Origin of the sequence: Roseospira goensis (genome assembly GCF_014197795.1) — a bacterium.
GTDB classification, from domain to species: domain Bacteria; phylum Pseudomonadota; class Alphaproteobacteria; order Rhodospirillales; family Rhodospirillaceae; genus Rhodospira; species Rhodospira goensis.
Window position 1 is genome coordinate 1 of the sequence record NZ_JACIGI010000027.1, and the last position, 47,910, is coordinate 47,910.

The window sequence follows — 47,910 nt, forward strand, 5'->3', positions numbered from 1 at the left end:
CCCTCAAGACCAGACGCAAACGCGCCGCATGGGACACAAACTACCTCGCCCAAATCCTGAACATGAAAATCCCGTAACCTGGATTCGGAGCCCTGGGACACTCCGTGCAGTGGTTGATCTACGCCAGCGTTTCCTCTAATCCTTCGTGAGGCCGGACGCAGGGCTACACGGGACGATGGTCACCACGAGACTGCATGGAGACACGGTACTCCTCCGGGCCCTGGTGGACGCGGTTCCGCTGCCGTGCGCGGTCACGGCCCTGCATGACGGCACCGTTCTGGCCTTCAACCCACAGATGGCGGAGCTGCTCGGGATCACCGGCACCGACCTGACGAACGTGGCCTGGGCGGCGCCCTTCTATGCCGAACCGAACCGCCGCCGGGAGTTGATGGCCCGCGTCCGCGCCGATGGACTGGTGCGCGACATCGAGTTCGCGGCCCTGCGGGTCGACGGCACGCCGGTGCCCTGTCTGGCCTCGTTCCACCGCGTCGAGTGGCAGGGGGCGGCGGTCGTTGTCGTCTGTCTGATCGACATCGCCGACCGCAAGGCCGCCGAACTGGCATTGCGGGCCAGCGAGGAGAAGTTCCGCGAGATCGCCGAGAACACCAGCGACGTCATCTGGCACCTCGACCTCGACCTGACCATCACCTATGTCGGCGGCGGTGTCCGCCTCCTGACCTGGCTGTGTCGGGGGGACCTCTTGGGCCGGTCGGCCGGCGAGTTCTTCATGCCCGAGCACGCCGCCATGCTGCGGGCCGCGCGCGAGCATCGGCTCGGCCAGGAACGGGCCGGCATCACAACCACCGTCGCCCGCTACGAGGCGGAACTGCTCAATCACGCCGGCGAGACCCTGTGGGTCGAACTGCACGTGTACCCACACCGGGACGGCACCGGCGCGCTGGTGGGCTACTTCGGCGTCATGCGGGACATCTCGCAGCGCAAGCGCGCGGAAAGCGCCCTGCGTCAGAGTGAGCACCTGTTCCGCCAGCTCTTCGACGCCGATCCGGTCGCCAAGCTGCTGGTCGACCCCGAGACCGGCGTGATCGTGAACGCCAACGCCAGCGCGGCCCGGTTCCACGGCCACCCGCCCGCCGCCCTGAACGGCCATTCGCTGCGCGATCTGGTCGAGCCCATGTGCCACGACCCCGCCTGCCCGCTCACCACCCTCCACCGCACGGCGGAATGCGGGGGCGGCCCGGTCGAGATGACCCACATCCTGGCGGACGGCACGCGCCGCCTGGTGGCCGCCCACGTCGGATTGGTGGATGTGCCGGGTCCCGGCGGCACCCCGCGCACCCACTTCCACCTGAGCCTCTTCGACGTCACCGACCGCCAGCGCTACGCGGCGGAACTGGAACAGCGCAACACCGCCCTGCGGGACTTCACCACCGCCGTCTCCCACGACCTGCAGGAACCACTGCGGCTGGTCACCAGCTATCTGGGCCTCCTGGAGCGGCGGCTGGACGGACGCCTGGACACGGACGAACGCGAGTTCATCCGCTACGCGGTCGGCGGGGGCGCCCGCATGCGGGCGATGATCCAGGGGCTGCTCACCTATGCCCGCCTCGACACCCGCGCCCGCGCGGCCGAGCCGGTCGCGCTCGACGCGGTGGTGGCCACGGTACAGGACACGCTACGGGCCGCCCTGACCGAAGCCGGCGCCACCCTCAGCGTCCCGGCGCCGCTGCCCCGGGTGCTCGGCGACCGCGAGCAGTTGGTCAGCCTGGTGCAGAACCTGATCGCCAATGCCATCCGCTACCGCCATCCGGACCGACCCTGCCACATCACCGTCGTCTGGCGGCACGGGGGAGGGCACGCCGAGGTCGGCATCGGGGATACCGGGATCGGGATCGACCCGAAGCACCACGACCGTATCTTCGGCGTGTTCCAGAGGCTGCGTCAGATCGACGACGAAACCGGAACCGGCATGGGCCTGGCGATCTGCCGGCGGATTGTCGCCCGGCACGGCGGCGACATCTGGGTCGACTCCGAGCCCCGGCAGGGTGCCACCTTCTGGTTCACGCTGCGGCTTGCCGACCCGCGCGGCGACAGCGGCACCGCCTGACCCGCGCCGGAGTCGGGTCGGGTCCCCGCCTTGACCGTCCCCCGGGGCAGGGCTAGCTTGCCGGCGCCCCTCCCTGTCCCCCATCCGTTCCAGCGAGAGCCCCATGACCCAAGCCGCGTCCGTCCGGCCGCCCAGCTTCCAATCCCTGATCCTGCGCCTGCAATCGTTCTGGGCGGAGCAGGGCTGCGTCCTCCTGCAGCCGTACGACATGGAGGTCGGCGCCGGGACCTTCCACCCCGCCACGACGCTGCGCGCCCTTGGCCCGGAACCCTGGAACGCGGCCTATGTCCAGCCGTCGCGTCGTCCCACGGACGGTCGCTATGGCGAGAACCCGAACCGGCTTCAGCACTACTATCAGTTTCAGGTTATCATGAAGCCGTCGCCCGCCAACGCCCAGGACCTGTACTTGGACAGTCTGCGCGCCCTCGGCATCGACCCCTTGCGCCACGACATCCGCTTCGTCGAGGACGACTGGGAGAGCCCGACCCTGGGGGCCTGGGGTCTGGGCTGGGAAGTGTGGTGCGACGGCATGGAGGTGACCCAGTTCACCTACTTCCAGCAGGTGGGCGGCTTCGACTGTGACCCGGTGTCGTTCGAGTTGACCTACGGTCTGGAACGTCTGGCGATGTACGTGCAGAACGTCGAGAACGTTTACGACCTGGATTACAACGGTGCCGGCGTCTCTTACGGGGACGTGTTCCTGCAGGCCGAACGCGAGTTCTCGGCCCACAACTTCGAGTATGCCGATACCGAGGCCCTGTTCCGCCACTTCGCCGACGCCGAAGCGGAATGCGGCCGCCTGCTGGACGCCGGTCTGGCCCTGCCCGCCTATGACCAGTGTCTGAAGGCCTCGCACCGGTTCAACCTTCTGGACGCCCGCGGCGTCATCTCGGTGACCGAACGCGCCGCCTATATCGGCCGCGTCCGCGCCCTCGCCAAGGGCTGCGCCGCCGGCTGGCTGGCCAGCCGCGGCCATGGCTCCGCCGGCCCCACCACCAACCGGGCGGAGGGCTGAGCCATGGCGGAACTTCTGGTCGAACTGCTGTCAGAGGAAATCCCGGCCCGCATGCAGAAGCGCGCCGCCGACGATCTGTCCCGCCTGGTCACCGACGGCCTGACGAAGGCCGGGCTGGATCATCAGGCGGTGCAGGCGTACGCAACGCCGCGCCGCCTCGCGCTGGTGGTGGACGGGCTGCCGCTGTCGCAGCCGGACACCCGCGAGGAACGCAAGGGCCCGAAAGCCGACGCCCCCGAAAAGGCGATCCAGGGGTTCCTGGGTTCGGTCGGCCTGACTCGTGATCAGGTCGAGACGCGCGACACCCCCAAGGGGCCGGTGCTGTTCGCCGTCATTGAGCACAAGGGCCGGCCCACCGCCGAGGTGCTGCCGCGCCTGCTTTACGACGCCATCGTCGCCCTGCCCTGGCCCAAGTCCATGCGCTGGGCCGCCCAGGCCCTGACCTGGGTGCGGCCGCTGCATGGGATCGTCGCCGTCTTCGACGGCCGGCCGCTGCGCGGCGGCGTCGGGCTCGGTGCCACGCCGGGCACCCAGCCGGACGGCCAAGGCCCGGCGGTGCCGGTCGGCTTCGTCCCGGATCCCGAGGCGGCGCCGGCGGGCGCAGCCGTTCTGCCATACGGCGCCGTCACCCGCGGTCACCGCTTCCTGGGCCCCGAGGCCATCGACGTGACCGGGTTCGCGGACTACCGCGACAGCCTCCGCGAGCGCTTCGTGATCCTGGATGCCGCCGAGCGCGCCCACCGCATCCACGAGGGCGCCCAGGCGCTGGCGGCGGCCGAGGGGCTTCGGCTGCGGCCGGACCCGGGCCTTCTCGACGAGGTGGCCGGGCTGGTGGAATGGCCGGAGGTGCTGATCGGACGCATCGATCAGCCCTTCATGGACGTCCCGCCCGAGGTCCTGACCACGGCCATGCGCGGCCACCAGAAGTACTTCAGCCTGGAGCGCCCGGACGGCCGGCTGGCGCCGCGGTTCTGTGTCGTCGCCAACATCGCGAGCGACGACGGCGGCGCCCGAATCGTGGCCGGGAACGAGCGCGTTCTGCGGGCCCGCCTGTCCGACGCGCGCTTCTTCTGGGATCAGGACCGCAAGACGCCGCTGGCGGACCGCGTGGCCCGGCTGCGCGAGCGCGTGTTCCATGCGCGGCTCGGCACCGATCACGACAAGACGGAGCGCATGCGTCACCTGGCGGGCCACCTCGCCGCCTTCGTCCCCGGGGCCGATGCGGCCGCCTGCGACCGCGCCGCCTTGCTATGCAAGGCCGACCTGACCAGCGGCATGGTCGGCGAGTTCCCCGAGTTGCAGGGGGTGATGGGCCGCTACTACGCGCGCCACGACGGCGAGCCTGAGGCCGTCGCCGAGGCGGTGGCCGAGCATTATGCCCCGCTCGGTCCGTCGGACCGTTGTCCGACCGTCCCCGCTTCGGTGGTCGTTGCGCTGGCGGACAAGATTGACACGCTGGTCGGTTTCTGGATGATCGACGAGAAACCGACCGGCTCCCGCGACCCGTTCGCCTTGCGCCGCGCGGCGTTGGGGGTCATCCGTCTGGTGGTCGAAAACGGTCTGCGCCTGCCCCTGGCGAGGGTTTTCGAGGCGGCCCGCACCGCCTATGTAACCCAACGGTTGGTGGCGGCGCCCGGTGCGGCGGCGGCGCCGGCCGGCGCCGAGGGTGCTGCTGAGGGTACGGCTGATGGTACGGATGCCGTGCTCGGCGACCTCCTGGGCTTTTTCGCAGACCGGCTCAAGGTCCACCTCCGCGACCGCGGCGTGCGCCATGATCTTGTCTCGGCCGTGTTCGCGCTAGGTGGGGAAGACGATCTGGTCCGTCTGCTCGCACGGGTGGACGCTCTGGCGAAATTCGTGGAAAGTGACGACGGAGCCAACCTCCTGACCGCCTACCGGCGCGCTGCCAACATCGTCCGCATCGAGGAACGTAAGGACAAGGTCCGCTATCACACGCAGCAGGTCGCCCCGGATCTGTTGCGGAGCGAGGAGGAGACGAGCCTTCATACGGCCTTGTCCGAGGCGACCGCCGCGACCGCCCAGGCCGTCCAGGCCGAGCGGTTCGAGGCGGCCATGGCGGCGCTCGCCGCCCTGCGTGCCCCCGTTGACGCATTCTTTGAAACCGTGACCGTGAACGCCGACGATCCGTCTCTACGACGCAACCGCCTGCGACTGCTGTCGCGCATCGAGCTGGCCATGGCCACCGTGGCCGACTTCTCCAAGATCGAAGGGTGAGGGAACATGTCGAAGTGGGTTTACTTCTTCGGGGACGGCCAGGCCGAGGGTCGCGCCGATATGAAAAACCTGCTGGGTGGCAAGGGTGCCAACCTGGCCGAGATGAGTTCGCTGGGCATTCCCGTGCCCGCAGGCTTCACCATCACCACCGAGGTCTGCACTTACTACTACGAGAACGGTGAGACGTACCCAGACGATCTCAGGCAGCAGGTTGCCGACGCCCTGGGCAATATTGAACGCATCATGGGCGCCAAGTTCGGCGATCCGGAAAACCCGCTGCTGGTGTCGGTGCGCTCGGGCGCCCGCACGTCGATGCCGGGCATGATGGACACGGTCCTCAACCTGGGCCTGAACGACACGACCGTGCACGGTCTGGTCAAGCTCTCCGGCGACGCCCGCTTCGCCTACGACAGCTATCGCCGTTTCGTGACCATGTATTCCGACGTGGTGCTCGGCGTCGACCACTACCACTTCGAGGAGCTGCTGGAAGCCCTCAAGGAAGACAAGGGCTACACCCTCGACACCGACCTGACCGCCGACGACTGGAAGCACCTGGTCGGCGCCTACAAGGCAAAGGTCCTGGAGCAGCTCGGCTCGCCCTTCCCCGAGGATCCGGTGGAGCAGATGTGGGGCTCCATCGGCGCGGTGTTCGGAAGTTGGATGAACCAGCGCGCCAAGACCTACCGGCGCCTGCATCACATCCCCGGGCACTGGGGCACGGCGGTGAACGTGCAGGCCATGGTCTTCGGCAACATGGGCACCAGTTCGGCCACCGGCGTGTGCTTCTCCCGCGACCCGTCCACGGGCGAAAACGCCTTCTACGGCGAGTACCTGGTCAATGCCCAGGGCGAGGACGTGGTGGCCGGCATCCGTACGCCGCAGAACATCTCCATCGCCGGCAAGGAGAAGAACAAGTCCGACCTGCCGGCCATGGAAGAGACCATGCCGGTCATCTACAAAGAGCTGGTCGAGATCCGGAACCGGCTTGAGCAGCACTACAAGGATATGCAGGACATGGAGTTCACCATCCAGAGAGACAAGCTCTGGATGCTCCAGACCCGCAACGGCAAGCGCACCGCCGCCGCCGCGCTCAAGATCGCCGTCGACATGTGCAATGAAGGGCTGATCGACAAGGAAACCGCGATCCTGCGCGTGGCCCCGGAGCACCTGGACCAGCTCCTGCATCCGATGCTGGACCCCGATGCGCCGCGCCACCTGCTGGCGCACGGCCTGCCGGCCTCGCCCGGCGCCGCCTCCGGCCAGGTGGTGTTCACCGCCGACGACGCCGAGGCGTGGGCACAGAAGGGCCACAAGGTGGTGCTGGTGCGCGTCGAGACGTCGCCCGAGGACATCGGGGGCATGCACGTCTCCCAGGGCATCCTGACCACGCGCGGCGGCATGACCAGTCACGCCGCCGTGGTGGCCCGCGGCATGGGCGTGCCCTGTGTCGCCGGCGCCGGCGACATCCGGGTGGACTACCGCTCCAAGACCATGACGGTCGGCGACACGGTGGTGAAGGAAGGCGAGGTCATCACCCTGGACGGTGCCAAGGGCGAGGTGTTCCTGGGCGAGGTGCCCACCCTGCAACCGGAGCTGTCGGGCGACTTCGCCGACCTGATGGAATGGGCCGACAAGGTGCGGCGCATGAAGGTGCGCGCCAACGCCGAGACGGCCGAGGACTGTGCCACCGCCCGCAAGTTCGGCGCCGAGGGCGTCGGCCTGTGCCGCACCGAGCACATGTTCTTCGACCCGCAGCGCATCATCCACATCCGCCAGATGATCCTGGCCGAGGACGAGAGCGGGCGGCGCGCCGCGCTGGAGTACCTGCTGCCCTACCAGCGTCAGGACTTCGTCGAGGTGTTCAAGATCATGCGCGGGTTGCCGGTGACGGTGCGCCTGCTGGATCCGCCGCTGCACGAGTTCCTGCCGCATTCGGACGGCGAGATCGCCGCCGTGGCCGAGGCGGCCGGCGTCGACGTGGACAAGGTCCGCAACCGGGTGAGCATGCTCAAGGAGAGCAACCCGATGCTGGGGCATCGTGGCTGCCGTCTGGGCATCACCTACCCCGAGGTCTACGAGATGCAGGCCCGTGCCATCTTCGAGGCGGCCCTGGAGGTCTCGGAGACCGCCGGCGACACCGTGTTCCCCGAGGTCATGATTCCGCTGGTGGGCTCGGTGAAGGAACTGGAGCCCATGCGCGCCCTGGTCGACCGGGTGGCGCAGGAGACCTTCGCCGCCAAGGGCCGCGAGATCGGCTATCACGCCGGCACCATGATCGAACTGCCGCGCGCCTGTGTGCAGGCCGGCGTCATCGCCGAGCAGGCCGAGTTCTTCAGCTTCGGTACCAACGACCTGACCCAGACCACGCTGGGCATGTCGCGCGACGACTCGGGGCCGTTCCTTGAGGTGTACGCACAGAAGGGCATCTACCCGCGCGATCCGTTCCAGAGCATCGACGTGGACGGCGTCGGCGAACTGGTGCGGATGGCCTGCGAGCGCGGCCGGGCCACCCGCCCCGACATCAAGCTCGGCATCTGCGGCGAGCACGGCGGCGATCCCAACTCCATCCACTTCTGCGAGACCGTCAATCTCGACTACGTCTCCTGCTCGCCCTATCGCGTGCCCATCGCCCGCCTGGCCGCGGCACAGTCCGTGCTGTTGAAGGGTCAGGGCGCCGAGGTCGACCGCTGACGGCGGGCCGCCCCCGCCATCCCGATGAACCGAAGGGCCCCGGCGGCACCGCCGCCGGGGCCTTTCGCGTGCATCAACCCGCCTTTCTGGGATAGGCTGCCGCTGTTCAACCCACCGTCCCGCGCAGGCAGCCATGACCGATTCCGTCCCCGCCGCCCCCCTGGACCGCCCCGATCGGACCAACCCTGATCTGCGCGTCGACGGGGCCCGGCTGTGGGCCAGCCTGACCGACATGGCCCGCATCGGCGCCACCGCCCGCGGCGGCAGTTGCCGCCTGGCCCTCTCCGACGAGGACCGCCAGGGCCGCGACCTGTTCGTGGGGTGGTGCCGTGCGGCCGGGTGCTCCGTAACCGTCGACGGTCTCGGCAACATCTTCGCCCGCCGCCCGGGGCGCGAGAACCATCGTCCGCCGGTGCTGATCGGCAGCCACCTCGACACCCAGCCCACCGGCGGCCGCTTCGACGGCGTCTTCGGCGTGCTCGCCGGCCTGGAGGTGATCCGCACCCTCAACGACCTCGACCTGACCACCGACCGCCCACTTGAGGTGGCGGTGTGGACCAACGAGGAGGGCGCCCGCTTCGCCCCCTCCATGTTGGGCTCCGGGGTGTTCGCCGGGGTCCACGAGGCGGACTGGGCCCTGGCCCGCACCGACGCGGACGGCGTCAGCGTGGCCGAGGCCCTGCGACAGACGGGATATGCCGGCGACGCCCCGGTGGGCGGCCGGCCCCTGCATGCCGTCTTCGAAGCCCACATCGAACAGGGACCGATCCTGGAGGCGGAGGGACTCGTCATCGGCGCCGTCACCGGTGCCCAGGCGCAACGCTGGTACGACGTCACGCTGACCGGCGTCGAAAGCCACGCCGGCACCACCCCGATGGAGCGGCGCCGCGACGCCCTGCTGGGCGCGGCCCGGCTGATTGACCTGGCGGAACGCACGGCCCGCGCCCACGGTCCGGACGGCCGCATCACCGTGGGCGTGGTCGCGGTTCACCCCGGCACCCGTAACGTCGTGCCGGGCCGGGTGTTCCTGACCCTCGACGTGCGCCACCCCGACGACGCCGAGATCGACGCCATCGAGCGCGCCCTGCGCGACGGCCTGAAGGGGATCTGTGCCGGGATCGGCCTCAAGGGCGCGATGACGCCGCTGTCCGCCGATGCGGCGGTCACATTCGATCCGGCCCTGGTGGACTCGGTGCGCCGCGCGGCCGCCGGCGCGGGCTACCGGGCGCGCGACATGGTGTCGGGAGCCGGCCACGACGCCTGCCACCTGGCCACCTTCGCGCCCACCGCGATGATCTTCGTCCCCTGCGTCGATGGACTCAGCCACAATGAAGCCGAGGACGCCCGGCCCGAATGGCTGGAGGCCGGCGCCACCGTGCTGTTGCGCGCGGTGCTCGACGCGGCGCGGCTCTGAACGACGCGCGTCCGGGCGCGTCAGGTCGGGTCAGGGGCGGGCCACGGCCCCCTCGATCGCGGCGGCGTCGGGCCGCCCCGCGAGCCGGCCCAGGTCGGCCACCACGCGGTCGGCCTGCGCCTTCGGCAGCAGGGACCGGGTGACCTGTTCCGCCAGGTCCATGCGGCCGGCGAGAGCATAGAGCAAGGCCAGGTTCTGGCGCATCTGCACGGTGGCGTCCGTGTGCTCGGCGGTCTTGCGTTGCAGCGTGATCGCCTCCCCAAGATCGCCCGTCAGGGCCAGCGACAGCGCCAGGTTGTTGGCGCTGCGCAGGTCCTCGGGATCGCCCGCCATGGCCGCGCGATAGGCGGCCTGAGCCTCTCGGTGGCGCCCGTCGCGATCGGCCAGGATGCCCAGCAGGGCCTGGACGCGGGGATCGTTCGGCACCTCGGTCTCCAGCGTGACCATCTGGCTGCGCGCATCCTGGATCGCCCCCGCGGCCAGCAGGGCGCGGGCCAGTTCCAGGCGCACGGCCAGGGTCTCGGCGAGGCGGTCCTCGGCGATCGCGCGGCGCAACGTGCGGACGGCCTCCTGCGGCTGCCCGGAGTATCTCAGATTCCGGGCAAGGCCGAGAACATAGCTCTCGGTGTCGGGCGCCGCCTTGACGAGACGGCCGTACTGCTCGGCCGCCTGACCGTAGCGGTGCCGGGACTCGCTGGTGCGGGCCATCCGCTCGAGAGTGTCCAACAACACCGGATCCTGTGGGCCGGCCGCCGCCGGAGCCGCCGCGCCCCGCTCCGCCGTCGCGTCACGGGAGGCGCAGCCGCCCAACGCCAGGGCGGCGGCCACGATCACCACCCCGGCCGCGGCCGGAGCACGGGCCCGGCTGTGGCGCCGCGCCGCCCGGGTCGCGCCGACCTCACACATGGGCCAACGCCTTCAGCCGGTTGGGGTCGCGGATCAGAAGGGCGCGATGCTGACGGACCACCACGCCCTCGCGCGCCAACCACCCGATGGCGGCCGCCACCGTCTCCCGCTTGGTGCCGGCCCAGAAGGCGATGTCGGCATGAGAGGGCAGCGGCTCGATGATCCATTCCGCCGGCCGGCGCGCGTTGACCTCGGCCAGCCGCGCGAGCTGGGCATAGACGCGCTGCTTCGCGGTCAGGGTCGAGAGGTTGTACATGCGGCGGTTGGAGGCACGCAGATAGCCGGCCACGCGCCGGAGCAGCGCGAGGGCCAGATCCCCGTGGTCGCGCACCAAGGCCACGAACGCCTCGCCGTCCAGGATGGCGACCAGGCTCGGTTCCAGGGCGACGGCGCGGGCCGACCGCATGCGGCCGTCGATGGCCGACAGCTCACCGAAGGTGTCGCCGGCCCCCAGCTCGGTGAGCGTCATCGGTACGCCCTCGTCCACGAGCGCCTCGAACGCCAGATTGCCGGCCTTGATGCTTTCGGTCTCGGCGTCCACGTCGGAGGTGGCGGACCCGGTCCCGGTGCTGCCGCCCGGGCCGGTGCCGTTCGACGGCTGACCGCCCGACTCCGCCTCGGCCTCCGGATCCTGGGGACCCCGGAACACCAGGATGCGCAGCTTGCCGCGCACGATGAAGTAGACGTCGCGACTCGGGTCGTCCTGATCGAACACCACGTCGTCTGTGGCAAGCTGACGCCAGCGGCAGGCGTCCTCCACCTGCTTGAGCACCGGCGGCGGCAGATTGCCCAGCAGGATGTTGCCGCCGAGCGAGGCCTCTTCCCCGGACTCCGGTCGCGAGGGCCGATCGAGGATCCGGCTCGCGCGCGGCGGGGCCGTGGCCACCCGATCCGGTCCGGCTCCGTCTGTGCCCATTCCGTTTTCCCTCCTGGACATGGTGGGCGTCGTTCCCCGTGGCGGAGCCGGCGCCGGAGGTGTCACCGGCACGGGCGGGCGGGACCCCGTCCCGCTCGGCATCCTACCGCGCGTTCCCCTGGGGAGAACAGGGCCTGCCCTCGGCACGGGTCCGCGTCCTGAACCGGCGAACCGGTGCCGCCCTGCGGGACCTGCGCGGGAGGAACACTGGCCTCCCCCAGGGACTCGCCACATCACGACAAGACGACACCGGCCCCGCATCTTGCCGTTTCCTGAACACAGGACCGGAGGACCAGGACATCGGCGCGCGCGAGTCTTCCGGACCCGCTGTTGTCCGACCGTACAGGCGTCGCGGTCGGCCATCAACCATCGCCGTCGCCGAGATCCGCATGCGTGGCCCCGCCCGATCCGCCGACACCGCCCGGCTGCTTTTCCGCTGGATCGAACCGGCTGCGGCGGGCGAAAGTATGCGAAGGACACCCTCGTCCCGGCCGCGGGTCCGCGCGGCCACGCCGGAGACGGGCTGCACGACGCCGGACGAAACCGGACCGGCCAGAGCGGGAGGGCACGCCGTGAAGAAACACGCGCCGGGAGCCGTCGATCCCAACCATGCGCCGCACCGGCGCAGCGCCAAGCGACGGCGCGTCTTCAAGGGGGGCTGGCTGGTCTTGGCCGACGGTACCTCGTCGATCCGGTGCTTCGTGAAGGACATTTCCGCGACCGGGGCGCGCATCGAGACCAACGATCCGCCGGAGGCCGAAGCGACGCGCCTGAAGCTGACGCTGTCGGATGGCGAGACGCTGGATGCCGAGATCGTGCGCCGCGCGGGGCTGGAGCTGGGAATCCGGTTCCTGGCCGAGCAGCGCCCCACGCTGGCGCCGCCGCCGGAGCCGATCGAGCAACTCGTGGAGCAGATGGAGGCCATGGCGATCGAGGACGTGCTGGCCCGCATCGACGCCCTCGGCCTGAGCGAGGATCCGGCGCTGCGCGACGCCAGCGAGGCCCTCGCCGAGGCCTATGCGGGGCTTTACGCCCTGGTGAGCGCCAAGGTGGGACCGTGGTAGCGGCCCCCCGTCCCGGCCCCGGCCTACTGGCTGACGCGCAGCCGGGACAGTTCGATGGCGATGGCGCGGAACGACGCCTTCAGGTCTTCCTGGGACGGGCTGTCGAACCACTTGGCCGGATCCGAGGCGCAGTCCCGGTACAGGTCCTTGGTCGCCTGGTTGATGCTGGACGAGAACGTCACGGTGTAGACGATGATGCCCTGCGCCTTGATGTCCTCGCAGGCCAGCGCCATGCGGGCATCGATGATGTCGTTGGCCGTGCTCTTGCTGTTGGTGCCGATCAGGGGATTGGAGGACGAGAGCCAGCCGATACCCGAGTAGTCTGAGTTGACCGACGGGTCCGGCTCATTGGGCGGCCATTTGTCCTTGTCCAGTCGATAGAACTGGTTCTCGCCATCGGTCATCATGACGATGGCCTTTTCCCAGCGCGGCTCGTCCCAGGCCTTGCCCTCGGTGAACGGGGCCTCGGGCGACAGCGCCCGCCGGCCCCAGGCCAGACCCAGGTCCGCCATGGTGCCGCCGCGGTGCCAGGCATCCAGCCCCCGGATGACGTCGACCAGATCCCCCTTCCTGTTGGTCAGCGGGATGATGGGCGACGGGCACCCCAGGTTCGGCCCCGTGCCGCTGTTCTGATAGGTGGTTGGGTTGTAGCGCACTGTCCCGGGCATGTCATCGGGGTCATAATCGTTCGCCGGACCGGACTCGTAGACGAACGGGGTCCAGCCGGTGGCGCTGTCGTCGCCCAGCAGGTCGGCCCCGGTGCGCTCCATCACGCAGCCCTTCCAGCCCTGCCCGGTGCCGTCGGCGGTCCACTCGAACGGCACGTAGTGGGGATCCCCGGGCTCCGGCCACCAGCTCGGGTCCGGCGGGTTGGTGGACCCACCCAGCGCCTCCGGCCCCGGATTGACCGACGCCGCATAGGGGACGATGGAAATGTACAGGTACGGATGCTCGGTCTCGTGGCCGAACAGAATGTCCACCATGTCCTCGGCGGCGATCCGCAGCGCGCCGATGTTGTTGCCGCCACGCATGGAGCCCGTGTTGTCGAGCACCATCGCCAACTCCAGGCCCTTGATCGACCGGATCACCTCGGCATCGGCCGAGACCGTGATCCGATCCCACTGGAACAGCTTCAGGAAATGGGTGTCGAAGCTGGCCTTGGCCGCCACGGTCACAATGTCGTTGGTCACGGTGACGGAAACATCGTGGACCCAGCCCATCACGCCAGCGGGGTAATTCGCGGCGATGAAGTCCCCGGCCCGCTCGGTGACGTCGACCGCGTCTTCGACAGTCGAGCCGACGGCGAGCGCCGCCGAATCCACGGCATGGCCGAGCCGGTTCTTGATGTAGTAGGCGATGCCGAAGTCGATGGCACCGCCCAGGGCCAGAAGCAGCGGAACCATCATGAGCGCGACCAGGAGGGCGGCGGCGCCGCGCCTATCGCGACGCAACTGCGCCAAACACCGACCAATGCTCACGCCAGTCATGACAGCTCTCCCACTCGACGTGACGGGATCCGGAGCCTGACCAGCATAGACCCCGGCATCGCCGAGCGGTGTGACGACCCCCACAGTTCGAGTGCGAATATTGGAAAGCTCGCCTACGCGAGGCCTCCGACCGCATCAACGACCAGACTAGACCCGGCCATGCGCGAAAGGAACCGCCACGAATACGCCGAGAGCGATCCGCCCCGCGCCACCCGGCGCGACGACAGGTCCCCGCGGTCGGTCCGATCAGCGGCTGATGCGCAGTTTCGACAATTCGATCGCGATGGCGCGGAAGTTGGCCTTCAGGTCCTCCGCCGAGGGGCTGTCGAACCACTTGGTGGGATCCGTGGCGCAGTCCCGGAACAGGGCCTTGGTGCCGCTGTCGAGAGGATTCGAGGGCGTGGCGAAGGTCACCGTGTAGACCAGGATGCCGTCCGCCTTGATGTCCTCGCAGACGTCCGCGAAGCGCCGGTCGACAACCCGCCTGGCCCAATAGGTGCTGCTGGTGCCGATGCGGGAGTTGCTGGACGACCGCACCCCGATGCCGGAATACACGCCGTTGAACTGGTTCATGCCGTCCGTCATGATGACGATGGCCTTTTCCCAGTCCTCGGTGTTCCAGGGCTTGCCCTCGGTGAACGGCGCTTCGGGCGACAGCACACGCCGGCCCCAGGCCATGCCGACGTCGGACATGGTACCCCCGTACCAATACTGCATGTCGCGGATGTAGGGCACCAGATCCGCCTTGGTGTCGGTCAGCGGCACGATGGGCGACGGACAGCCCCGGTTCGGCCCATAAGTCTTGTCGGAGCCATAGCCCCAGACCACGGGATTGTACCGAACCGTGTTCGGCATGTCGTACCACTCGTAATCATTGTTATAGTCAGTGTAACTATCGTCGGGCGGTGACGCATAGGGGATGAACCCGCCCGGATTGTCATCGCCCATCAGGTCGCTGCCGAAGCGCTCCTCGACGCAGCCCTTCCAGCCCAAACCGTCGGTCGAATAGGGCTTGTACTCGAACGGAACGTACGCGTAGGGCCACCATGGGCGCCAGTACCCGGGCGGCGTCGGCTCCGGCCACCAGCTCGGCGGTGTCGGGCTGGTCGATCCGCCGAACGCCTCCGGCCCCGGGTTCACGGCCGTCACGTAGGGCACGATGGACACCCGCAGGTACGGATGAACGGTCTCGTCGCCGAACAGGATGTTGACCATGTCCTCGGCAGCCGTCCGCATGCTGCCCATCTTGCCGTGATACATCATCGACCCGGTGACGTCCAGGACCAGCGCCACCTCCAGGCCGCGGATGTTGCGGACCACGACCGCGTCGGCACCCACTGTGATCTGGGGCCAGTGGAACAGGCGCAGGAAGAACGTATCGAAGGTCGCCTGGGCCGAGACGGTGATCGTGTCCTTCACCTCGTTGACCTGGATGTCGTGCACCCACCCGATGGCGTCATCCGGGTAATTGGCGCGCACGAAGTCGGTCGCCCGGTCCGTAATGTCCACGTTGTCGTCGATGGTGGAGCCGATGGCCAGGGCCGCCGAGTCCACGGCGTGCCCCAGTCGCGCCCTCAGGTAGTAGGCGATGCCGAAGTCGACCGCGCCCCCGATCGCCAGGAGCAGGGGAAGCAGCATCAACGCGACCATGAGCGCGGCGGCACCACGCCTATCGTCACGCAATCGAACCAGCAGGGAGATCATGGCTTGGCGTGTCTTGTTCAGTGTTCGACGGACCCGTTCAGTGCAATCCGCCGGGCAACGCGCGGGCGGGCAAAGGCTTCCTCGGCCAGGTTCTTACTCTCGAAGATGAAGTCGAAAGGACTACTGTACGTGTAAGTCATGAGCACGACAACGACGCTTTCATTGGGCGACCCCAGGCCATTGCCCACGGCAGGATTGATGGCCGCGCCGCCCGCCGACTTGTCCTGCCACAGGATCCGTGTGTTGCCGCTCTGGTCGAACCCGACGCTGGCGATGGTGATCTGCAGCGTGTTGGAGTCCGTCGGCAGGGGATTCAGGATGATGTCCGCCGCCGCCCGAATGTCGGCCAGGGACTCGTCGTCGTGGGTCGCCTCCTGCGCCACCAGATCGGCGACCGTCTGGGTGGCGCTGACGGCCTTGCGGGTGGCCTCGATGAACATGGTGAGTTCGATCATCCCGAGAAACATGGTGATGAGAACCGGGATGACGAACGCCGTCTCGATCGCGACCGATCCTTTGCGGCACCTCAGGAGCCTGCGGATCACCATGGCTCCCCCTTCACCACCGCCGCATAGGCGATCAGGCGGCTGTCGTAGCCATCATCATTGAAGAAGGCCCCGATGAGCGGTGTCGCGAAATGATAGCGCGCGTAGACCCGCGCGACGGTGATGTCGCCGGCATCACCCGGGGCGAAACTCGGAGACTGCGGCAGACCGTCGCCGCCCAGTGTCGGCGGCGTCAGGTTGACCGAGCCGTAGTCCCCATAGTTGCGCACGTCGAAGACCAGATCGGCGCAGTCGAACATGAGCAGCCCGTCACCGCAGACCGCGTCCTCGAAGGTCTGGCGCGGATTGCCGGAGTTGAAGACCTGACCGGTGCGCAGTTGGCGGGCGCCCTCCTCCAGGGCGCCGTGCAGCGTCACGCTATGCAGCAGCATGATGCCGATCTCCAGGACCGCCGCCAGCATCAAGACCAGCGGCAGGGCGACGAGTCCAAACTCGATCGCCACCGCCCCGCGGCGCGCGCGCCACAGACGGGAGACCAAATGATCCCTGCGGCGCTTTGTCGTCACGACAGGGCCTCCCAGGCGACAAGGCCGGCACACGTCCTGTGACCGGCGGACAATGATGCCGCGTCCCATGTCGCCCTGTCAGTGACAAACATCACCCGACTGCCCCTCGACTTGCCGCCCCTGACCACGACTTGACCTTGACGAACCCAATCGTTGCCGTCCTCTCGGAAAACCCCGAGACGTGCGCCGACGACGCGACCTATTGCAGTTCGGCCACCCGGATGGCGGCCGGCCCCAGGATCACGACCATGAGCACCGGCAGGAAGAACACGATCATCGGCACCGTCAGCTTGGCCGGCAGCGCCGCCGCCTTGCGCTCGGCCTTGGACAGACGCTCGGCCCGGTTTTCCTGCGACAGGACCTTCAGGGCCTGACTGACCGACGTGCCGTATTTTTCCGCCTGCAACAGGGTGACCGTCAGGGACTTCGCGGCCGGCAGGCCGGTGCGATCGGCGAAGTTGGTGTACGCGCGTCGCCGGTCGCCCAGGAACGCCAGCTCGGCCGTGGTGAGGCCGAACTCTTCGGACAGGACGGGCGAGACATCCTCGATCTCGTTGGTGACACGCTGGAACGCCGCCTCGATGGACAGCCCGGCCTCCGAACTGATGACCAGAAGGTCGAGCGCATCCGGAAACACCAGCTCCATTTCCTTGCGCCGCTTCTGGATGATGTTCACGAGCAGCAGGTGCGGCAGATAAAACCCGACCACGGGGGCCGCCGCGAGAACCAGGACCTTCTGGAAGAAGATCAACTGATCCTCCAGGACCACCGTCACATACAGGAAGGTGGCCACAAGAAAGCCGATCAGCAGCAGCACGCGCAGACCGACATAGACCTTGGGCGCGTAGGGCTGGCGGTAGCCGGCCTGGACCAGCTTCAGCTTGATCCCCTTGGGCGCGATCAGCCGTTCGAGCTTGAGGGCATCGACGACGGCCTGCAGCAGGCTGACGCTCTTCTTGGGGCGCCAGCGGGCGCGCCGCTGCTGCTCGATCTCGGTACGCTGTTGCCGGCTGTACTCCTCGCGCGCCCGCGAGATGCTGCGCAGACGCGCGGCGCGATGGTCGCGTTGCAGGAACGGCAGGGCCATCGCCAGCACGGTCGCGAACGCGCCGATGAACGCCAGGGCGCTGATGATCATCTCGACCCGGAAGCCCAGGAAGGTCGCTTCCATGACGGCGCATCCCTACATCTTGAAGTTGATCATCTTCGCCATGATGGCCACGCCCGTGGCCATCCAGAGCAGACCGCCCACCATGATGATGTGTCCGGCCGCGGTCTCGAACAGCGGGACCAGATAGGTCGGACTGGTCAGCGAGATCAGCGCGACGACGATGAACGGCAGCGAGCCGATGATCCAGGCCGACGCCTTGGCCTCGGACGACAGCGCCTTGACCTTCAACCGCATCTGCTTGCGCTCGCGGATGACGGTCGACAGGTTCGCCAGGGTCTCCGCAAGGTTGCCGCCGGTCTGCTGCTGGATCTGCAGGACGATGGCGAAAAACTTGTACTCCGGCGTCGGCATGCGTTCGAGACCGCGCGCCATGATCTCCGACAGCGGCAGGCCGACGCGCTGACCCTCCACCATCATGCGGAACTCGGCGCCGACCGGATCGGGCACCTCGCGTCCGACGATGCCGATGCACTCGCTGACCGGAAGGCCGGACTGGACGCCGCGCACCAGCACATCAATGGCGTTGGGGAACTCGGTGGTGAACCGCTTCTGGCGCCGGCGGGCCATGAAGCCCAGCACCAGCCGCGGCAGTCCGAACGCCACGGTGATCCCCGCCAGCAGGCCGATCAGCGGGTTGAAGCCGGCCACGATCACGAACACGGCAGCGGCGGCGCCGATCACCACCGTCACCAGCAGGTAGAGCCGGTAATCCATGCGCAGGCCGGCGCGCAGCAGGGTCTGGCGGACGCGGTTGCTCCGCCGGGTGCGGTTCTCCTTGTCCTTCTCCAGCTCGCGCAGCTTCTCCTGGATGCGCTTCTGCCGGGTCTGCGTCTCGCCGCTGCCCCCGGACACGCTGCCGCCGGGGCGCAGACCGCGCACAGCGCGACCGGACCCACCGGCCCCGGCCGGAGCCAGGCCAAGCCCGTCCATCCGCCGGCGCAGCCGCCGGCGCGGCTCGGTCACCGCATAGGCCACGCCGCCGGCGATTGCCAGTACCATGACGAACAGGGCGAGCGCGATGCCGGCCACCAGCATCGTCTCGGGGCTGAGCGGTCCGTTAATCACTGGCCTTCTCCAACGCGCGCGCGAGCTTGTCCTCCAGCCCGAAGTAGCGCGCCCGGTCCCAGAACCCGGGCCGGATCCCCGTCGCGCGGTGGCGTCCGATGATCTTGCCGTCCTGGGTCTCGTCGAGGTAGTCGAACACCAGCAGGTCCTGAAGGGTGACGACGTCGCCCTCCATGCCCATCACCTCGGTGACCTGGACGATCTTGCGCGAGCCGTCGCGCAGCCGCGCCGCCTGGATGATGAGGGTGATGGCCGACGAGATCTGCTCGCGCGTGGCCTTGGGCGGCAGGCTGAACCCGCCCATGGCCACCATGTTCTCCAGGCGCGAGATCGCCTCGCGCGGGTTGTTGGCGTGGACCGTGCCCATCGAGCCGTCGTGGCCCGTGTTCATCGCCTGCAACAGGTCGAACGCCTCGGGACCGCGCACCTCGCCGACGATGATGCGCTCGGGCCGCATGCGCAGGCAGTTGCGCACCAAGTCGCGCATGGTGATCTCGCCGACCCCCTCCAGGTTGGGCGGCCGGGTTTCCAGACGGACCACATGGGGGTTCTTGAGCTGCAATTCCGCCGCGTCCTCGCAGGTGATGACGCGTTCGGCCGGCTCGATGTAGTTGGTCAGGCAGTTCAGCAGGGTCGTCTTACCGGAGCCGGTACCGCCGGAGATCAGGATGTTGCAGCGCGAGGCCGAGGCGACCTCCAGGATGGCCGCGCCTTCGCGACTGATGGAGCCGAACTGCACCAGCTCTTCGAAGGTGAGCTTGTCCTTCTTGAACTTGCGGATCGTGAGCGTCGGCCCGTCGAGCGCCAGCGGGGCCACGATGACGTTGACACGGGAGCCGTCGGCCAGGCGCGCGTCACAGATCGGGCTGGCCTCGTCGACGCGGCGGCCGACGGCCGAGACGATGCGCTGGCAGACGTTCATGAGCTGCGCGTTGTCGCGGAACTTGACGTTGGTCCGCTCCACCCGGCCATTGGCCTCGATGTAGACCTTGTCATAGCCGTTGACCATGATGTCCGCGATGTCGTCGCGGGCCAGCAGAGGTTCCAGCGGGCCGAGACCCAGGATGTCGTTGCAGATATCCGCAATAATCTGCTTCTGTTCCTGGGCGTTCACCAGGACGTCCTGCATCGAGATGATCTCGTTGATGACGTCCGAGATCTCCTCGCGCACGGCGTCCGGCGACAGCGTGCTGAGCTGCCCGAGGTCGATGGCCTCGATAAGGCTGTTGAAGACGGAAACCTTGATTTCCTCAAGCCGGTTCTCGCGGGCACGCAGGCGCTCCAGCCCCGCCTCGTCGACGATGACCGCAGGTTCGGGCGGCGGGGCGGTCGCCGCCGGCGCCGCCTCGGCCCGCTCGGCGCCGTCGCCACGTGGCGACGGACGCGCGCCGCGACTCCCCCCCGGCCCCGTCGGCACCGGCCGGGGCTGTGACGTGCTTTCGCCCTTGCCGCCCGTGTCTATGCGGCGTCCGAACATGGTTGACTCCTCATGCAGGCCCGGGCCGATCAGCCGAACGCGCCGGCGCTCCGGACCCGCACCCTGTGCCGGGCGCCTGCCCTGCGCCCCGCCTGGCCCTGCGGCTGCCGCGACGGGCGCGGCGCCGCGTCACGCCGCAGCAGACGATGATACCAAAGCACTCCGGCCGCACGAAAGGTGCCCGTGCTTGGCCTGGACGCTGCCCCGACGTCCCCGAGTCGCGTCACTACGCTTTCTTGCGCGACGCCTTCTTCTGCGGCGCCAACCATCCTCTCAACAAGCTCTTGCGGGCTTTTCTCGCCGCCCGCGTTCCGGGCTTCATGTCGAGTTCAAGGCTGTCGACCAGCGTGTCCATGGCGCGCAGGTAGGCCTTGCTGCCGCCCTTCTTGACCACCGGCTCGCCGGTGTTCAGCGCCTGTCCGAACACCACCGGCTCGAACGGCACGCTGGCGACCGGAGCCTGGCCGACCACCTCCTCGAAATCCTTGCCGCCGAGTTCGGCCTTCGGGGCCATGCCGACCTTGTTGAGCACCAGGCGCGTGGGCAGGTCGGACCGTCGTTTCTCGGTCAGAAAGGTCACCATTTTCTGAACGTCGCGCAGATTGCTCAGGTCCGGGTAGGCAACCAGCACCACCGCGGAGGCGTCGAGCAGCACATCGCGCACCCACATGGACCACTGCCGCGGCAGGTCCAGGACCACCACGTCATGCTGGCGGCGCAGCAGGCCGAGCAGCCCCTCAAGAACGTCCCCGGGCGGCCGGAACGATACGTCGAGCTGCGCCGTCGATCCCAGCAGCACCAGATGTTCGTCGTAGCGTTGCAGGTAGCGGTCGAGGATCATGGTGTCGAGGTTCTCGGCCTGGCTCAGCACATCCGCCGCCGACTGGCGCGGATTGAGGTTCAGGTTGACCGCCGCCGTCCCGGCCGAGATGTCCAGGTCGACCAGCGCCACCTCGCCGGAGATGTCGCGCCCGATCTTGTAAGCGAGATTGCAGGCCAGCGCACTCGACCCCACGCCGCCGCGCACCCCCAGCACGGCCACGAGCGGCGCCAGGTTGTGTTCGCCGGTGTCGGTCGTGGTGCGCAGGACGGTGTCGATCAGGTCCTCGGGCGCGGGCGGCGAGACCAGATAGTCGGCCACGCCCAGGCTCAGAAGCTGGCGGTACAGCGCGATGCTGTCGTCCAGACCGAGCACCACGACCTTGGTGTCGGGCGTGACGTAATCCGCCACGGTGTCCAGTTCGGCCAGCAGGCCCTCGCCATGCTTGTCGCTTTCCAGGATCAGCAGACCCGGGCTGTCCATGCGAACCAGGGCCGCCGGCGCCTCGGCCAGTCCGCCGGGATGGATGCTGACCTGCGACCGCCGCAGCCGCACGTCCTCGGCCAGGGCTTCCACCGCCGCCCGTGTCCGGTCGTTCAGGACGAACGCTTCGACCGTGGTCCGCATGTCACCCCAATCCTCGCCAACACCCTCATGCCGTCTTGTCCACGCATCCGGTCACCGTCGCCCGGGCCGGCGCGCCCTTTTCGCCGACCGCGTCACTCGGCAATGCCGGTCACCGACCCGCTCTCCTCTTCGGGCGTCTCCGTTGCCGTCGTCTCGCCCAGCCGGTACTTCTCGATCACCAGACCCTGACGGGCTGTGTCGGCCGGACCCGGCGGGCGGCCCTGGATCAGGTCGCCCGGATCCGACAGCATCAGCCCGATGTTCCGGTTGTAGGCGCAGGCGAAATTGCTGTGGTAGCGGTTGGACGGATTGAACCCGGTCGTCCCCGACCAGTCGCCGCAGGTCGGCACCTTGGCGACATAGGCCTCGAACGACAGCGTCACCATGCCGCCCTCGGGCGCATCCCTGGTGAACAGGGGCGGCTCCACGACCGTCTGGACACCGCGGTCCTCCAGCCACGACCGCAGCAGGGTGAGCGCGCGCGCATCCGCGTCCGACGTGACGGACGCCGGGCTCAGACGCATGGCCGTGCGCCCGCGCCGCAGATAGTCCTCGACGAACCCCGGCTGCATCAACACCGTGCCGCCGGCGCCGTCGGGCGTCACCTCCGGCAACGGCACCGCCGTCTTGAAAGTACGGCGCTCCGCCGAGAGTTGATACTGGGTGTCGTGATCGGGCGCGCCGTCGGTATGGCAACCGCTCAGCACGGCGACACCCCCCAGCGCGAGCAGCACCGCACGGATCCGGCGCGGGATCCGGCGGCGGACGGACGCGGTACGGGGGGCCGACCCCTGGACCCGGTAGGCGCTGCCCATGACGCTCCTCACTCCATGATGTAGCCGAAGGGGGCGCCCACCATGACCGGCGGCCCGCCGCCCCCGCTGTAGCGATCATGCAGCCGCCCCAGCAGGTAGATGTCGAGGTCGTCGGCCGGCCGGAAGCCGTCCGTGGGCAAGACGAACTCGGGACCGAACTGGCGCGGCCGCACCTTGAAGGCCTCCACCGTGACCACCAGCTCGCTGCGCTCGTTCTGGAAATCCTGGCTGCGGAACAGGGCGCCCAGCACCGGCAGGTCCATCAGGCCGGGGATGCCCTGGATGGCGTTGCGGTCCTCGGTCTGCAACAGGCCGGCGATCATCAGGCTGCCGCCCGACGGCAGCATCACCGTGCTCTCGGCGCGCCGCGTGCTCAGGCCCGGAATCACCAGGCCGTCGAGCAGCAGCGAGTTTTCCTCCGACAGACGGCTGACCTCGGTGTTGATGCGCAAGCTGATCTGGTTGTCCGACAGGACCACGGGCGTGAACGACAGCTTCACGCCGAAGTCCTTGAACTCGATAATGATGCGGCCGTCGTCGTCGCGCCCCACCGGCACCGGGAACTCGCCGCCGACCAGGAAGTTGGCCGTCTCGCCCGAGATGGCGGTCAGCGCCGGTTCGGCCAGCAGGCGGACGAGGCCCTTGTCCTCCAGGGTCGAGAAGGTGATGTCGTCGATACCCAGTTCATTGATGAGCAGGGCGCCGGTCGGTGCGGTGATCGCGAGGCCGGCGCCGATGGTGCCGGCGCGCTCGATCGTGGTGCCGGTGATGTTGTTGAAGAACGGCACGGTGCGGAACAGCGCATCACCGCCGCGACCGACGTCAAAGTTGGTGTCGGTCGCCAGGAACTTGCGCGCCGTTCGGTTCATCTCGGAGACGCGCACCCGCAGGAGCACCTGCTGGTCTCCGGCGATATTCAGCGAGTTCACCACGGCCCCGTCACTGCCGACGAACTGCCCGGCGACCCGTTCGGCGTTGGCCGCCTCGACGGCGGAGCGCACCTGACCGGTCAGCACCACCCCGCCCTGGGTGGGCGTGATCTTGAGCCGGCTCTCCGGCAGCACCGCCGCCAGCGCCTCGCGCAGGCCGTCCATGTCGGCCTTGACGGTCATCTCGTACATCTCGATGACGCGGCCGTCCTCGTCGCGCAGGAAGACATTGGTGGCGCCGGCGGTCTTGCCCACCAGGAACACCCGTGTTGGCTCGGCCAGCACGTCGCTCACGATCTCCGGATCACCGACGACAATGGTGGCGACGGGGCGGTCCAGTTCAAGCTGAACGGCGCGCCCCACGGTGGCGATGATGCGATTGCCCTGGCGGAAGACGCCGCGCGACACCGTCTCGCGCGGCGGCTCGCGGCCGGGGGTCACCGCCGGCTCGACCACCGGACGGGCGCGGATCACCGCCCGCTCGGGCGGCGCGGTCGCCGCCTCCGCCGCGTCTTCCCGCGGCGCGCGATCCGGCCCGGCCTCCAGGGGACCCTCGTCGCCGACCGATCCCGGGGTTCCCACCGGGCGCGCCGACGCCGGCGGAAGGGGCATCGTGTTGGGACCCAGGCCGGCCGCGCCCCGGTCATCCGACGGCAGCAGCGGCCCCGGAGTCGCCTGCGCTGACGGCTCGGCCAGGGCCGCCGCCGACGGTGCCCGCCGCGCCGAGGACGCCGGCGGCGGCAGCGGATCGAAGCTGACGGCCCCACCAGGACCGGCACCGGAGGTCGCCGTGCCCGGTCCGGACGCCGCGGGCGCGGGCGCGGGCGCGGAACGCGCCGGGGTCGAGGTCGGAGCCGGAGCCGGAGCCGGGGCGGCCTGGCGCGCCATGCCGGGCGGCAGCGGCTCCAGTGTGCCCATCCAGGTCCCGCGCCCCGCCTCCTGGGCCCGCACCGCGCCGCCGCCCAGGCTCGACGGCCCAGGTGCCAGCAGCCCAGGCGCCAGAAGGCCAAGCCCCACCGCCACACCGAGCGCGACGGCGGCGCGCCGGGCGGTGGGTCGGACCTGTCCTCCGCGGGTGGGCCTCACGACTGACCATCCTCCAGCAGGGTCTCAACGCAAGCCAAAAAAACTCGCCAGCTCCGTATGTTGCACCAAGTTTCTTCGTTTGTACATGAGAAACGGGAGTCAAATCACTCTTCGATGGGAATCTCGTCCATCATCTCGGGCGTGATGCCGATGGGCGGACCGACATCATCCGGGCTCGCCGGTGCCCCGGGCGGACCCGACCGGCCGACCGGCGCCGCCCCCGACGGGGAGACGGTCCCGGACTCGCCCGCCGAGACCGTCACGCCCTGATCCAGCCCCTCGTAGACCGTCGGCTCCCCAGCCCCGCCGCGATAGACGGTCACGGTCCAGGCGGGCCCCTCCTCCACCGGCTCGGGGGGCGGCGGCTCGACCACCGGCGGCGCCATCACGGGTTCCGGTTCCTGGGCCTGCTCCCGGGCCAACTCGCGCAACTCGCGCTGCCGCTCCGCCTCGGCGGCGGCCCGCAGCAGCATGTCCAGTCCACCGCTGACGCTGCGGTCGGTGACAAGCTGGCGCTCGCGCTCGCGGGCCGGTCCGCCCAGTCCCAGCAGGGACGCCAGCCCCACCGGTCCCTGGCGATCGCTCAGCGCCCGCAGGGTCAGCGTCAGGCTGCCCATCTGGCGGGCGAGGTTGACGATCTCAGCCTCGGCGGCCGAGACCTCCACGGTCACGGTATCCACGAGCTGGGCCTCGTCGTCCTCACCCCGGATCTCCTGGTCCACCGCCAGCACGCGCAGGGACTCCAGGATGGTCTCCGAAACGTAGCGGGCGACCGGCGCGTTCACGCCGGGTCCGGAGGCACCGCGCGGCATGGCGGCCTGAAGGTCGTGCGTCAGAACGATGTCCACGCGGTCGCCGGGCAGGATGAAGCCGGCGGCCCCGCTGGCCTCGTTCACCGGGATGGAGATCGCGCGCATGCCGGGCTCCAGCGCGCCCGCCATGAAGCTGGCGTTGGCGCGGTCGAACACGGTGCGGTCGGTGATCGGCTCGCCGGCGGCGATGAAGCGGCGGGTGATCTTGCCGCTCATCTCCTCCTCGAAGCGGGTGCGCTGATTGAAAATCTGGCGCTCGGTCAGGCCCTCGGTCTCGCCGATCACCTTGTAGACCGACAGGATGTCCTCCTCCGGCCAGGGCTGCCACCGGAACATCGACCCGCGCAGGGGAACCCCGGCCTCGATGTCCTCGTCGGCCACCAGCACGCGCTGGCCCGTGAACACCGGCAACACCGGCTCCTCTTCGGTGGTCTGCTGGCGCTGCTGGGCCAGGTAACTGTTGACGAGGTAAGCCGCGCCCCCCGCCGCGGCCACGGCGATGGCGATGACCAGCAACAGAACCGCACGCATGATCCGAGGCTCCTTCCCCTCCAGGGCGGGGCGCGTCGCGACGGCTTCGCGGGCCGGGGCCGGACCGGATCGGTCAGCCGGGCGCCGGACCGATCGGCAGCCCCAGCGCCCCGGTCAGCCACGCCGCCAGGGTGCCGAGCGCAATCGCGAGTCCATAGGGCACAGTGTGCCAGCTTTCTTGATCATTGGTAAAGCAAGCCGCTACAAACGTCTGTTTTTCAAAAATTTTCACGGGTGTTATCCGAAGAGCCAAGAGGGCCAGCGACAGTAGGCCACCGGCGACCACAATGATAACAAGTATCTCCGGAAGGGCGCCCGGCCTGATCCACAGCCCGACCGCGGTCAGCAGCTTCACGTCCCCGCCGCCCAGCATGCCGACGGCGAACAGGACCGTGCCCGCGACGAACACGGCCAGCGCGCCGGCCGCCATCCAGCCGACATCGGCGAGGCTTGCGGCCCCAAGGCCGACGGCAAGTGCCGCAACGGGCACGAACAGAGCCGCCACCGCGACCGAGAAGCCGTTCGCGATGTGGCGGCTGGCGACATCCTGAAGCGCGGCGGCGGCCGTCAGCAGCACCACGGCGGCCCCGGCCCAGGTCATGAGGATAGACATGACGTCCCGTCGTGATACCGATGGGCCATGACCCGGACGCAGCCGTTTACAGGCCGGCATGCCACCCGAACCGGGGAGGTGGGAGCGATCATGGCCCCACGCCGCCCCCGAAACACAACGACCCGCCCGGGGCGGGCGGGTCGTGTTCGCAAGACTTCAAGAGCACGCTCAGACACCGATCGAAAGACCCCTGCCACGATAGGGGTGAGCGACGGCTCTTCTGACGTCTACAAGCTGGACAAACCCTCTTAGGAGGGCGTCTGGCTGGCGAGGTTCGACGCGATGCCCTCGAACAGATCACTGATGTTGTTGCCCAGCACGCTCGCGCCGGCAATGATAGCGAGAGCGATCAGCGCCGCCAGCAGGCCGTATTCGATCGCCGTCGCGCCCTTTTCGTCGCGGCCGAGGGCCGTCAGGACATGCTTGATGATGGTGAACATGGGTTCTCCTCCTTGCTCGGCGCCGCGCGGGCGCGTCCAGGTACCGATCGCACAGACTGCTGTGTCCGAAGCTTCCGTCACCACGCGAGGCCTGTCTCCAACGGCCTCATGCGGAGTATGATACGCGAGGCATGCAGTGTCCACTGTGACAGCCGTTACATCTCCGGCCACGTTCCGACCACTTTCCGGCCCGTGAGACTTGGTGTTCGTCGCTGGCCGCCTGAGACACGACTGTATCGGATACTGCCGATCACGCCCGCTCGCGACGCCTCTATATCACCTGTCCAGGGGCTGTACTCCGTTTTGGGTATACCGTACCCCACGCCACTTAACATCACGTTACTGGACTCGAGTCGCACAACGGCCTATCATTGTCTGCATGTGTTGCCAATTCGCAACGGACGACGCGCCTTTCGGGTAGGCGACTCGGGCGCGGCGACCCCGGCCACCCGCCCGAGGCCCTGATGTCGACGATCTCAACAGGCCCGTCCCCACGGCGTCGGGGATTGCGTGTTCTTCCGACAGCGCCACCGTGCCCCTCAGAGCCGCTCCGCCAGGACCATGGTCCAGGGCACCGGGCGGCGCACCTCCAGCACGCGCGCCTGACGCGCCACCAGGCGTTCGAAGCTCGCACTGGACCAGTGCTGGACGTGGCCCGGCGTGTTGCCGAACGCCGGAAGATACTTCAGCCGCGCCATGTTGAGGACCCGCCACAGCGGCTCGCGCGGCACGCTGAGGAGAAGATAACGGTTGCTGAACGCGACCAGCCGCTTGAGCGCCGCCTCCGGGTCCGGCACGTGCTCCAGCACCTCGCAGCAGACCACCAGGTCCGCGCGCAGGTCGGCCAGCTCTGACCCGCGGCCTTTGGCCCCGTCTTCGGTCAGGTCGGCCTGGACCACCCGCACCGCACCCGTCCCGTCCGCGCGCGCCGCGAGGCGGTCGCGCGCCTGCCCGACACAGCCGGCGTCCACATCGAACGCCGTCAGCGCCGCCACACGGCCCAGCAGCCGCGCGGACAGGTGCCCCTCGCCGCAGCCCGCCTCGATCACCGTGCTCGGCGCCACGCGCGCCACCAGAGTATCGAAGTCACGCAGGAAGCCGGCCATCAGGGCCCGTACGATGGGATTGCGCGAGCCGTACTTGTCGTAGACGTTGCCGCCGATGTGGCCCGGCGCCGCCTCGCGCACCACGGGCGCCGTCTCAGGGGTCCGCGCCATCGCCCTGCCCTTCGTGTCCCACCCTATCCGCCGTACCATCGACCCCGCCGCCGCGCGCGCCCAGGCGCGCCCGCAATTGGGCGGTCCGGATCTCGGCTAGCAGGACCCGGTTGGCCGCGATCAGGTCCGACAGCACGCCGGCGGCGAAGATGACGACCGACGAGACCATCAGGATCGCGACCAGGATCAAAGACTGGATATTGCCGCTGCCCTGGCCGATGGCGAAGAAGTACAGGAAGCGCAGGCCCAGCACCAGGCCCGGCACCGCCACCAGAAGACCAAGCAGGGCGAAGAAGCGCAGCGGCTTGTACAGCACGAAAATGCGGAAGATCGTGACCATCGAGCGCAACACGTACCCGCGCATGGACCGGAACAGCCGCGACGGCCGCGTCGACGGGTTTGTCCGCACCGGCACCGCGGCAACCGGCAGGCCCATGCGGCCGGCCTGGATCAGCGTTTCCAGCGTGTAGGTATAAGTGTTGAACACGTAGAGCCGGAGCGCCGCCTCCCGGCTGATGGCGCGGAAGCCGCTGGGCGCGTCCGGAACGCGCGTGCCGCTCGCCAGGCGCACGACCCAGCTTCCCAGGCGCTGCAACAGCTTCTTGGCCAGCGGGAACTCGGCCGTCTCCATGATCGGCCGCGTTCCCACCACCATCATCGCCCGTCCCGCCACGATCGGCGCGACCAGATCCGGGATGCAGGCGGCGTCATACTGGTTGTCGGCGTCGGTGTTGACGATGACGTCCGCGCCCCGCTCCAGCGCCACCAGAAGGCCGGTCATGAAGGCGGTCGCCAGGCCCCGGTTCACCGGCAGCCGCACAACGTGATCGACCCCATGCGCGCGGGCGACCGCGCTGGTGTCGTCGGTGCTGCCGTCGTCGGTCACCATCCATTCGACGCGATCGAAGCCCGGCACCGACCGCGGCAGGTCGGCCAGGGTGCGCGGCAGGGTCGCGGCCTCGTTGAAGCACGGAATGTGGATGATGAGCGTCGCCACGGCCTCACCCCGGGTCATTCACGACGCGATAGACGTGCAGGGCGTCGCCCAGCCGCGCCGGCAGCTCCAGCGGTCGCAGCCAGTCCGGCCGCTCGCCCGCCAGCAGCCGGGACCGGAAATCGGTCGCCGAATCGGCATCGGTGAAGAAGCCATCCATGCCCGGGGTGTCGCAGACCACCAGCAGATCGACCCCGGCCCCGGTCGCGATCCCGCGCGCCGTCGCGGCGTCATCGGCGGTCATGACCTCCCAGGTGGTCGTGAACCCGGGCTGGAGGCGGTGATTGGGCATGGCGTAGACGCGATGCGGCGTGCGGTACATCAGCTCCGAGCCCATGTCGGCCACCGCCATGATGTTGAGGCGCGGCGGCGCCGGCATCGTGGCCGCGATCCAGTCGGCCACCCCGGTGAAGGCGCAGACCTCCTTCAGGTTGGGACCAGGCTCCGCCGCGTCGGCCGCCGCCAGACGCTGCACGCCGAAGGGGGCGAACATGACCAGGATGGTGGCCGCCACCCGCGCGGGAACGCGGATCGGCAAGGCCAAGGCGCCGAGCGCCTCGAACACGCCGGCCACCAGAACCCCGTACCCCGGCGCCAGAAAGGCCAGCACCAGCGGCATCCAGGCCGCATTGGGCGGCCAGGTCAGACCCATGTAGACCGCCGCGAGGGCGATCAGCGTTCCCCAGACCCAGCGCGCCGGTCCCGGCCCCCGCACCAGCAGCAGCGCCAGGCCGACAAGGCCCAGCGCCGCGGCACCGAAGTAGGCCCCCTTCTCGGCCATTGCGGTCAGGGCCCGGCCCCAGCTCGCCAGGTCCGCGGCCGACAGGAGCGGCTGATACTCGTCGATACGGACCAGGCGAACCCGTTCGTAGAGGGGGTCGATCGGAATGCCCTGGTCCGGTCCCAGCACCTGCGGGAACAGCGCTAGCAGCGCGGCAAGTCCGACAACCGCCAGCGGCGCCGCGACGGCCGCCCGCCCCACACGGCCCGCGGTCCACCCGGGCCGGCGGCGTTCGACCGCCCCGAGGGCCATCCAGAACGCCAGCACCGCGACGAACACGCTCAAATGCCAGAGCGAGAGGCGGTCGAACTCCACGGCCGTCACGGCATCGAGCGGCGGCCGCTCGATCACCAGAGCCCCGATGGTGCCCGCCACAGCCGCCGCTGCTACCCAGACGTTGCGGCGCCCCCAGTCATCGCCCGACACCAGCCACCGCACCCCCAGCACCACCGGGATCGCAAGCGCCAGCAGCACCCCGCTGATGTTGACCCAGATGGCCAGCGGCAGGCCCAACCCGACGGCAACGGCCCCGCGCCGCCAACGGGCCTCCGTCATCAGACGGACCAGCCCCCACAGGATCAAGACGAAGGCGAGGATGAGCGGCGGGTAATGATCGGGCCGGCCGGGCACGAACACACCGATGATCGGGGCGATGAACAGCAGCGCCAGCGCGGCGAAGGTGGTCTGGACCGCCCCCAGCAAGGGCCGCAGCGCAAACGCCAGTCCCCCGACGGCCACCACGCACAGGACGGGCGCGACGATGAAGCCACCCCAGTGCAGCGCGGCCGGCGCGTCCATGACCGGCATGAACGGCAGCGCGCACAGAATGATCAGCACGTCCAGCGGTCGGGTCCAGTGCGACACCAGGCCGTCGGGCAGGATGCGGTCATAGCGGGCCTCGAACCACGCCCCTCCCTGCCACAGGTCGACGACCCGCACCATGCGCGCGTAGGTGTCGGTCCCGAAAAAGCCCGGCAGGGCACTGCCGTCGACGACGGCGGCATTGACCGTGACCGCACCAACGATCACGGCGGAGAGTGCCACCGCCACCCAACAGGCCGTGGCATCCCGGGCATCCTGCGTCATCCCTGATCCTCGCCCGTCCCGCTCCGGCACGGCCGATCCCGCACCGATCACCAGTTGGAAACCTCGTTCGAGGCCGCTTCGAACACACCGGTCAGATTGTTCCCAAAAGCGACCAGCCCAACCAGCATGCCGATCCCGATCAGGGCCGCAAGCAGACCGTATTCGACAACCGTGGCCCCCAGCGTATCGCGCCGGATCGACCGCAGGACAGCGAACGCACGTTTCATGGCGATCCCCTTCGCTTGTCGTCCGCGGGTCTCCCCCACGGCGGTCCGCCCGCCACCCGCGCCGACTCCCCGTCCCCGAAGCATGCCATACCGGATGCGCGAACGCCGCTACTGACGGGGATAGCGCCAGCGTCCGATCACCTGCTCCACATAGCCGCGATCCCCCGCCTCGCTGTCCCAACTGTCCGAGAACGCGGCCGCCCCGGCGCGCGGTCGCTTCTCGGGCGGCAGCAGGTCCAGCTTCACCCGCATCGGCATCGGCGCCCCCGCGCCGACCGCGATCACCTCGGCCATGCCCAGGGCCGGCAGCGTCCCGGCCAGGTCGCCGGCGTCGTCCGGCAGGGCGCCGCGCACGTAGGACAGATCGCGCTCGTTGGACAGCCGCAGCGCCATCACGGTGTTGCACTGGGACAGGATCTCCGGATCCAGCTCGGACGGCCGCTGCGAGATCAGGCCGAGACCAAGACCGTACTTGCGCCCCTCCTTGGCGATGCGTCCGAGGGCCCGGCGCGTCGAGCGGAACACGGATCCGGCCGTTGCCGGTGCGTAGCGGTGCGCCTCCTCGCACACCAGCAGCACCGGCACGCTGGGATCACCACCCCGGGCCGCGAACAACTGAAAATCGAAGACCATGCGGCAGAACAGCGAGACCACAACCTCGACCACCTCGCTCGGAACCCCGGACAGGTCGACCAGGGTCAGCGGGCAGCCGTCGGTCGGCAGGCGCAGCAGGGTCGCGATCACGTCGACCATCGAGATCCGCATCAGCGTCCCGGAGAACATGAACGCGAAGCGCGGATCCCCCATCAGGGTGTCCAGGCGGTTCATGAGCCGCAGGTAGGGCCGCACATCCTCCGACCGGTTGAGGTTACCGACCTCGTCGTCGAGCGCCTTGCGCAGATCGCTGAGCCGGTAGGGAATGGGGGTGTCGACCGTCACCTCCTCCGGCGCCCGGCTGCCCACGGGCGACTTGCGCTTGGCCGCCATCAGGGCGTCCATCAGCAGCATCACCTCGGCCGGCGAGTCATCTAGCCGGGCGCCCAGGAACACGCTCGCCAGTTCCTCCCCGGTCATCAGCCAGTACGGCAGGCTCATGCCGGCCGGATCGACAACGTGGCACAGGCCGGCGAACGCCTCGCGGTATTCGTCGTGCGGATCCAGCACCACCACGTGGCCGTGCGGAAAGCCCTCCAGGATTTTGTGCAGAACCAGGGCGACGGTACAGGACTTGCCGGACCCGGTGGTGCCCAGGATAGCGAAGTGCCGGCCCAGCATGGCGTCGACCTGAAGGTGGGCGCGCACCTCGGGGGCGCCGTAGATCTGTCCGACCGGGACCGTGGCCTCGCTCGGCGGCGCGAACACGGCGGCCAGATCCGCGGTGCTGGCCATGGCGACCGGATCGCCGATCCTCGGATAGCGCGTCACGCCCCGCCGCACCGCCCCCAGGCTGCCGTCCTCCCGGCGCTCGGCCTCGCCGATGGCGGCGATGTCCACCGCCACGGGGCCGGCGGCCGGCGCGCCCCCGGCGCCGTCGACCGCATGCACCGACCCCACCACGCCGATCACGGCGCCGTCCACGGTGTCGATGCGCACCATGCGCCCCGGGCGACACTCGCGGATGCCGCCGTCCGGCACGCCATAGGCCGTCACGCGCGACCCGTGAACCTTCATCAACTGCCCGATGGTCTCGGCCATGCTTGCGCCCGTTTCCTACGGTCCGGCACGCCGCCCGGCCCGGCATCCCGACCGGGCGGACGACGGGCGGGACTCTCCCGCCGCGGCAGTATACCGGAACCGTGCGGGGCCGACAGCCTTTCCAGTCCGGAGCGGACCGCCGAGACCACCGATGCGGTCAGCGACCGGTGGTCGGCTGCGCCGGGGTCTCGTCCAGGCGCCGCCGCAACTCGTCGATCATGTAGGTCAGCAGCGCCCGCCGCAGGACGTTCTGCTGTGTGGTGGCGCACACCTTGGCGAACTGGCGCAGCAACTCGTGTTCGCGAGCGGGCAGCCGGACGCTGACGTGCCGGCGGCGCGACGCCGCCTCGCCCGCCCCCACCTCGTCCTCGCCCACCGTCCCCGGCGGCCGCTCCGGCCCGAACAGATACACCTCAAGGTCACCGGGTTCCTCGGCCGGGGCCGCCGCCAGGGTCTGGCGCAAGCCATCGGCGCGTCCGGACAGCCGCACCCAGGGTGGCACCGGCCCCGGGCCGAAGCGGCCGCGCGCCGCCGGCACCGCCGCCGCGCCGCGCCGTGTCGCGGCCGGTTCGGGGCGGGCCGCCGACGACCGTCCGCCGCCCTCGGCCGCCTCGCGCCGGCGGGACAGCGCCTCGCGCAGGTGATGCCACGGGCGCGTCGGCCCGTCCGCGACCGGCTCGACCGGCTGCCCGCTCCCGCCCTGCCCTGGGGCCGGCTCCGGCCGCGGCGTCTGGGTCGTCGCCACCACGTGAGGACGCGGGAACGGCATCACCCGCCGGTCCGGCGCGGGCCCGTGGGCGGCCGGGGCGTCCCCGCCCTCCGGTTCCGCCTCGGGCGCCGCGCTCGCCCCCAGGGTCCGCGCCAGATCCTCGAACCGGCTGCGGCCGGAGGACGGAATCGCGGCCTGCACGGCCGGCGCCGCCTCGCCCTTGCGGGAGAACAGCGCATCCAGTCCGAACACCGCGCTCATGACGAGGCCTCCACGATCCCGCGCCGCCCGAAGGCATGGCGCGTCCCGCCGCCGACGCGACCCTGGGCCGGGCTGGGCCGCACCCCACGCGCCGGATAGGTCGGCGCCGGGGTTCGTGCGGCCAGGGTCCGGGCGTCCCGGCTGGCGGACGCCGCGACGGTCCCGGGCTCCGCGATCCGGTCGTCCGTCTCAGACGGTTCGTCGGTGGCCTCGCGCACCACCGCAGGCGCGGCGACCGCCGGCACGATCGACGCCGCCGGGATCCCGGTCTGCTGCGCCAGCACCGCAGCGCGCGGCGGCGGCTGATAGGACTCGCGCACGAAGTCGGAGAACGCCGCACCGTGGCGCGGTCCGGCCGGTTCGGCCTGGCGGGCGGCCCGATCCAGCCGATCCTGAAGATAGTCCCACAACGCGAGCATTTCGGCCGCCGAGGGACCGTCCGCGTTGACCTCCATGACGGTGCGGCCGTCGCTCATGCTGGCCGCGTAGTCGACCCGGTTCTGCACCGTGACGGGGGCGACCGTGCCGTGCTGGCTGAGGGCCACCGCGGCGTCGGCGGTGATGCGCGCGCGGGCGGTGGCGGCATTGACGACGAACACGAACGGGCGCGCCAGGCCCTCGACCAGATCCACCGTGGCACCGGCGGCGCGCAGGTCGTGGGGACTCGGCCGCACCGGCACCACCACCAGGTCGGCGTTCTCGACCACGCTGCGGATGGCGATGGTGATGGCCGGCGGCGTGTCGATGACCACCAGCCGGATGCCGCGCCGCTCCAGCTCGGCCAGCGTCTCCGGCAGCTCGGTGAGCGACGAACGCACGAACAGCGGCGTCTCGGCGCGGCGCGCGTTCCACCACTGCGCCAGGCTGCCCTGGGGGTCGGTATCGAGCATCGCCACCGGCCCCAGGCCGAGGGTATCGGCCCGCACGGCCATGTGACCGGCCAGCGTGGTCTTGCCGGAGCCGCCCTTCTGCGACGCGAATACGATGACCTGCATGGCGCGACGTCCTTTCCTGGCACCGCCGAGGACACGTCGCGGCCCGCCGCGTCGCGCCCGCCGGCCGACGACGACCCGCCGCACGGGTCCACGAGTCAGGCTAGGGCGGCGCCATGCCGGCGGCAGTGACTCCAGTCACAGCGACGCCGCCGGCCCGGCGCCAGCGGACCGCCGACCGGATCAGCGTCCGTCGGCCGCGTCGAAGCCGGCGCTCTCGGTGCTGCCGCGCGCCCCCAGACGGACCAGGCCGTCGGGGCCGTCGCCCGCCTCGCGGTGCCAGCGGGACCGCAGCCGGTCCAGCGCCTCCGGCAGCGGCGGCACACCGAACCGGCCGTCTCCCGCCGCCGCGAGCAGGTCGAGACGGCCCAGTTTCCCCAGGGCGTCGTCGATGTCGAAGTCGACCCGGACACCACAGGTCCCGGACAGCCACGCTTCGACCGCCGCCTTGAGGCCCGCGGCGTCCAGCGGCCGCTCGGCGCGCGCCAGATGAACGTAGGCCAGCAGCGCCTCCTTGAACTCCTGGTCCTCGGCGGTACCCAGGAGATAATCGAACACAGCCGCATTGTTGCAGACGTTGCGGTAATAAAGATTGTCGGTCAGCACCATCTGGTACTTCAGCACCTGACGCTCGAACTTGATCCACTGCCGCATCAGAAAGCCGCCCAGCCCGGCCAGCGCGCTCATCGCCGCCAGCGCCTTGGCCAAGTCCTGTTGCTCGACCGAGCCGGCCGCGGTGAAGCCGAGCCAGGCGGCGGCCACCACCATCAGCACCGACAGGGCCGGCAGGATGTTCATCAGCACCGGTACGCCCCCGGCCACCGCCGGTACGCCGAGCAACAGCTTGTCGCGCAGCCGCATGACGGCGCGGGCCCCGGGGTAGAGCATGTTGAGGTCGGCCTCGGCCACGTCCGTGAACAGCTTGAGCACGACCCGCCCTTCGAACACGCGGGTGAGCGGCCGCCCGCCGGGCGTCAGGCTCTCCGGCAGCGGCAGACGCCGGCGCGGCTCGGCGATGGAGTCGTGAAACCGGATCAGGACCACGACGTGGCGCAGCCGGATCGCCGGCACGACCCGGCGGATCAGGCCGAAGAGGTGGCTGCGTTCGGTGCTGGCGCGGCGCCGGCCGCGGGCGAAAAAGGCGACATCGGCGTAGTGATGCCGGGGCACGCGCACCTCGGCGTCGACCTCGGCGACCGCGCGTTCCGCCCGGGTCAGGCGTTCGGGATCCACGCGAACGAAGTTGGCCTGGGCGAGGAGCCGGGACAGCCGGTCCTTGAGCCGCGCGTAGGTCGCCGGCCGGTCCTCGCTCCAGTCCAGCGCCGCGGGCGGCAGGTCGGGATTGAAGGGATGGTAGTCGTCGCGCAGGCCGGCCAAGACCTCGCGGCCCTCAATCCGGAACAGCAGCCCGAGCAGCCGGCCCAGGGCGTCGAAGGTGGCGCGGGTCTCCGGCCCGGCCCCGGACCAGAGCGCACCCAACCGCTCCACCAGCGCGCCCTGGGGGACCGGGATGAAGGTATCGGCGACGGTGTCGTCGACCGCGTCGACCGCGTCGGGCGCGACCGATGCCGTCTCGGCCCGGGCGGCGCCGACCGCCGTCCGGGCCTGTGTCTGCGGGGCTGCTATCGGCGCACCCAAGCGCGGGTCCCCCGAGCGGCGGACGTCAGGTCTCGACGTCGTCGATATCGTACTGCCCGGTCAGACGACGCCGGATGTGCGACCAGGACAGGCCGACGGCCATGATGGTGGCGACCGCGAACAGGCCGATCCAGATCAGGATCTCACCGGTCAACCAATCCGTGCCGGCATAGGTGACCACGGCCCAGGCCAACACCGCGAACAGGACGACGATGAGGCCGATGCCGACGGGGCCGATCGAGCGCATGGTGGCGCGAAGGTAGATGATGAACCCGATCAGCAGGACCACCGCCAGCAGGGCCTTCAGCGGCAGGTCCTGGTCGAGCGGCGTGGTCTGGATCCAGCCCACCAGCGACCAGTCGGTGGGGTTGAACGTCGCCAGCACCAGGACCACGGCCACCAGCCAGCGGACCAGGAACCCGACGAACGTGAAACTGCTTGCTGCCATGTCCCCCTCTCCATGTTGCGGGACGGGCGACCCGGGACCGCGGTCCAGCCGCGTTCCCGGTATCGCGCGGCCCTCCCGGCGCGTCGGCCCCGACCCGGGGACCCGCGCGCGGTCGTGCGGCTATTCGGTGATGCGCTCGCGCGCCTCTTCCACCGCCTGCAGGGCCTTTTCCATGCCCTGTTCGGAGACCTCGGCCAGTTCATCCAGCATGGACTGGAACCAGCCGGCCGACGGCTGCAACGCCTCCAGCGGCGCCGAGCGGACGGTCTGGATCATCTCCTCCTGGTCGAGGCGCGCGTCGCTACCCTCGGGGAGCTGGTCCGGACGGCCGGTGATGTAGGCCAGCGGCGTGCAGGCGGTGACGATCTTCTCGACGCCGCGCCAGTTCAGCAGGCCCGCGCTGGTGACCTTCACCTCCAGCGGCACGTAGGCCCGCTCGCCATCCGCGAAACGCTGGCGCAGGATGGCGCGGTCGACCACCGGCACGAACGCCATCTTGGCGTCGTTCAGGCGCTCGAAGCGCGGGTTCGAGGGATCCGGGAACTGGACGAAGAACGCGACGTCGGCCTCGCCGTTGATGACGGCGTCGATGGCCTCGTCGGTGCTGCCCATGTAGTTGACCTTGTTGGCCTGGGCCAGGCCCTCCTCGAAGGTCTGGAGCAGCTTGAAGGTCTGCGCCGATCCGCTGGCCTCCGGACCGAGCGCGAAGCGCAGACGGCGGGCATAGCCGGTCACCGCACCCCAGTTGTCGAGGCGCTCGGCGTTGGCCTCGTCCGTGACCGCATAGAGGCACTCGTTGGTGACGTCGTTGCGGATGATCGCGACCTTCTCGGCGATGGCCGGGTTCTGGGCCGACTTGTAGGCCAGAACGTCGGTCTGCGTCATGCCGATGGCGCGCGGGTTGTTCAGCACCTGTTCGATGTTCTCGCCGCTTCCGGCGCTGGTCTTGAGTTCGTAGTCAAAGAACTCGGTCTTCAGCGTCTCGAGCAACAGCGGACCGAAGGAGCCGAAGTAGCTGCCCGACTCGCCGCCGGTGTAGATGGGGTTGGCCGCCAGGGACGGACCGGAGATCACGGCGGCCGCCATGGCGGCGCCGGCAACCCAGGATTTCGTCAGGATGGTCATGATTCCCCCACTGTTGTGTCTGGCCGCGTGTGTGTCGTCGCGTGTGTGTCTGAGGGTGTCTGGCCGGATCTGATGTGTCGGTCGTCCTCCGCGGTGCGTGTGCGGCTCCGGCTCCCGCTCCTGGGCCGCCCTCTGGTGGGCGCGCCCGGCCATCGGCCGCCTCCGGTATGATCCGCCCGAAAAAAGACCACTCCGTGGCGGGCGCGGGCCGGCGCCGTCGCCCCCCCGTCGCCCCCCTCTGTGCTCTCGTCACGCCGGGCGGCGCGGCGGCCTCCCACCGCGGCGACCGCCGAAACGGTACTCCACCCGCGCCCGGCAAGGCAACGCGAGGCGCATGACCGGGGCGCTCAGTCCGGACCGGGACGGCCGCGATCGCCATGGCCGCCGGCCGGTTGGGTCGGGCCACCATACCACAGACGCGCCCCGCCGCCGGCGCCCGGCCCGGCGAGGCCGTCGATCCGCCCAAGAACCGGATCGAGCACCGCGAGCACGCGCAGCAGGGCTCGCACCTCGGGCCCCGACAGGGCCCCCGCGCCGGACGTCAGCCCGGGCAGGTCGCCGCTCTCCAGCAGGCGCATCAGGCGGCGCACCGGGTCCAGCGGCGCCGGGTACGGCGCCACCACCACCGGCTCGTCGGCCGGCAGGGCCGCGGCCTCGCGCGCCACCTGGAGCGCCTCGCGCAACCCGCCCAGCCGATCCACCAGCCCGACGTCGAGCGCATCCGCGCCGGTGAAGACGCGCCCGCCGGCCACCCGGTCCAGTTGCGCCGCCGTCAACCCGCGGGCCTCGCCGACACGCGCGGTGAAGTCCGCGTAGATGGCATCCAACCGCCGGTCGAGGGCGCGGCGCGCCGCCAGGGAGAACGGCTCGGTGAAGCTCCACATGCCGGCATTGCGCCCCTCCGACAGCCGCGCCCAGGTCAGCTCCAGATCCGCCGACAGGTCGCGGATGACCGGCTTGCCCGCCACCACCCCGATGGAGGCCGTGACCGTGCCCGGCGAGGCCAGGATCTGGTCGGCCTGCACGGCAATGAAGTAGCCGCCCGACGCGGCCGTGTTGCCCATCGAGGCGATCACCGGCGTGCCGCGCGCCTGCGCCCGGGCGACCGCGCGGCGCACGGTGTCGGCCGCGACGTAGTCGCCGCCGGGGGTGTCGAGCCGCAGGACGATGGCGGCGACGCGTTCGTCGTCCACCGCCGCGCGGATGGCGTCCGCCACGTCCTCGGCCCGCAGTTGCGAGGCCAACCCGAAGTCCGCCGTATCCTCGCCGCCGCCGGGGACCACCATGCCGACGCCGTGCACCAGGGCGATGCGGCGCGCGTCCTCGGGCCGGCTGTCGTCGCGCCGGGCCATGTAGTCCCCGACCGCAAGGCGGGGCACCGCACCCAGCGTTTCGCGCACCGCGTCGCGGAACTCGTCCAGATAGCCGGCGCGGTCGACCAGCCCGGCCGCCACCGCCTCCTCCACCAGCAGCGGCGCCCGGTCGATGACGCGCCGCAGGTCCTCGAGCGGCACGCCCCGGGCGGCGGACACACCGGCCTGCATCTGATCGAACCAGGAGGCCACCAGGCGGCCCATGTTCTCCTCGATCTCGGGCGGGATCGACGCGTCGGTCAGGCTGGCGAAAGCACCCTTGTAGTCCTCGCGGGCCGACGCTTCGAAGGCGATGCCCCAGCGCTCCAGGGTCGCGGCCAGAAACGGCAGGTCCACCGACAGGCCGATCAGCCCGAGTTCGCCGGACGGCTGCATCCAGATCTCATCGAACGCCGAGGCCAGGTAATACGCCATCGTGCCGGAGCCACCGGCGGCCGGCATGGCGTCGGCGTACAGGTAGGTCGGCTTGCCGTTGGCGTGGAAGGCATGGACGGCGTCGCGCACCTCCTGGGCCTGCGCCAGCCCCATCTCCGGCATGCGCACGCGCGCCACCAGACCAGTGACGCGGTCGTCGGTGGCGGCCCGCTGCAAGCCCTCCAGCAGCGTTCCCAGCGACAGCTCCCGGCCGCCGCCGCCCGGCAGCCAGCCGGTGTCCGGTCCTTCCTTGATGGCCTGGTCCAGGTCCACGGTCAGGACCATTTCGGCGGGCAGGCTCTCCGTCTGGGGGCGGAACTGGGTCACGAGCACCACGCCGGCGGCGACCACGATCACCACGACGACGCCGACGATGGCGAACAGCCAGAGGACCAGCTTGCCCAGGAAACGAAACATGCCGCGGCGGCTCCCTTGACGAGGCCCGGCCGGCGACGCCGCTGGCGCGCCGCCGGCCGCACCGACTCAGCGGTTCATGGCGTGGTATTCGGCGTTGGGGATCATCTCGGTGCCGTGCGCCATGCGGTTGGTGTAGTTGAAGAATGCGGCGACATCACAAATGTCGAAGATGTCGTCGTCGCTGAACCCGACGTCCCGCAGGCGCTGGCGCGCGGCCTCGTCGATCTCCAGCGGGGCCAGGGTCAGCGTCCACGCGAAATCCAGCATCGCACGCTGGCGCGGCGGCAAGTCGGCCACACGATAGTTCATGACCAGCATCTCGCCAAGCTGCGGGTCGTCCGACAGCGCCCGCACCGCCTGACCGTGGGCGACCAGACAATAATAGCAGTGGTTGGCACAGCTCACCACGACCGCGATCATCTCGCGTTCGAGCTTGGACAGCCCCGACTCGCCCAGCATCAGCGTGTTGTAGAACCGGCCGAAGGCCCGCAGCTTGTCCGGATTGCCGGTGTAGGCCCGCAGCACGTTCGGCACCAGCCCGAGCTTTTCGGTGCAGGTCTCGAAGTAGCCCTGCAGGTCGGGCGCGTCGGTGCAACGGTCGGGAATGTCGAGGCGGGTGACGTGATCGGGCTGGGGCATCGGGTCCTCCGGGTGTGACGGGGTGACGCCGGACGGCCGGACCGCAGGTGTCAATGCGATCCGTCAATCAGCCGCCCGTGGCGCCGGCAGTTTACCCGAAGTGGCGATCCATCCAAGCCCCGCCCGTCACCCGTGCGACGGCTCCATCTGCAGGACGATGCGTCCGTCCTCGGTGAGCGCAAAGCCGTCAACCCAGGTGATTTCCCAGGGATGGCCGTCCGGATCGGCGAAGTAGGCCGTGACGCCGCCCCACGGCATGGTGCGGGGCGGCTTCAGAACGGTGGCGCCGGCGGCAACGGCGGCGTCGAGGCGGACCGGAACCTCCTCCGGCGTGGCCACGTTGAACGCCAGGGTGACGCCGCCGGGGCGGGCGTCGGTCAGGCCGGTGTCCTCCGCCAGGGCGGTGCGGCCGTACAGGCTCAGAACCACACCGCCGCCGTCGAGGAAGGCGACTCCTTCCTCGTTCGTGGGCGCCGTGCGAAGGCCGAGCGCCTCGTAGAAGGCGCACGACCGCGCCACATCGGCGACGGCCAGGGTGATGAGACTGATGGCGACCATGGGGACTCCTCCGATGCGACGGTGTCGGGGGACGCCGCCGGGACTGGCGTCCGACGCACGGGGGCATCGCCCCGCGCCCCACCGCTCGTATCGGATCCCCCCTCAGTCCGCCACCACGTTCTTGACCCGGACCACCTCGTTGGCGATGGCCTCGCGCACGCTGGACAGCGCGTGCTCCAGTTCCTCGATGCGCTCGCGCATGAAGCGCATCTCCTCCACCTCGGCCTTGGTCGGCGGCGCCGTCGCCCCCGACGCGGCCAGGGCGGTCGCCACGTAGCGCGCCCGCAGGTTGGCGACCCGCCGCGCCAGGTCCAGCACCTCCACCGGGTCGACATCGCCGACGTACTTGGTGATGGCGTGCTTGGTCTGCTCCTCCAGCACGTGGGCGAGGTGACGGTTGAACTGTTTGGTCGTGAGGCGGCCCTCGGGCAGCGGATCCATCTCGGGCATGGCGTCCTCGCGGGGGCGGGCCGAGCCGGAGCGGCGGGCCTCGCGCAGCTTGCTGAGATCGGCGAACGGGGTCACGGACATGGCTTGGGCTCTCCGCACGGCGAGAGGGGTTGGCAGTCCGCGAAGCAACCAACGTGCCAGCGGCCCGGCCCGGGACTCGGCCCCTGCGCCCCGGGCGGCCGCGGCCGCATCGGCAAGTCCTGCCGGGCCGGCGCACGCCACCCGGGCAGCCCCTGCCGCACCGCCCTCCGGCGTCCTCAGCGCGGATCGCGACACACCGACATCCCGCCCCAAGCCCAGTTTGTCGCAATCGGCTGCATCATACCGGGAGCCAACGCGGGATAAACACCGAAAACGTTTGAGTGCGGGGGGCGGCTGCGGCACGATGGCCCCATGTGCTCCCTCCAGACCGTGCCCGCCATGGCCCTCAGCGACACCGACCGGCGCGACTGGCTGCGCCTCATCCGCAGCGAGAACGTCGGGCCGATCACCTTCCACCGGCTGCTGCGACAGTATGGCAGCGCGGCGGCGGCGCTGGAGGCCCTGCCCGCGCTGGCCCGGCGCGGCGGCCGCACCCGGCCGCTGCGGGTCTGCTCCCGCGCGGCGGCGGAGCGCGAACTGGCGGCCCTGGCGCGCGCCGGCGTCCAGGTGCTGGCGCACGGCGACTCCGGCTATCCGCGCGCCCTGGCCCCGCTGGAAGACAGCCCGCCGCTGCTGTTCGCGGTCGGATCCGCGTCCCTGCTGGAGCGCCGCGCCGTGGCCATCGTGGGCGCCCGCAACGCCTCGCTGAACGGCCGCAAGCTGGCCCACCGGCTGGCGCAGGACCTGGCGCGGGCCGACCTGCTGGTGGTGTCCGGTCTGGCCCGGGGAATCGACACCGCGGCCCACCAAGGGGCGCTCGCCGGCGGCACGGCCGCGGTGCTGGCGGGCGGGGTGGACGTGGTCTATCCGCCGGAGAACCAGAGCCTGTACGACGCGCTTGTCGACCGCGGCGTGGTGCTGTCCGAGATGCCGCTGGGCGAGGCGCCGCAGGCGCGCCACTTTCCGCGCCGCAACCGCATCATCTCCGGCATCGCCCTGGGCGTGGTGGTGGTGGAGGCGGCGGCGCGCTCGGGCTCGCTCATCACCGCGCGCCTCGCCGCCGAGCAGGGCCGCGAGGTGTTCGCGGTCCCCGGCTCGCCGCTGGATCCCCGGGCCGCCGGTCCGAACCGGCTGCTGCGCGAGGGGGCCACGCTGACGGAGACCGCCGACGACGTGCTGCGCGGCCTGGCCGACCTGCTGCGCGCGCCGCTGGCCGAGCCGGAGGCGGCCCAATTCCGCGTCGGCGCGGCGCAACCGGTGTCCGACGCCGAGGCCGACGCCGCCCGCGCGGTGGTTCTCGTCGCGCTCGGTCCCGCCCCGGTCACGGTTGACGAACTCATCCGCGGCTGCCAATTGTCCGTATCCGTCGTTGCGACCGTGCTGTTGGAGCTGGAACTGGCGGGGCGTCTGGAACGCCTGCCAGGGGGTAGGGTCGCGCTGTTGACGGGACCCTGATCCGCCCGCCTGGCCCCGGCGGCGGAATCGCATCCGCACAGGACGAAAGGCGTTCGCGGCTCATGCGCGTTGTCGTTGTCGAATCCCCGGCCAAGGCCAAGACCATCAACAAGTACCTCGGCGAGGACTTCAAGGTCCTGGCGTCGTTCGGCCATGTCCGCGACCTGCCCGCCAAGGACGGCTCGGTGGACCCGGATCACGGCTTCGCCATGAAGTGGGAGGTCGACCCCAAGTCGGAGAAGCACCTGCGCGAGATCACCGAGGCGGTGCGCAAGGCCGATACGCTCTACCTCGCCACCGACCCCGACCGCGAGGGCGAGGCCATCTCGTGGCATGTCCGCGACGTGCTGGACCAGCGCAAGGCACTGGGCGACAAGCCGGTGCACCGCATCACCTTCAACGCCATCACCAAGGGCGCGGTCGAGGCCGCCATGGCGGCGCCGCGCGACCTGCACCGCGAGTTGATCGAAGCCTATCTGGCGCGCCGTGCGCTGGACTACCTGGTCGGTTTCACGCTCTCCCCGGTGCTGTGGCGCAAGCTGCCGGGCAGCCGCTCCGCCGGCCGGGTGCAGTCGGTGGCGCTGCGCCTGGTCTGCGACCGCGAAGCCGAGATCGAGCGGTTCCGGCCGCGCGAGTACTGGACCATCGAGGCCCTGATGGCCACGACCGGTCCCGACGGCGGCCAGACGTTCACCGCCCGGCTGACCCACCTGCACGGCCAGAAGCTGGACAAGTTCGGGCTGCCCGACGAAGCCGCCGCGCGCGCCGCCGAGGCCGCCATCAAGGGCACCACCTTCTCGGTCGGCAAGGTCGAGCGCAAGACCACCCGGCGCAATCCGGCCCCCCCTTTCACCACCTCGACGCTGCAACAGGAAGCCTCGCGCAAGCTGTACTTCTCGGCCTCGCGCACCATGAGTGTGGCCCAGCGGCTGTACGAGGGCGTGGCCCTGGGCGGCGAGACCGTCGGCCTGATCACCTACATGCGGACCGACGGCGTGCAGATGGCGCCCGAGGCGATCGAGGGCACGCGCTCGGCCATCGCGCGCGACTACGGCACCCGCTACCTGCCCGACAGCCCGCGCGTCTACAAGACCAAGGCCAAGAACGCTCAGGAGGCGCACGAGGCCATCCGCCCCACCGACCCCGGGCGCACACCCGCCATGGTGGCGCCCTATGTCACCAAAGAGCAGCTCGCCCTGTACGAGCTGATCTGGAAGCGCACCGTCGCCAGCCAGATGGCCAGCGCCGAGCTGGACCAGGTTGCCGTGGACCTGACCGCCGCGGACGGCAGCGCGGTGCTGCGTGCCACCGGCTCGGTCATCACCTTCGACGGCTTCCTAAAGGTTTACTTCGAGGACCGCGACGATGCCGGCGAGGGTGGCGGCGACGAAGACAGCAACCGCCTGCTGCCGCCGCTGCGCCAGGGCGACGCCGTGGACCGGCGCGAGGTCAAGGCCGAGCAGCACTTCACCCAGCCGCCGCCGCGCTACACCGAGGCCAGCCTGGTCAAGAAGATGGAGGAGCTGGGCATCGGCCGGCCCTCCACCTACGCCAGCATCCTGTCCGTGCTCCAGAACCGAGACTACGTGCGCCTGGAGAACCGCCGCTTCGTGCCCGAGGACCGCGGCCGCATCGTCACCGCCTTCCTGGAGAACTTCTTCGCGCGGTACGTGGAGTATTCCTTCACCGCCGACCTGGAGAACAAGCTGGACGAGATTTCGGCGGGCGCGCTCGGCTACCGTGAGGTGCTGCAAGACTTCTGGACCGACTTCAAGGCCGCGGTCGACCAGATCCAGGGCCTGCGCGTCGCCCACGTCCTCGATGCCCTCGACGCCGAGTTGGGGCCGCACCTGTTCCCGCCGCGCGAGGACGACACCGATCCGCGCGTCTGCCCCAAATGCGGCAGCGGCCGTCTCGGCCTGCGGCTGGGCAAGTTCGGCGCCTTCATCGGGTGCTCGAACTACAACGCGGACCCGCCGTGCCGTTATACCCGCCAGCTCGTGGCCTCCGCCGACGACGACGGCGGCGCCGATGATCTGGCGGCCGGACCGCGCGAGTTGGGCGTGGACCCCGAGAGCGGCAAGATGGTCACCCTGCGCAAGGGGCCATACGGGCTCTATGTCCAACTCGGGGAGCAGGAGCGCATCGGCGAGACCAAGACGGGCAAGCCCAAGATGGGACCGAAGCCGCCGCGCGCGTCGCTGCCGCAGGGTCTGGACGCCGACCGCGTCGACCTCCAGGTGGCCCTCGGGCTGCTGTCGCTGCCACGCGAGATCGGCACCCACCCGGACGATCACGGCGTGATCCAGGCCGGTCTCGGTCGCTTCGGGCCGTACCTGAAGCATGGCGATATCTACAAATCGCTGCCCAAGGACGAGGATCCGCTCCTGGTCCTGACCATCGGCCTGAACCGGGCCGTCGACCTGCTGGCCCAGCAGGGCGGCGGACGCACCCGCATGGCCGCCCGCTCGCTCGGCGCCCATCCCGAGGATGGCAAACCTGTGATGCTCAAGGACGGCCGCTTCGGCCCCTACGTCGAGCACGGCAAGGCGCGGGCCTCCCTGCTCAAGGCCGACCGCGAGAACATCGAGGGCCTGACCCTGGACCGTGCGCTCGACCTGATTCGCGCCAAGGCGGAGAAGGACGCCGCCAAGGCCGGAGGTAGCGCCGGCGCTGGCGCGAGCACCGCCCCCAAGGGGACGGCCCCCAAAGGCACGACCAAGAAGGCGGCCGCCAGCAAGGCCCGGACGACCAAGACAGACTCCAAGACAGGATCCAAGACGGCATCCAAGACGGCCGGCCGGGGCACGGCGAGCGGCGGCGGGACGGCCACCTCGCGCAAATCCAGCGGACGCAAGACGGCGTCGGCCGGCTCCTGAGATCCGACAAGACCGACCGGCGCCTTCAGGCTTCATCCGACGGGCCGGGGCCGCCACCTCGAGCGTGTCAACGGTGGCCGTGCCCCATACGGGGAAAACCGTTGGGGCTTTACAACGAAACCCCAGAGTCCATCGGACCAGTTGACGACCGGGGCTGCCATGTCCCAAGATCGGATTTACGCCTTTCGTAGGAGAGGACGTTCTTTCGGGTATCGCCTATGACCATCGGCGCAATTGCCTGAAGGGCACCGACGCCGTCATGAAGTCTGACAACACGGCATCGGAACGACCCGCAAAGGCGGGCGTTAGGGAGGGACGGCACGCGCACCGCGACGCTCGGGGGACTGTGGCATGGCTGGCATGATTCGTAAGCACGGAGACGACACGGCGGTGGTGCACCTGTGCGGTGCGCTGACCCATGCCGTGTTCGACAGGTTCGCCGCCCTCCTCGACCACCTGGATCGCTCCGACGCACGCTGTTTCGTGGTCGACATGAGCGAGGTCGACTTCATCGACTCCAGTGGCATCGGCATGCTGCTGATGGCCCAGGAACTGGCCGAACACCGGGAGTGTGCCTATCGTCTGCGGGGCGTGACCCCGGTGGCGCGGGCCATCCTGGAGCAGGCGCGGGTGAACGAGCTGTTCGTCCTCGAACCGGCGCCCGGAGGGGCCACGCCGGGCGGATCCGACTCGGCCGCCGCCTGACCCGCGCGGCAGCGGTCAGCGGGCCCGGCCACGCGTGGCCGGCTGATGCCGAAACGCCACACTCCATTGAACCATGGCCTCCGCCGTTTGGACTTCATGGACGGTGGTCGCCATCATATCGTAACAGAACGGTCTTCATCTGCGGCGCACCCGGCGGGGCGCCCCATCACCCGGATCGTTGGAACCATGGCGCTGCTCCCGGAGCCGGACGCACCCCGCCTGCACCGCCTATCGTACACCCATGCTGGGGGGACAAGAGCGCCATGGATGCTTACGGGGACACCATGAGCCAGCGCGACACGGAGGCCACCGCGCCCGACAGCCGTCCGACGGCCGCCGTCGATGCGGCACAGGCGGCGGTCGCGGCCGAGCGAAGGGCCGTGCGGGCACGGCTGAACGGGATGCCGTGCCTGGTCACCATCGCACCCGAGAACACGCTCACCGGCACCCTGGCCGTGCCGCCGTTCGCCGGCGAACGCGCACCGCTGCCGGCCAAGGGCCAGCGGGCCACCCTGGAGTTGGTGGACGAGACCGGCGAGTCGCCGGTCGCGGCCCCGCAGGCCGAGGTCGACGGCGCCGCGGCGGTGGAGCCCATCGAACTGACCGTCTCGGCGGCCAACCGACGGTCCGGCCGGTTCGCGGCGCGCTTCCTTGCCCTGACGGAGGAGCAGTCCCGCCTCCTGGCCCGCCTGCTGTCGGGACCCGTCCCGCAAGCCGGCTAGCAGGCTGCGGAAAAAGCGGTGTGGTTTCCCCCTTTCCCCATCGACAGCGGCGAAAATCGGTGCTGTCGGTGAGGTTAGGACCGCCGTTT

Annotated in this window: 39 protein-coding genes; 10 read left to right on the forward strand and 29 right to left on the reverse strand. The window is 70.0% G+C overall.

Annotation, left to right across the window (positions count from 1 at the left end):
• Positions 1-175: 175 nt before the first annotated feature.
• The 5 genes from GGD88_RS13910 to GGD88_RS13930 all read left to right on the forward strand — a co-directional run bounded on the left by GGD88_RS13910 (position 176) and on the right by GGD88_RS13930 (position 9,420).
• Entirely contained in the window at positions 176-2,065 is a 1,890-nt protein-coding gene (locus GGD88_RS13910) for a PAS domain S-box protein (RefSeq protein ID WP_184436459.1), read from the forward strand.
• A 103-nt stretch (positions 2,066-2,168) separates the two neighbouring features.
• Positions 2,169-3,080: a glycine--tRNA ligase subunit alpha gene (locus GGD88_RS13915; protein WP_184436461.1), complete on the forward strand. Its 912-nt coding sequence runs from the start codon at positions 2,169-2,171 to the stop codon at positions 3,078-3,080.
• A gap of 3 nt (positions 3,081-3,083) precedes the next feature.
• On the forward strand, positions 3,084-5,315 hold the full coding sequence (gene glyS, locus GGD88_RS13920; protein ID WP_184436463.1) for a glycine--tRNA ligase subunit beta: 2,232 nt from the start codon (positions 3,084-3,086) through the stop codon (positions 5,313-5,315).
• Between the two features lie 6 nt (positions 5,316-5,321).
• Complete coding sequence (ppdK, locus tag GGD88_RS13925) at positions 5,322-8,006, forward strand: pyruvate, phosphate dikinase (RefSeq protein WP_184436466.1); 2,685 nt, start codon at positions 5,322-5,324, stop codon at positions 8,004-8,006.
• A gap of 133 nt (positions 8,007-8,139) precedes the next feature.
• Positions 8,140-9,420, forward strand: coding sequence for a Zn-dependent hydrolase (locus tag GGD88_RS13930; protein ID WP_184436468.1), 1,281 nt, complete (start codon positions 8,140-8,142; stop codon positions 9,418-9,420).
• 30 nt (positions 9,421-9,450) lie between these two features.
• Here GGD88_RS13930 and GGD88_RS13935 read toward each other — a convergent pair whose 3' ends face one another.
• Both GGD88_RS13935 and GGD88_RS13940 read right to left on the reverse strand, forming a co-directional pair.
• The gene (locus GGD88_RS13935; RefSeq protein WP_184436470.1) at positions 9,451-10,326 is read right to left on the reverse strand and encodes a tetratricopeptide repeat protein; all 876 of its coding nucleotides are present in this window, start codon (positions 10,324-10,326) and stop codon (positions 9,451-9,453) included.
• A complete protein-coding gene (locus GGD88_RS13940) occupies positions 10,319-11,242 on the reverse strand; it encodes a Crp/Fnr family transcriptional regulator (RefSeq protein WP_184436472.1) in 924 nt (307 codons plus the stop codon). The genes GGD88_RS13935 and GGD88_RS13940 overlap by 8 nt, the downstream gene beginning before the upstream one ends.
• A gap of 572 nt (positions 11,243-11,814) precedes the next feature.
• Here GGD88_RS13940 and GGD88_RS13945 point away from each other — a divergent pair.
• Positions 11,815-12,306 (forward strand): PilZ domain-containing protein, encoded by a 492-nt coding sequence (locus GGD88_RS13945; protein WP_184436474.1) that lies wholly within the window; start codon positions 11,815-11,817, stop codon positions 12,304-12,306.
• Between the two features lie 23 nt (positions 12,307-12,329).
• Here the strand turns inward: GGD88_RS13945 and GGD88_RS13950 are convergent, their stop codons facing one another.
• From GGD88_RS13950 to GGD88_RS14080, 27 genes are all read right to left on the reverse strand, one after another.
• Positions 12,330-13,793 carry a TadE/TadG family type IV pilus assembly protein gene (locus GGD88_RS13950; RefSeq protein ID WP_184436476.1) on the reverse strand — a complete coding sequence of 488 codons (1,464 nt, stop codon included), beginning with the start codon at positions 13,791-13,793 and terminating at the stop codon, positions 12,330-12,332.
• A gap of 246 nt (positions 13,794-14,039) precedes the next feature.
• A complete protein-coding gene (locus GGD88_RS13955) occupies positions 14,040-15,497 on the reverse strand; it encodes a TadE/TadG family type IV pilus assembly protein (protein WP_184436478.1) in 1,458 nt (485 codons plus the stop codon).
• A 17-nt stretch (positions 15,498-15,514) separates the two neighbouring features.
• Entirely contained in the window at positions 15,515-16,045 is a 531-nt protein-coding gene (locus GGD88_RS13960; RefSeq protein WP_184436480.1) for a TadE/TadG family type IV pilus assembly protein, read from the reverse strand.
• Entirely contained in the window at positions 16,039-16,569 is a 531-nt protein-coding gene (locus GGD88_RS13965; protein ID WP_184436482.1) for a TadE/TadG family type IV pilus assembly protein, read from the reverse strand. Before GGD88_RS13965 ends, GGD88_RS13960 begins: the two co-directional genes overlap by 7 nt.
• 199 nt (positions 16,570-16,768) lie before the next feature.
• Entirely contained in the window at positions 16,769-17,740 is a 972-nt protein-coding gene (locus tag GGD88_RS13970) for a type II secretion system F family protein (protein WP_246423779.1), read from the reverse strand.
• Positions 17,741-17,752: 12 nt separating this feature from the next.
• On the reverse strand, positions 17,753-18,805 hold the full coding sequence (locus GGD88_RS19330; protein ID WP_184436484.1) for a type II secretion system F family protein: 1,053 nt from the start codon (positions 18,803-18,805) through the stop codon (positions 17,753-17,755).
• Positions 18,798-20,282, reverse strand: a complete 1,485-nt coding sequence (locus tag GGD88_RS13980; protein WP_184436486.1) for a TadA family conjugal transfer-associated ATPase — start codon at positions 20,280-20,282, stop codon at positions 18,798-18,800. The genes GGD88_RS19330 and GGD88_RS13980 overlap by 8 nt, the downstream gene beginning before the upstream one ends.
• A gap of 226 nt (positions 20,283-20,508) precedes the next feature.
• Entirely contained in the window at positions 20,509-21,729 is a 1,221-nt protein-coding gene (locus tag GGD88_RS13985; protein WP_184436488.1) for a cellulose synthase operon protein YhjQ/BcsQ, read from the reverse strand.
• 92 nt (positions 21,730-21,821) lie between these two features.
• Positions 21,822-22,463 (reverse strand): CpaD family pilus assembly lipoprotein, encoded by a 642-nt coding sequence (locus GGD88_RS13990; protein ID WP_221237156.1) that lies wholly within the window; start codon positions 22,461-22,463, stop codon positions 21,822-21,824.
• Between the two features lie 89 nt (positions 22,464-22,552).
• Positions 22,553-24,559 carry a pilus assembly protein N-terminal domain-containing protein gene (locus GGD88_RS13995; protein WP_184436492.1) on the reverse strand — a complete coding sequence of 669 codons (2,007 nt, stop codon included), beginning with the start codon at positions 24,557-24,559 and terminating at the stop codon, positions 22,553-22,555.
• 104 nt (positions 24,560-24,663) lie between these two features.
• Complete coding sequence (gene cpaB, locus GGD88_RS14000) at positions 24,664-25,902, reverse strand: Flp pilus assembly protein CpaB (protein ID WP_184436494.1); 1,239 nt, start codon at positions 25,900-25,902, stop codon at positions 24,664-24,666.
• A 73-nt stretch (positions 25,903-25,975) separates the two neighbouring features.
• The gene (locus tag GGD88_RS14005; RefSeq protein ID WP_184436496.1) at positions 25,976-26,515 is read right to left on the reverse strand and encodes an A24 family peptidase; all 540 of its coding nucleotides are present in this window, start codon (positions 26,513-26,515) and stop codon (positions 25,976-25,978) included.
• A gap of 248 nt (positions 26,516-26,763) precedes the next feature.
• The gene (locus GGD88_RS14010) at positions 26,764-26,955 is read right to left on the reverse strand and encodes a Flp family type IVb pilin (protein WP_184436499.1); all 192 of its coding nucleotides are present in this window, start codon (positions 26,953-26,955) and stop codon (positions 26,764-26,766) included.
• 539 nt (positions 26,956-27,494) lie between these two features.
• Positions 27,495-28,172, reverse strand: a complete 678-nt coding sequence (locus tag GGD88_RS14015; protein WP_184436501.1) for a class I SAM-dependent methyltransferase — start codon at positions 28,170-28,172, stop codon at positions 27,495-27,497.
• A complete protein-coding gene (locus tag GGD88_RS14020) occupies positions 28,156-29,169 on the reverse strand; it encodes a glycosyltransferase (protein WP_221237157.1) in 1,014 nt (337 codons plus the stop codon). The genes GGD88_RS14015 and GGD88_RS14020 overlap by 17 nt, the downstream gene beginning before the upstream one ends.
• Before the next feature lie 4 nt (positions 29,170-29,173).
• Positions 29,174-31,033 carry a hypothetical protein gene (locus GGD88_RS14025; RefSeq protein ID WP_184436505.1) on the reverse strand — a complete coding sequence of 620 codons (1,860 nt, stop codon included), beginning with the start codon at positions 31,031-31,033 and terminating at the stop codon, positions 29,174-29,176.
• A 47-nt stretch (positions 31,034-31,080) separates the two neighbouring features.
• Positions 31,081-31,260, reverse strand: a complete 180-nt coding sequence (locus GGD88_RS14030; protein WP_184436507.1) for a Flp family type IVb pilin — start codon at positions 31,258-31,260, stop codon at positions 31,081-31,083.
• 108 nt (positions 31,261-31,368) lie between these two features.
• The gene (locus GGD88_RS14035) at positions 31,369-32,955 is read right to left on the reverse strand and encodes an ATP-binding protein (protein WP_184436509.1); all 1,587 of its coding nucleotides are present in this window, start codon (positions 32,953-32,955) and stop codon (positions 31,369-31,371) included.
• A 157-nt stretch (positions 32,956-33,112) separates the two neighbouring features.
• The gene (locus tag GGD88_RS14040; RefSeq protein WP_184436511.1) at positions 33,113-33,925 is read right to left on the reverse strand and encodes a hypothetical protein; all 813 of its coding nucleotides are present in this window, start codon (positions 33,923-33,925) and stop codon (positions 33,113-33,115) included.
• On the reverse strand, positions 33,922-34,920 hold the full coding sequence (locus tag GGD88_RS14045) for a ParA family protein (RefSeq protein WP_184436513.1): 999 nt from the start codon (positions 34,918-34,920) through the stop codon (positions 33,922-33,924). The genes GGD88_RS14040 and GGD88_RS14045 overlap by 4 nt, the downstream gene beginning before the upstream one ends.
• 180 nt (positions 34,921-35,100) lie before the next feature.
• On the reverse strand, positions 35,101-36,555 hold the full coding sequence (locus GGD88_RS14050) for a TMEM143 family protein (protein ID WP_184436515.1): 1,455 nt from the start codon (positions 36,553-36,555) through the stop codon (positions 35,101-35,103).
• A 25-nt stretch (positions 36,556-36,580) separates the two neighbouring features.
• Positions 36,581-37,003 (reverse strand): DUF6524 family protein, encoded by a 423-nt coding sequence (locus GGD88_RS14055; protein WP_184436517.1) that lies wholly within the window; start codon positions 37,001-37,003, stop codon positions 36,581-36,583.
• Between the two features lie 120 nt (positions 37,004-37,123).
• Positions 37,124-38,128: a TAXI family TRAP transporter solute-binding subunit gene (locus GGD88_RS14060; protein WP_184436519.1), complete on the reverse strand. Its 1,005-nt coding sequence runs from the start codon at positions 38,126-38,128 to the stop codon at positions 37,124-37,126.
• Positions 38,129-38,475: 347 nt separating this feature from the next.
• Positions 38,476-40,332 carry a S49 family peptidase gene (locus GGD88_RS14065; RefSeq protein WP_184436521.1) on the reverse strand — a complete coding sequence of 619 codons (1,857 nt, stop codon included), beginning with the start codon at positions 40,330-40,332 and terminating at the stop codon, positions 38,476-38,478.
• Positions 40,333-40,398: 66 nt separating this feature from the next.
• Positions 40,399-40,971, reverse strand: coding sequence for a peroxidase-related enzyme (locus tag GGD88_RS14070; RefSeq protein ID WP_184436523.1), 573 nt, complete (start codon positions 40,969-40,971; stop codon positions 40,399-40,401).
• Positions 40,972-41,097: 126 nt separating this feature from the next.
• Positions 41,098-41,529 (reverse strand): VOC family protein, encoded by a 432-nt coding sequence (locus GGD88_RS14075; protein ID WP_184436525.1) that lies wholly within the window; start codon positions 41,527-41,529, stop codon positions 41,098-41,100.
• Between the two features lie 102 nt (positions 41,530-41,631).
• A complete protein-coding gene (locus tag GGD88_RS14080) occupies positions 41,632-42,060 on the reverse strand; it encodes a hypothetical protein (RefSeq protein WP_184436527.1) in 429 nt (142 codons plus the stop codon).
• 312 nt (positions 42,061-42,372) lie between these two features.
• On the opposite strand from GGD88_RS14080, the gene dprA reads away from it, so the two are divergent.
• From dprA to GGD88_RS14100, 4 genes are all read left to right on the forward strand, one after another.
• A complete protein-coding gene (gene dprA / locus GGD88_RS14085; protein WP_184436534.1) occupies positions 42,373-43,515 on the forward strand; it encodes a DNA-processing protein DprA in 1,143 nt (380 codons plus the stop codon).
• 62 nt (positions 43,516-43,577) lie between these two features.
• Entirely contained in the window at positions 43,578-46,394 is a 2,817-nt protein-coding gene (gene topA, locus GGD88_RS14090) for a type I DNA topoisomerase (protein WP_184436536.1), read from the forward strand.
• A gap of 351 nt (positions 46,395-46,745) precedes the next feature.
• On the forward strand, positions 46,746-47,099 hold the full coding sequence (locus GGD88_RS14095; RefSeq protein ID WP_184436538.1) for an STAS domain-containing protein: 354 nt from the start codon (positions 46,746-46,748) through the stop codon (positions 47,097-47,099).
• A 263-nt stretch (positions 47,100-47,362) separates the two neighbouring features.
• Entirely contained in the window at positions 47,363-47,821 is a 459-nt protein-coding gene (locus GGD88_RS14100) for a hypothetical protein (protein ID WP_184436540.1), read from the forward strand.
• The last annotated feature ends 89 nt before the right edge of the window (positions 47,822-47,910 follow it).

Bases quoted from the DNA above. Each gene is read 5' to 3' on its own strand.
- GGD88_RS13980 (WP_184436486.1), bottom strand. From the start codon at position 20,282: ATGTTCGGACGCCGCATAGACACGGGCGGCAAGGGCGAAAGCACGTCA.
- cpaB (WP_184436494.1), bottom strand. From the start codon at position 25,902: ATGCGTGCGGTTCTGTTGCTGGTCATCGCCATCGCCGTGGCCGCGGCG.
- GGD88_RS13960 (WP_184436480.1), bottom strand. From the start codon at position 16,045: ATGGTGATCCGCAGGCTCCTGAGGTGCCGCAAAGGATCGGTCGCGATC.
- GGD88_RS13940 (WP_184436472.1), bottom strand. From the start codon at position 11,242: ATGGGCACAGACGGAGCCGGACCGGATCGGGTGGCCACGGCCCCGCCG.
- GGD88_RS14060 (WP_184436519.1), bottom strand. From the start codon at position 38,128: ATGACCATCCTGACGAAATCCTGGGTTGCCGGCGCCGCCATGGCGGCC.
- GGD88_RS13985 (WP_184436488.1), bottom strand. From the start codon at position 21,729: ATGCGGACCACGGTCGAAGCGTTCGTCCTGAACGACCGGACACGGGCG.
- GGD88_RS14055 (WP_184436517.1), bottom strand. From the start codon at position 37,003: ATGGCAGCAAGCAGTTTCACGTTCGTCGGGTTCCTGGTCCGCTGGCTG.
- GGD88_RS13935 (WP_184436470.1), bottom strand. From the start codon at position 10,326: ATGTGTGAGGTCGGCGCGACCCGGGCGGCGCGGCGCCACAGCCGGGCC.
- GGD88_RS14080 (WP_184436527.1), bottom strand. From the start codon at position 42,060: ATGTCCGTGACCCCGTTCGCCGATCTCAGCAAGCTGCGCGAGGCCCGC.
- glyS (WP_184436463.1), top strand. From the start codon at position 3,084: ATGGCGGAACTTCTGGTCGAACTGCTGTCAGAGGAAATCCCGGCCCGC.
- GGD88_RS14010 (WP_184436499.1), bottom strand. From the start codon at position 26,955: ATGTTCACCATCATCAAGCATGTCCTGACGGCCCTCGGCCGCGACGAA.
- ppdK (WP_184436466.1), top strand. From the start codon at position 5,322: ATGTCGAAGTGGGTTTACTTCTTCGGGGACGGCCAGGCCGAGGGTCGC.
- dprA (WP_184436534.1), top strand. From the start codon at position 42,373: ATGTGCTCCCTCCAGACCGTGCCCGCCATGGCCCTCAGCGACACCGAC.
- GGD88_RS13930 (WP_184436468.1), top strand. From the start codon at position 8,140: ATGACCGATTCCGTCCCCGCCGCCCCCCTGGACCGCCCCGATCGGACC.
- GGD88_RS14035 (WP_184436509.1), bottom strand. From the start codon at position 32,955: ATGGCCGAGACCATCGGGCAGTTGATGAAGGTTCACGGGTCGCGCGTG.
- GGD88_RS14095 (WP_184436538.1), top strand. From the start codon at position 46,746: ATGGCTGGCATGATTCGTAAGCACGGAGACGACACGGCGGTGGTGCAC.
- GGD88_RS14100 (WP_184436540.1), top strand. From the start codon at position 47,363: ATGGATGCTTACGGGGACACCATGAGCCAGCGCGACACGGAGGCCACC.
- GGD88_RS14030 (WP_184436507.1), bottom strand. From the start codon at position 31,260: ATGAAACGTGCGTTCGCTGTCCTGCGGTCGATCCGGCGCGATACGCTG.
- GGD88_RS14025 (WP_184436505.1), bottom strand. From the start codon at position 31,033: ATGACGCAGGATGCCCGGGATGCCACGGCCTGTTGGGTGGCGGTGGCA.
- GGD88_RS14065 (WP_184436521.1), bottom strand. From the start codon at position 40,332: ATGTTTCGTTTCCTGGGCAAGCTGGTCCTCTGGCTGTTCGCCATCGTC.
- GGD88_RS13955 (WP_184436478.1), bottom strand. From the start codon at position 15,497: ATGATCTCCCTGCTGGTTCGATTGCGTGACGATAGGCGTGGTGCCGCC.
- GGD88_RS14075 (WP_184436525.1), bottom strand. From the start codon at position 41,529: ATGGTCGCCATCAGTCTCATCACCCTGGCCGTCGCCGATGTGGCGCGG.
- topA (WP_184436536.1), top strand. From the start codon at position 43,578: ATGCGCGTTGTCGTTGTCGAATCCCCGGCCAAGGCCAAGACCATCAAC.
- GGD88_RS13910 (WP_184436459.1), top strand. From the start codon at position 176: ATGGTCACCACGAGACTGCATGGAGACACGGTACTCCTCCGGGCCCTG.
- GGD88_RS13970 (WP_246423779.1), bottom strand. From the start codon at position 17,740: ATGGAAGCGACCTTCCTGGGCTTCCGGGTCGAGATGATCATCAGCGCC.
- GGD88_RS14040 (WP_184436511.1), bottom strand. From the start codon at position 33,925: ATGAGCGCGGTGTTCGGACTGGATGCGCTGTTCTCCCGCAAGGGCGAG.
- GGD88_RS13950 (WP_184436476.1), bottom strand. From the start codon at position 13,793: ATGACTGGCGTGAGCATTGGTCGGTGTTTGGCGCAGTTGCGTCGCGAT.
- GGD88_RS13915 (WP_184436461.1), top strand. From the start codon at position 2,169: ATGACCCAAGCCGCGTCCGTCCGGCCGCCCAGCTTCCAATCCCTGATC.
- GGD88_RS14045 (WP_184436513.1), bottom strand. From the start codon at position 34,920: ATGCAGGTCATCGTATTCGCGTCGCAGAAGGGCGGCTCCGGCAAGACC.
- GGD88_RS14015 (WP_184436501.1), bottom strand. From the start codon at position 28,172: ATGGCGCGGACCCCTGAGACGGCGCCCGTGGTGCGCGAGGCGGCGCCG.
- GGD88_RS14005 (WP_184436496.1), bottom strand. From the start codon at position 26,515: ATGTCTATCCTCATGACCTGGGCCGGGGCCGCCGTGGTGCTGCTGACG.
- GGD88_RS14070 (WP_184436523.1), bottom strand. From the start codon at position 40,971: ATGCCCCAGCCCGATCACGTCACCCGCCTCGACATTCCCGACCGTTGC.